The sequence below is a fragment of the Microcoleus sp. MOSTC5 genome (genome assembly GCF_036701825.1).
Lineage (GTDB): Bacteria > Cyanobacteriota > Cyanobacteriia > Cyanobacteriales > Microcoleaceae > Microcoleus > Microcoleus asticus.
This window is the reverse complement of sequence record NZ_JAUBRK010000010.1, coordinates 1-57671: the sequence shown is the minus strand read 5'-3', so window position 1 is coordinate 57671 and position 57671 is coordinate 1. Positions and strand designations below refer to the sequence as shown.

The window sequence follows — 57671 nt, the reverse complement described above, 5'->3', positions numbered from 1 at the left end:
AAAGTAGCGAATTTAGCGAGATTGGAATTAACGCCTGAAGAAGAAGAGCAATTTACCGGTCAACTGAACGGTATTTTGGATTATTTTGAGCAGTTGAGCGAACTGGATACGAGTAAGGTGCAGCCGACAACGCGGGCGATCGATGTTAGCAATGTAATGCGATCGGACGATTTGCAACCTTTTGCTAACGGAGAAAGTATTTTGGAGGGAGCACCCGATCGCGATGGGGAGTTTTTTAAAGTTCCTAAGATTATGTAGCTTGATAGTGATAAATCTGTAATGTTCAGTCTTGGGATGACAGTCAGTCATGTATGTATTAATTGGTGGAGCAGGAATGATGGGGCTGGGTTTAGCCCAGCAGTTATTAAAAGTCGGTCATACGGTTGCCATCATTGATGTTGACCCGCTTGCCTGTCGCTTTGCTCGTGAAAAAATCGGAGTGATGACATTTGAAGGCAGTGCAGTTAGCACAACGGTTCTTCTGGAAGCCGGAATTAAACAAGCAAGCGCAGTCGTTGCATCACTCAGGGATGATGCACTGAATTTAGCGCTGATCACCCTATCCAGGAGCTATGGCATTTCCCATATTGTGGTGCGAATGCGCGATCGCGAATTCATGGAAGCCTATCGACTTGCCGGAGCCAGTCACATCATCAGCACGATCGATTTGGCAGTCGCAACAATGGCAAATGCGATTGAATACCCTCAAATCGAGTCGATGATGCACTTTGAACAAGGGCAAGTCGAGGTGCTAAAGCTGCCCGTTCCAGGCGATTGCAATGTGGCAGGTCGCAGCGTTGCTCAAATTGCTCAAGACCCCCGCTTTCCTACAGGTTCGCTGATTATTGGTTATCAATGCCATGCCTGCGCCAATCTGGAGATTCCGAACGGCAATACTGTTCTTGAAGCAGGCTCTACCATCCTGGTCGTCACCCGTCCAGAGCTAGTTCACCCCATGATTGATTACCTCGGCATTCGCGCTAGTCATCTGCCAACGTTAGAAGTTTCTCATCCAAATCTTTGATGTAAGGATGAACCAGATCCTCTGGAACAATTCGCTTGCGGAGCGCATCGCTAACGGCTCCTTTTTCTGCTAAAAGCAATCGCCGTCGAATCGTATCTAGCCCGCTGCGATCGCCCTCTATTTGACCGGCCCGATGTTTATTGTAGAGATCGCGCAGCACTCGCTCAGAGTGTGCTACTCGTGCTTGATACGATGCCCATAACTCTTCGTAAACTGCCTTCGGTAACACGCCAGATTTCAGTAAACTATCTAGCTCATCTTGAGCCGCTTTGGAAGCGATTAACTGAATCTGTAACTGCCCAGCTTCCTGCATTACATCAGAAACACGGCCAATTTTTAGTCGTTTTACTATCCACGGTAAACTTAATCCCTGTCCGACCAAGGAGAATAAAACTGCACCGAAAACCAGGGCAATAATGTTATCCCGTCCTGGTAGGGTCAAGGGAATCGCAAGAGCTAAGGCCATTGAGAGAGACCCTTTAATGTTCCCTAAAACCAAAATGTGCTGCCAGCGTAGCGGAATGGGGCGATCGAACCAGCGCAGCCCCGCTAATAACAAATAGACCGAGAGAATCCGTCCCAGTTGATAGGCCAGAATGACCAATAAAATGGATGGCAAAATTCTCCACAGCGTCAGCGGGTTAATTTCAATTCCAATCAGCAGGAAAATAAACGTATTGACGCCAAAACCAGCGTATTCCCAGAAACTCAGCAAGGTAATCCGATCCGAGGCAGACGAACTGCGAGGCAGCCCAAGGTTGCCAAAAACAAGCCCGGTGATGACAACCGCCACTGCGCCCGATACGCCTAAAAATTGTCCGATTTGGAAGGTTCCCAATGCGAGAGCGACGGTTAGCAAAAGGCTACTCAACGGATCGTTTAAGCGAACAAATATCGGCACGCTCAAGTAACCTAAAACACCCCCGACTACTGCCCCACCTAAGGCAACCACGAGCAGTTCCTTCACGCCTTGTATAGCGGTGAGAGAGCCTGTCGTATAAATTACCAAAACCAAATTAAATGAAATTAGAGCAGCCGCATCATTGAACAGAGTTTCTCCCTCAACAATGGTGGACAATCGAGAAGGCACGCGGATCTCTTTAAAAACCGCGATCATCGAGACTGTATCAGTGTTTGCCAGAATGACTCCGATCAGCAACGCCGGAATCCAGTCTAGCCCCAGCCCAAATTTAACCAGAACAGCGATAATTGCTGAGGAAAAGATAGAGCCGGGACCCGCCAGCAGCGCGATCGGCTTAAAGGTGCTGCGGAGACGGCTGATATCAGTATTGATCGAGGCTTCAAAAATCAGAATTGGTAGGAAAAGATTTAATACTAAAGAGGGGTCTAAACCAATTCGACGCGACAAGAGATCCGTAATGGGCAAACCTGCTAACACTAAGCCCGTCACATAGGAAATTCGCAACCGTTGGGTTACGAGTGCCACAACAGTTGCAATCAGCAGCAGAATGATCAAGATGATGACCAATTCAGGAATAACTCCTGCCGCTTGGCTATTTGTAGCAGGATTGCTGTCCAAGGGAGGTGATTGCGCTACAATCGACTCCATCACCGATACTCCTCTCATAAACTCGTTTTCCTCAAAGAAATTGACAGAGTAACTACGGTTTTAGTCTACAGGAGACGGTTCACTTTGTTGTACAATTAACTGCAATTTATGTGGTGTATTTGGATGAATGCCGATGAAGCTGAAACAGGATTTCTGGGTTGGTTGGGCGATCGGGGCGATCGTCATTACCTTTTGCTCGATCCCAAACTGCCTTACAAGGACAACAATCTGATATCGCTGCGATCGTCATTACCTCCTGTTGAGCCCAAACTGCCTTACAAAAGCAACAATCTGATACTGAGCGTAAAACCTCACACTGCTCTATAAGCTAGTTTCCTACTAGAATAGATTGGCTGTCACACAGCAATCAGTTTATTCACTTTTTGGAAATAGTCATGACAACCGATCGCACCACAAAATCTCGCTGGCTTTTCACCCTTTGGCAATTGACGATCGTTTCCCTCAGCCTGGTTCTGATTTTTGCTCTTGCTTATTGGAGTCTGGATGCACTGGATTTGGGAGGACTTCAGGAGCGGAATGGGGAAAGTGTTGCTGGCTTTCTGCCCTTCTTGTATTTCAGTGTCGAAACATTTTTCCGAATTGGCTATGGCATTCAAACTCCAGTGGGATTAGCTTGGGCAATCGTCACTTTAGAGGCAATGAGCCATTTCCTAATCGAAGTGGTTTTTATTTCTCACATGGCTACTCTAGGCTTGCACAGACTCATTTCGCTGAGCGATCGCACGCGCCTTGAAAACACCTTGAATCGTTTTTAGATGGCAATTTTTTGGCTAGCTCTGGATGATTTACAAAACCTTACAGGATGCTAATTTCTCTTAATTGTGCTGGTTTTTAATATTTTTTTAAACAGTTTATTCTGAAGTGTTGCCGACCAGATCGCGGTTGCCGCGAAGGCAGGTAACGGAAGTTGTTGATGGGAGCATTTCATATTTGTAAAAATATTTGTTCTGGCTCCTTTCTTCTGCCTCCTGCCTCAAAACTCGAATTTCTAGCTTGGTTGCTTTCATTGAGATGCTCGCGTTGTCGATCCGTATGTCAGGAGTAGGAGAGCGATCGCCCAAAATCATCGACCGTCAAATTTTTGAGTGGGTTTTGGACGTTCTGATTCGCGGGACTAAATTCCTCGCAGGTAATCGTCCTCTCTGACCTTGAATTTAGGTAGCGTCACAGACACGCCACGTCAGAATCTCCCAACGTTTAAGGACAGGTTCAGCAATCACGATCTCATTTTCTCTTGCCTCTATGACGATCAAATAATCTCCCTGGTTAAATCTGTCATTGTACATTCTTGCTTGTTCTTCTGGCACCAACCATCCTTGAAGTGCGCCATATAGACCGCCAGCAGTTGCAGCAATCCCACTTCCAAAGAAAGTTGCTAAAATGCTTTCCACCGCTACTGCCTGACCAATACCGGGAATTAGCAGGCTGCTGAGTCCAACAATTAAGGCTAGTGAACCTAGTCGTATGCTGCCTAAGATCGCGCCTACTTGTGCGCCTGCTGCTCTTGTCATTAAAATTTGCTTCACGCCCAGAGAGTCCAAATCATTATTGTCAGAAGGTTTAGCAATCACTGAAATCTTTTGCATGGGGAAGCCCCTGCTTTTTAGCTCAACTAGCGCCTGCTCTGCGTTTCGATGATTAGTAAATAGGCCGCTAGCACGTTTGAGATTTTGGTAATTCATGAGAAATATTCAATATTCAACGCTACAAAATTGGTAAATAGTGTGTAAAGCCGCTGTGAATGACCTCATCACAAAAACTACTTAGTTCAGAGGTGCGAAACGCTTTAGCAAAGCTGACAAAGCAATCATTGGCAGTCCGAATCCGATACAAATTAAGGCTTGGATTGTGTTCAAAGCTTCAGTGTCAAATAACTGATTCATCACGCCCCATTGGCTAAACAGGAATTGGAGAATGAAAATAGCCCCAATGCCGATCGCTACCGCGTAGCCAACTGATTCATCTTTACCGCGTAGTTTGGCGACGAGCGCCGGAACGAAGCGACTGATACTTAACAGGTAAAAAGCTTCTGCCGCAACCAATGCTTGAATTGCCATTGTCCGGGCTAGAGCTTCATTGCCTGTGGTTTGGACGATCCATTCAAACATTCCAAAGATCGCAATCCAGTTAAATACCGAAACTGTCAGAATCCGAGCCGTCAGCCTGCGAGACAGAAGCGGTTCATTGGCAGGTCGAGGCGGCTGTTGCATGACATCGGGAGAGGGCGGCTCAAATGCCAACGGTAAGCTCAACGCAACTGAACTGACCATATTCAGCCACAGAATTTGTACTGGCAAAATGGGTAGCGGGGTTGCCAAAAGTACGGCAATCAAGATGGTCATGGACTCTCCACCATTCACGGGCAGGATGAAGGCGATCGCCCGCAGCAGATTCTTATAAACCGTGCGTCCTTCCTCAACTGCTTTCTCGATCGAAGCAAAGTTGTCATCCGTCAGAATCATATCTGCGGCTTCTTTTGTGACTTCAGTGCCCGTGATGCCCATCGCTACCCCAATATCAGCTTGCTTCAGGGCGGGAGCATCGTTAACTCCATCTCCAGTCATCGCCACAATCTCGCCCTTAGACTGAAGTGCTTCGACAATGCGGAGCTTTTGTTCTGGCGCTACACGAGCAAACACGCAGCTTTGTTCGACAGCATTGGCTAATTCCTGCTGATTCATTTGAGCGAGTTCTTGACCGGTAAAAACGGGAGCATCTTGGGTTTGATGTAGTCCCATTTGGTGCGCGATCGCTGCTGCTGTTTTGGCATGGTCGCCGGTAATCATCTTGACCTGAATTCCCGCAGACCTACAGGCTTGAATCGCTTGAATCGCTTCGGGGCGAGGCGGGTCGATCATGCCTTGCAGCCCCAGAAAAGTTAACCCTTGCTCAATATCAGAATGCTCAATAGAAGATTGAGAAGCGGGTACAACTTTCTTGGCAAGTGCCAGAACTCGCAACCCTTTTTTCGCCATCCTCTCCACGGCTTGCTCGATCGGCGCTGGGTTGATGGCGATCGCCTCTCCCTCTTCATCGAGCATCTGGCGACACCGCTTGAGAATTGCCTCAATTGAACCCTTGACATAAATCAACCGTTCTGGACGATCGTCATGTAAGGTTGCCATGTATTGAAACTGAGATTCAAACGGCAGTGTATCGAGCCGGGAAAGCGCTTCCTCCAGTTGCTCAGTCATTAACCCCGCTTTTTGGGCTACCGCAACCAGCGCCCCTTCCGTTGGACTACCGATCGCAGTCCAGTTCCCGTCTTGCACGTCTAGATAAGAATCGTTGCACAACAGTCCTGCTTGCAGGCATTCATATAAAGCAGGTGCGTTCGCCAGGTCAACGGAGCGTCCATTTACAGAAATTTTCCCGTCTGGTGCATATCCTCCACCGCTAACCCGATATCGCTTTCCACCGGCCTCAATTTCCTGAACAGTCATTTGATTCTCAGTCAAGGTTCCGGTTTTGTCGGAACAAATCACGGTGGTGCTGCCCAGCGTCTCAATCGCCGGAAGTTTGCGAATAATGGCGTGCTGCTTTGCCATTTGGGAAACCCCAATCGCCAGTGTCACCGTTAAAATCGCGGGTAAGCCTTCAGGAATTGCGCTGACGGCAAGCGCCACAGATGCCTTGAACACCTCAACCCAAGAAAATTTCTGGGCAATGCCTGCGACAAACGTGAAGGCAGCCAAACCTAAAATGACATAGAGCAAGGTTTTGCTAAATTTGTCAATTTTGCGGCTCAGTGGGGTTTCCAACGTGGTGCTTTGCTGCATCAGTTGGGAGATGTGTCCGGTCTCGGTCATCTCGCCAATGCTGACCACCAGTCCGCGTCCCTGTCCAAACGTTACCAGGCTTCCGGTATACGCCATGTTCCTGCGCTCGGCCAGTGGAGTGTCTGCCTCTAAGGGCTGGGATTCCTTCTCAACCGGGACAGATTCTCCCGTTAACGCTGACTCATCGACCTGTAAGTCACGGACTTCGATCAGCCGCAGATCCGCAGACACTTTATCCCCAGAAGACAGCAAGACGAGATCGCCAGGAACCAGTTCGCTGGATGAAACCACTTGCTTTTGACCGTGGCGGAGAATCGTTGCCTCACTTGCAACAGATTTTGCTAAAGCGGCGATCGCATTCTCTGCCTTTGACTCTTGAACGAAACCAATGGTGGCGTTCGTTAGAGCGACCCCCAAAATTACACCTGCATCAATCCACTCTTTGAGAAATGCTGTAACTATCCCAGCAGCTAACAAAATGTAGATTAGCGGCTGATTCAGTTGCTGAAAAAATCGCAACCAGGCACTTTGCGGCTTCTGAGCCGTTAGTTGATTGGGCCCGAGGATCTCGCGCCGTTCCGCTGCCACATCGGAAGATAGGCCTATTTCCAGGTCACTCTCTAAAAGCCGAGCCACTTTCTCGACAGAGAGGTCATGCCAAGAGTGTTCTACTAATTTTTCTACATTCGTTGCAGTCATAACGCTTCTTGTCAAGCCAAGTGCTTGTCTGTTGTTTCGTCTTGTTTCTAGCGTCATTGATGAATGTGAGCAAAAAATGATCGACTGATTTGTGTTACTCACATTTCGATCACATTTGCTCCGTCTACTTACGCAGAGAACCGATTGAGGTAGCTTGTGAACTTGCCAAACTTAGTTCACTGCATTTGATTGAGTGTTTCCTTTTAATAGGGTTATAAAAAGCATTACTTTTGATGGATGAACTCTCGTACATTCACTTGTTAAGTTGAGATGATGAAAAAGTTCATGCTGAGGTTTCTCGGCAAAATTGCGTTTCAAAACCAACAAAACAGGCAAATAATATGCAATTATTGAAGCTCTTGGTGCAAGGAATCAGCGTCAGCACAGTTGCAATTTTGGGTTTAGGGGCTTGCACCCCCCCCAATAATTCACAGACAACTGTTCCATCTACTTCTGCTCCCACAATTGCCACTGAAAATACGACTGCTCCAACCGCTTCTGCGCCTGCAACCACGACCGCACAGACGGCTGAAAATCAAAACATTGACGATATTGCCGATCGCGTAGAAGATGCCTTGGACTCGGATACCACCCTCAAGCAATTCGATTTGGACGCAGACGATCGAGCTAATGCGATTGTGTTAACCGGGCGCGTTCAAACGGCAGAACAAAAAGCATTGGCAGAACAAATCGCTCGGCAAGTTGCAGCGAATGTTTCCATCACTAACGAAATCGTCACTCAGTAGTTCCTAACAGTGAAGTGGCAAGCGCCAAAGGCTCTTGCCACTTAAAAAAATTGCGCGATCGCAGCCAGGAAACCTATGGATTTGGCAACCTTATTTGACTGGATGCGATCGCAATATTGAAACAATAAACTTATTCAACGATCTCGTAACGGACTAACTGGCGAACATTTTGACGCGATAACTGTAGTTCTTGCGCGATCGCTGTCTCTATCTGGGTTGCGTCAGTCATTGGCAATTCTAATTGCAATCGCTTCAAAATGGGTTCTGCTGTTTCTACCGCAACCAGGGTTGTTCCTTGTTTTCGGTTAATCACCGCGTTGATCAGCAATATATTGACAGACACCGTTGCTTTAAGCTGGGTATCTGCCTGAAGTTTATTTTTTGCGATCTCGGGTTGTTGTAATTCTTGAGCCATTAGGAAACCGGAACCAACCCAAAACGCGATCGCCACAAACGGTAGCGGCAACCAAAACTCTGCGCCTGATGCTTTTAGCCAACGTTTAGTAACCTGCCACATACTATACCTATCTGTTTTAAACGCTTGGCCAGCGATCTATTTGCACTTTAGTGGAGCGATCGCTCTACTGAAATCATACTCAAGAGAGATGCGTAAACTATTCGAGTTGGATATGAACAGCAATCAGCGATGTGGGCTGAACAAAATTACAACGGTTCCAATCAGGGAAATTGTAACACCAAGCAAGTCCCACTTATCTGGCTTAACTCCTTCAATGAGCCACAACCAAACCAGAGATGCAAGAATGTCAATACCGACCTAGGCAGCATATACTCTTCCAGCGTTTGAAGCATTGACTTGAGTTAGAGAAAGCGCAAAACAGATTAAAGCTAAAATGCCTGGAAAAATCCACAAAATGCTCTTTTCAAGTCTCACCCATGCCCAGAAAGCGTAACACCCGGAGATTTCTCCTAGAGCTGCAAGTATAAAAAAAGCAAGTGTTGGCATTTTTAGATTAATACTTAAAATAGGTAAATTTCATCAGCATATCAACAGCAATTCTCATTTTGAAACCCTTGCACTATTTATGTCAGATCAACTTATGTCAGATCGAACTGCACTCCTAATCGAACTGCTCCATGCGGCTTACGCAGCCTTCAACGCGCGAGACATTGACGCTGCCCTTGCCCTCATGACTCCCGACGTGGCTTGGCCGAAAGCGTTCAAAGGCGGTTTTGTCCGTGGACCTGAAGAAGTTCGCGCTTACTGGACTGAGCAATGGAGCGAGATCGATCCGCACGTCGAGCCGGTTTCCTTTTACTCGGAGGAAGCTGGGCGCATTTTGGTCGATGTGCATCAGGTCGTGCGTGACTTGGCTGGAGCAGTTCTTGTCGATGAGCACGTGGGTCATCGATTCACCCTCGATCGCGGCTTGATTCAAGCTATGGAAGTCTGTCCACTTCCATCGTCCGCCCCAGAGTCCTAACCAGTTCAAACTTCTGTGCCATAACAGCAATTCTCATTGTAAGCAACCCCGGTCTAAAGACACGGGGCTTTAGCCCCAGTCAAACATACCGAACAAAGACATTTGCCCTTGCAGTTGGCACGTTATCCCCGGACTTTCGGGCTGGATTACAGACAACCCCAAAGCAGCAATATTCTTACTGGCGTTTAGATCAGCATCATGTTCAAAACCACAATGCCCGCACTTAAATTTTTTCCCGTTCCGATAAGACTTTTTCTGATCGGTTTCGGGGTGAACATGGTGGCAACGGCTACAAGTTTTGGAAGTATAGGCAGGAGGTACAAAAACAACTGGAACACCCGCAATTGCAGACTTGTATCCGACAAACAAACGCAACTGGTAAAAAGCCCAATTGTTCGTCCGCCTCCGCTCAATCTTGCTTCTGGGCTTAGTATTCAGGCTTTCCCTGATACCCGTCAAATCCTCAAAAGCAAGTGTTGCATTTAATCGTTTTGCGTCCTGCACCAATTCCTTACTTATATTATGGTTGAGCCATTTTTGAAAGCGTTGTTCTCTGCCTTGAAGCCTTCTAGTCAAGCGTCTACTCGACCTAGTGCGTTTGCGTTGAACGTTTGCCCTAACCCTACTGTATCTATCTCTAGTAGCCTGCAATTGTTTACCATTCCAAGCTTTGCCCGTGCTACTCGTCGCGATATCAGTACGCCCCAAGTCAACACCAATTATCTTAGGAGTCTTGGCCGTTGGTGGCGTGTCAATTTCAACTACAAAATTGATGTAGTAGTCCCCCTGACGGGTCTGATTCAGCGTTGCACTGGTAAGAGTTTGACCGCGCAGCAAAGCAATTTGATACCCACCGATAGACAACTTAAAATTGACTCGTCCAGACTTCAATGTAACTCCAACAGTCTGCTCGTCCTCCACATACTTAAATGTGCGGATGTCCAAGGCTATAGAAGTAGGTCTAAAAGTATGGACTTGTTTGCTGGCGCTACAGTTACCAACTACTCGTCTAATAGCTTGGCAGACGTGGTTAGCTTTAAGTCCAGTTGCGGCGCGGACACTTTTATAGACCAGGTGGTGAAGTTTGGTTGTGTTATAGCACTTCTCCTGTTTAGCTACTACCAATATCTGATTGCAAGCATCCGCAAACCCTTCCAGCGTGGTGTCTATTTCTTGACGCATTTCGGAGGGGACTATCAGCTTGCATTTAACAGATATAGATTGAGTCATAAGCCTATTATAACTTATCTAGTAGATGCAAAACATAACGGGATACTAAAGTATCCCGTGTCGTTTTTCCTCCCAGCGCTAAAGCGACTGGGTTTCCAAACTCCCGCGAGGGCTATATGAGAATCCTACTTGTGGAGGATGACCCAAAGCAACTGATGCCGCTTCAAACAGTGCTGTCTCAGGCAGGACATAGCGTAGATGGGGTAAAAGATGGAGAGACGGCGCAGTGGCTGTTATCCGAAAAAGATTATGATTTGTTGATTTTGGACTGGATGTTGCCACATATCAGTGGGGTAAATCTCTGTCGTCAGTATCGAGCCGCAGGGAAAACAGCTCCGGTTTTGATGATCACGGCAAGAGATACCACGCCTGAAAAAGTGACCGGGTTAGACGCAGGCGCAGATGATTACCTGGTTAAACCGATCGATTTGGTTGAATTCATGGCACGAGTGCGGGCATTAAGACGGCGATCGCCCCTTTGGCAAGGAGATACGCTCAGCCTTGAGGATCTGCACCTCCACCTCGATACTCTGACTGTTGAGCGACAAGGTGCAACCGTTACCCTCTCCTGTCGCGAGTTTCAGTTGTTGGAGTATTTTATGCGTCATCCCCGGCAAGTTTTGACTCGGAATCAGATTGAACAAGGCGTGTGGGAATGGGGGACTGAACCAGAGAGCAATGCGATCGCAGTTCTAGTTCGCAAACTCCGCCAGCGCTTGCAGGCTGTAGGATCTGCAGACTGGATTGATAGCATTTACGGTATGGGTTATCGCCTGACTTCCCCTGAAAAGTAACGATCGTAAAAGCAAACTGTGTTCAATCAAAGTCGTCGCAATCTGGCTCGTTGGTTCACCCTCTCGATGGGAAGCATTCTCGTGCTGTTTGCGGGGGTGATTTACCAGATTGAGGTAAAAGATAAACTAGAAGCCGTTGACCTACTGCTCTATGACAAGGCTAGAGTCATGGCAGCCAGCGTGCATTATGAAGTTCGCAAAAACCAGAGCCAGGTCGATCTGAGTCATGTCCCCTTGTTGGGCAGTGGGTCTCATCCCCTTGCAGAAGATCTGATGTATGTACGCTGGTATAACGCACAAAGGCGGTTAGTTCGTTTTTTTGGGACTCCTTCATCAGAGCAGTTAAATACGCCCTTTGGTTATGTCACAGTTCGATCGACCGATCCACTTTTGGGAACAGGAATCTGGCTGCGTCAGGTGACATTGCCAGTTGAAGGTAGAACTGGGGTACTCGGTTATCTTCAGGTTGCAACTCCCCTGACAGAAACTCAAAACGGGCTCACTCAGCTTCAGATTGTGCTAACTCTCGCTGTCCCGATCGCACTGGGCTTAATTGCCCTCACAGGTTGGTTTCTCAGCGGGCTGGCCATGCAACCGATTCGGCAAGCCTATCAACAGCTTCAGCGCTTTACAGCCGATGCCTCTCACGAGTTGCGATCGCCCCTCTCTGCCATTCTCACTAATGCCCAGCTTGGGTTGCTTATCGCGGCTGATGATTCGCGTTACCATCCTCCCTTAGAAAACATTGTAGATAGCGCAAAATCAATGGGAGCGCTGGTGAATAATTTACTGCTGTTGGCTCGTCATCAAGGGCGACTTACGCCGGAATCGCTCAAGTTAATCAATCTCAACGAGTTGCTGAGCAATTTAGCAACCGAGTTTGTCGCACTTGCAGAACCCCAAAATATCAAACTGACCTGCGAATCACCGGCACAGCGGATTGAATTATTGGCCGACCCCGATCTGCTGCGGCAAGTAGTCGAAAACTTGCTTTACAATGCCTGTAAATATACTCCCGTTGGCGGAACTGTAAAGATACGCCTAGTTCTTCATTCCAATTTGGCAGTCATTCAGATAATCGATACGGGAATCGGTATTTCAGAAGCGGACTTACCCTATATTTTCGATCGCTTCTATCGGGTGGACACTGAGCGATCGCTCGATAGTGGTGGATTTGGACTAGGGTTAGCGATCGTCCAACAGATTGTGCAGGCTCATGGTGGAAGAATTCATGTGACGAGTGAAGTGGGCAAAGGCTCAACGTTTCAGATTGAACTGCCGCTCAAACCTTATCACTAAGCCACCTCAAACGAGAGAGAAGGTGCACTCTGCTTTAGACGTAACTGCAATGTATGTGGTGTATTTGGATGAATGCCGATGAAGCTGAAACATGATTTCTGGGTTGGTTGGGCGATCGTCGCGATCGTCATTACCTCTTGTTCTGAGCAAACTACCTCACAAAGGCAACAACCAGATACAAAACGTGAAACCTCACTGCGATCGGTCACGTTAGATAAAACAAAAGTTGTGATGGGACAAACCGTATATGTCCCTATTTACTCGCATATTTATCACTACAATAGCCAGGATGATGTGATGGAGTTGTCAGCCACGCTCAGTATTCGCAATACGGATCTGACAAATTCGATTATTATCACTTCTGTGCGTTACTACGATACCGATGGGAAATTGATTAGGCAGGATATTAAGAGTCCTGTAGAACTCAAGCCGCTTGCTTCCACACACTTTTTCATTGCAGCCAATGATACAAGTGGAGGCTCAGGTGCCAACTTTATTGTGGAGTGGGTTGCAGAAAAAACGGTTTATGAGCCTGTCATTGAAGCTGTCATGATCAGTACCTCTTTTTCTCAGGGCATTTCATTTGTTAGTCCCGCTAAAGTTCTCAAGCAACACAGGATGCAGAAGTGATTTTAGAGGATTAAATTATTGCTCTAGAAGGTAGTTTCCGATTACCCTAGAAGGGATTGACGGACTGCTGTCAAAATATTTAATCTGGCAACTAAAACGTCCAGATGTTCTGATGTTTATCGTCTAGTTGGTGTTCCTGTGCGGTGTAGTCGCACAGGAACGCTTGTGACATGGGCTTTAGTGCTCACCAACTTTATTGCTACATTCTCACTGCAAAAGATGCTGCTAATTCTCGTTCTGGTTGCATACCAACTGTAGGTGGCATGGAACGATTGGCTACTTGCTCGATCAGTTGTAAATGTTGCGGTAGCATTTTAGCTAAACTATATCGTTCTAATGCAGTTTGACGGGCTTTGACGCGAATTTCTGCCATGCGGGTAGGATGGTCTAAAACTTCATCAATGCGATCGGCTACTTGTTTCGGCGAGAAGTAATCGACTAGCAAACCGTTTTCTCCGTCGCGGATAACTTCTCTCACCGGCCCGGTGTCGGAACCAATTACTAAACATCCTGTCGATAAAGATTCAATCATCGACCAAGATAACACGAAAGGTCTGGTCAAATAAACGTGTACGTCGGATGCTTGAATTACTTTTAAATACAGCCCGTAAGGTAGGGGCCCGACAAAGTGAACTCGCGACAAATCTAGCGGCACTTTTTTGAGCATATAGTCTTTGTAAGACTCGCCATTGGGTAAAGAACGCCCGTAACAAACTCTTTCTGAACCGACAATTACGACGTGACAGTTGGGGCGGCGTTCTTGCAAATAGGCGATCGACTCAATAAACTCTGGAAAGCCGCGGTAAGGTTCCATTCCCCGCGATACGTAGGTGACAATTTCATCAACGCCGGACAAGTCTAAGTTAGGCAAAACCAGTTTAGCACCGGGGTCTGGTTTGAAGTAATCGGTATCTACACCGTCGTGGAGTACGGACAATTTCTTTTGTAATTCGGGCGGAAATTGCGATCGCTGCCAATAAGTGGGCGATAAACCCCAATCGCAAGAGTATAAATCGATCAGAATCGGCGCATTTTTAATTCTAATTCGAGCCATGTCGTCAACTGTTAAAGGTTCCGCTGGGTCAAAATCTGCGTCGGAACCAATCGCATGATAAAACCACTCGAAATAACACAAAAGAGGCGTATTTGGAAAAGCTTCTTTAACAAACAATGTCGGCCCCCAACCGGAATGTCCGCAGATAATATCGGGTACAAAACCATCGGCTTTGAGCTGTTCTGCCATCCTAAATACAGCTTGTCCGTAGATGACGGCACTTTCTAAAGGGCGGACGTATTGATGAGTCTGCGGGTGGGGTTCGCGGCTGGGTGTAAATGCTGCTTTGCGAACGCCGGGAATGTTCCATTCGGGACGCTCGTTTTTAGTGCCGAAAACAATTTGATTTTTCGGATCTGCGCCTAAAGCCGTGATAATGTGGCGGTATTGGGCGGGGAAGTTGGGATGGAGAAATAATGCTTTCATTGTCAGTTGTCTGTTGACTGTTGACTGTTGACTGTTGACTGTTGTTAGTTGAAATAAAATATTTTGATGCGGCTAAAAAGCTTTGGTTTTATTCATTGGGTGTTGGTGCTTTGCAGATCCAGACGCAATCTCGCGGTACGGAAGATGTATTTTTCAGGATGATTTGATAGTTTAAATGGTGGAGAAATTTTTCCATAATTGTATCAGTCATAACTGAAAATGCTGTGCCGTCTCTGTGCCCTAGCAAGTTTTTGTCCCACTCGCCGGCGAATTTTTGCCACCCTAATTCGCTAAAAATATTTGTGTGGTGAAACACGCAAATTCGATCGCCCCGCAGCAGTTTGGGAATTCGAGTCAGGTAGTTGAATATATCTACCGGCTCTACGTGTACCATTGTATCGTAACAAAAGCAGACATCGGCTGAACCTGGAGCGATGCCGTCTAATGTTAAACCGTCGAGTTTGACGTAAGAAACGCGATCGTCTCCCAAGCGCGATCGGGCCGCTTGCAGCATTTGACTGGAAATGTCGGCACAAATTAGTCGATCGCAATATTTCAGCAGCAGCGAACCTGTTTTTCCGCCGCCGATACCAATTTCTAAAACCCTATGTTCTTTTTTGATGTACGGTGCAATAAATTGCTGTTCTATCAGCGCCTCGTATTCGGCTAAGGAATTAGCGGCACCGGCAGCTTTACCTATCCATTCGTCGCCAATATGGGCAAGTTCGGCATTAGTTTTTTGCCACTGTTGGGCGTAACTGTCCCATGCCCTTTCATAATCTACTCTTGGGCGATCGGTCATTTTTTCATCGTTCATTTTTGATTATTTTATAGTATTGATGGCTCAATTTTCAATATGTTCCGCAAGTCTGGGCAAATTATATCAAATCCTGCCCAAAGTCTACGAGTTGATTTACTGCGCTTGGCTGGGCGGGACGCTGACATTGTAAGATGACTAATGACTGCTGAAATATGCTTCGCAGAAAATATCTGCATAAGCTTGAGTCATTTCCTCAAAAGTATTAAGTGAATCCAAGACATATTTAGCATTTTCAGCTAACTGCTGTCGCAATGATTTATCATCCAATAAACTAATCAAAGCTGCAACTAATTCGTCCGGGCGATCGGGTGTATAAAACAAACCGTTAATTCCCGGCCGCACTTGTTCTTTAATCCCAAAAACCGGCGATGTAACAATTGGTAAGTCGCAAGCCATCGCCTCCAAAATCACTCTCGGAAAACTTTCGACGCGAGAAGTGCAAACAAAAATATCAGCAGCTTTGTAATATTTTCCCGTCTCCCCAGTTTCCGGGACTACTGTCACCCTTTGCCGCAACTCTTCCGGCAATTCCCCCACCAACTCGGCTAATTTATTGCTGTAAATACTCGGGCGATCGCCCACAATAAAACACTTAATTTTATTGTGCCATTTGTCAGGCAAAAGTGAAAGTGCTTTAACTAAATCCTGCTGTCCTTTGCGTTCGCATACCGTTCCCAGCAGCAAAATTACCACATCTTCTGCTGCAACACCTAAACTTTTTCTAGCCAATTCAGAATTATCCGAATTTTCCAGTTTGCTCAAATCTAAGCCGTTGTGAATCACGGTAAAATTGTGGTGGCTGTTGAGAGGCAAATACCTATCCCGCGTTGCATCTGCCACAAAAATCACCTTGTAAGGAAAGCGAAAACACTCTAAAGCTCTCGCCGCAATCTCCGAACCAAACCTGTTAAAATAAGTTTGCCAAGGTTCGCTTTCGTGCACGTTCCACACCGCCGGAATTCCGATTAGCCGCGCCGCATCAACTACAAAAAAGTTTTCTAAAGTATTGGCATAAATTGCATCTACTTTTAAACTTTCAATTTCTTTGCTAAAACTGCGGATGGCTTCATCATAAGCATCGCGCTGGTAGATGTGTTCGAGAGGATTGTCGCGCACAATTACTTGAATTCCCTGCTGTTCGTAAGCTTGACGCAGGGGCCCCTCTGTTGTGCAAAGTACGATCGGCTCGATCGCACCCTCAGCCGCCAATTTCACCGCGATTTCGTACTGATGCAGCGGCGCACCCGTGAAATCCAGCGAATTGCTGCACATCAAAACTCTGATAGGATTTACAAAATTATTTACTGATATCAAAGAACCAAAATTACCGGATTTTAGTTCTTCCTTCTTCTTTCCATCCGTTACATCCGTTACAGAATCCGTTGCCGAACTTTCTTCTTCCTTCATAAAAACCCGTCGGGGTTGAATATGAAAATACTCATCTTCTAAAGACAAGTGAGGACTGTAAAAACTGTCATTTTTCCCCGCATACTTGCGTCTAAAAGCCGCCACTTCTTGAGGATTGTCGGTAAAACCCCTAGAAGTTCCCTCTTTGTGCAACAACTCCGCATCTGGACAATATACGCACCGATAACCCAGTTCTAACAGTCGGTATCCGTAATCTGCATCATTGTAAGCAACAGCAAAATTCTCCTCATCAAAACCGCCCAATTCTAAGAACAATTGACGCGGAGTAATCGTGCAAGCCGCTGTTACCGCAGAATAATTTCGCGTTACCATCGCTTGAGAAAGATAGCCTCGATTTTCGCTGTTCATCAGCTTAAAAGCGTGACCGGCCAAACCGTGATGCAGCCCGTGAATTATGCCCGCGTGCTGAATTCTGCCGTCGGGATATAAAAGCCTCGCGCCAACTGCACCAACAGCGGGAATTTGAGCGTATCCCACCATTTGACTCAGCCAGCGCGGGTTAATTACTTCAGTATCGTTGTTCAAAAACAATACATATTCGCTATCAACTTGTTCGACAGCGCGGTTGTTAATTGCTGCAAAACTAAACTTGCCGTCAGGATTTTTTATCCGCAAAACTTGGCAACTTAATTCCTTTAAATATTCCAGAGTTTTCGGGTCGTCGCTTTCGTTGTCGATGACGGCAACTTGATAATTTTTATATGTTGTAGTTTCTAGAGAATCCAGACAGGCTTTCAGCAATTTGAGCTGATTTTTAGTAGGAATAATTACCGTTACTGACGGGCCGTTATCCGGGAAATCCTGGGCAAATATGCCCAAATTTTCTTTAATCGCCCATGCGTGCTGAGCGACATTGCCGTTAATTTTTCGGCGGTTTAGTGCGTCTTGAATGGCTTTTTGACCTGCGGCAAAACTGGCGGGTTTTGCAGCCCCAGATATGGCTGTAGAACCGGGTGCGGTTCGCCAGTGATACAGCACTAGCGGGAGGTGCGCGACGTGGCGAGAAATTTCGGTTGCTCTCAAGGCAAAATCGTAATCTTGCGAGCCTTCCAAACCTAGTCGCAAACCGCCTATTTGTTCAAAAATGTGTTTTCTCACGGCGCACAAATGACCGAGATACATATAGGAAAGCAGCAGTTCCGGCGACCATTCCGGTTTGAATTGCGGGGCGAATCTGCGACCTTTGGTGTCGATTTTGTCGTCGTCTGAGTAGAGAAAATCGGTGGCTGGATGCGCGGCAAAATATAAGGCGACTTCGCCTAATGCGTCGGGGGTGAGTTCGTCGTCGTTGTCTAAAAACAGGATGATGTCGCCTGTTGCGAGGGCGGCGGCGCTGTTGGTTGCTGCGCTGATGTTGCCGTTTTCTGTACGAAATGTGATGCGGATACGATCGTCCTTTTGGGCCCAGTTTTTCAAATTTTCAGCAACAGTGAATTCGGTGCTGCAATCGTCGGCAATGCAGAGTTCCCAATTTGGATAAACTTGATTGAGCACGCTAGCGATCGCACTTTCAAGAAAATCTATCTGCGGATTGTAAACTGGCATCACCACCGAAATTTTGGGCAGCGGTTCCCGGCAGGATTTTAACCGAGAAATCAAGTAATCGCGGGCGCGATCGTTCCACTGATTCACCTCCAGCCATGCGTCGTACCTATCAATAGGTTTAGGCACCACAAAACCCGCAGGCGGCAGCAAATCTCCCGGGGAAATTAACTGTTTTTGCTGCCGGTAAATCTTCCCGAACTGGCGAATCACCCTGACAATTTCCCAAGGCATCGGCACAATTCTGCCGAGACGCTGTTTTCTCTCCCTCGCCCGCTGCCGGATTGCCTCTATCAAATTCGACAACTCCTCAAATTTATCCGCACTTCGCTGCCAGATATGGTAGCGCCGCACGGTCAATTTTTTTGGCGCTTGAAAATACAAAATTTCCCCGCTTTCTAACTCAGCTTGCAGAGAAACGTGCCATTCACCAGCAGGCAAATCGACAAGGGCCTCAAAGCCGCTTTCCGAACTGTTAACCCAGTCGGGAAACACTTCGCCGACATCTTTTCGCCGCAAACCGTAGGCGCACTCTACAGAAGTATCGCCGCACAAAAGGCTTAATTTAGCAATTTTGCGATCGTGGTGACAGCACCAACCTGCAAACAAAATTTGACCCTGACGCTGTTCCCAGACCACTGGTACATCTAACGATGCTTGAATCGTTGAAACTAACAGCGGATAAGCTGCCAAAAGATGCCATTTACCTCGCTCGTCTTGCGCTTCCAGCAGCACTTCGTGCCGTCCGGCAGGCGCTTGCAATTCAATTGTAAAACCAGATTTATTCGCCGCCGGAATATTACAATGTGCTAGGGCTATATCGCTTCTTTCTATGCCGTAAACACCCGCGAAACTCTTGTCTTCAAGTCGGGCGCGGACTGCTGTAATCTGTCTTTTTTTGTGAAAAACCCAGCCCGCAATTAGCAGATTGGAATCGCAAACTTGCCAAGTAGTGGGTTGGTCTAACGAAAAAATAAATTTAGGGAACAAGTCGCGGATTCTGTGCTGAACTTCCCGCCATTTTTCTCTGAGTTTCCACCATTTAGAAGACTTAATTTTAGCAATTTCTGATCGGAAGTTTTCATTCTCCTGGCGGGATTGTTCTAAATTTTCCTGAGTATCCTTTAATTTTTCCTGAGTTTGACTTTGTGCTGTTTCTAACAGAAGTAATTCAGCTAACTTTTGCTGCAATATAAATTCAGTCTCTTCAAATTGTACCTGAGTTTGCCCTAATTCAGCTTCTAATTCTAATACTTTGGCTAAAGCTTCTTGAAATTGCGATTCTTTGCCTGCAAACTGTACCTGAGTTTGTCCTAATTCTGTTTCTAATCCGAGGAGTTTTGCTAAAGCTTCTTGAAATTGCGATTCTTTGCCTGCAAGCTGTACCTGAGTTTGCCCTAATTCAGCTTCTAATTGTAAGATTTTTTTTAAAGCTTCTTGAAATTGCGATTCTTTGCCGGCAAGCTGTACTTGAGTTTGTCCTAATTCTGTTTCTAATCCGAGCAGTTTCGCTAAAGCTTCTTGAAAATTTGATTCTTTGCCTGCAAGCTGTACTTGAGTTGCTCCTAATTCTGTCTCTAATCCCAACACTTTCGCCTGGGCTTGGTTAAATTGTTCTTGCCACTGTTTGACTTCGGAATTGCTGTTTTTTTGCTGTTTTTCCAGCAAGCGGATTTTCAACCAATCTTCAAATGGCCAAACTGGAGATGCTGGGAAATGAATAACTCGATCGATCGCGAATTTCGATTCGCTGCTGAGATTGCCAGCTTGGGTTTCCAAAAGTTCATATAGTTCTAATGCTTCGGGAAAATATTTTTCTATTAAACTCGGTCTGTGACTTTTGACAATATCGTTGACTAATAAAGATTCTTCAAAGTTGTCGCCCGGTATCGCACCTAAGTTAACATTAAATTTTTCGTTTATTCGCTCGATGAAAAGTTCGGGAGTGTTGCCGATCGGGTAAACGTTGGCTAGCAGACAGCGATCGGGAAAACGTTCGTAAAGCTCTAAAACTTTTTGATTGTAGTGAACCCACATTTTTACTGCCATTTCGGGATTTTGCAGCAAGCTGACATCGGTTCCCCGGCGGTAAAGGGAATCGACTACTTCCCAGGGCGATCGATAAACACAGATAAAATTAGCTTCAGGGAGCAAAGTCAGCCAAAAATCCCAAAAAAGGGTTGTTCGCGGGTCTTTCCAACCCCAATGTTTGTGAGTTTGTTGATTTTGGTCGATCGCCCGTTTGGCGATTTCCACGTATTTTGCTGGTACCGGAATCGTTGTTTCAAACGTACAGCCGAGTTCATCAATACCGTGCGATCGCAAAACACTTTTGTGAAACTCCACAAAATCAACATTCTCGAAATGACCTTTCACATTTCCGTCGGCCGGGCCCACTAACTTTTTGCCAATATCAACCCCGACTTCCTGAAACAAAGAAGCTGTTAAAGACGTACCGGAACGGTGCATTCCGGTAACAATAAAAACCGACGGTTTGGTGTCATTTGTACTCACAATTTCTCTCCCTCGCCCTAATTCCCACACCAATTTTACTCTATCGCTACTCTCCCGCTAAGCCCAGCGACCGCCTGACTTCAAACCACGCGCTTCTGAGCTTCCAGAACTTGCTGCTTTCCATTGCCAAAACCCGACTGTTCGCTTGCTCTAGTTTTTGCTTGAGATTAATTAGCTGATTTTGAGTTTGTTCCAACTGCATTTGGACAGATATTAACTGATTTTGAGTTTGTTCCAACTGCGTGTGAGCTGAAATTAATTGACTTTGAGTTTCTTGCAAATGCGTTTGAGATTCTTCCAACTGCGTTTGAGTAATCATTAACTTACTTTGACTTTGCTCCCATTCTATTTGAGCCGCAGCTAACTGAGTCTCAATTAATTTGATTTTAGTCTGAGTAGACCCCAACAAAGACTGCGATTGCCTTTGGCTCAGCAGCGATTTCACAGTGCAAGTTTCCATAATCCACTCCGCACCGTAGTTATTGATTGCTTTAACTATTAACACATCCTGTGGCGTCACAGTGTTTTTCGGTAAATAACAGCGCCAACCAGACTGCAAAGCAGCATCTGTTTTAAAATATCCAGCCACATCCGACCTATTGTAAAAAGGCTCGCATCTCTCTACTAATTCGCCGTTTACCAGCACTTGCACCTCCTCAATGCGGCCCTCCTCGTTCACATCGGCAGCCCACCCTTCCAGATACAAATTATCCTTAGTAGTTAAAGCAGCAACATCAACATATCCTTCCGGGTGGTGAGTGAATTTCAAACTAGAAAATTCTCTATTCAGTTGATTTGTAACCACATACAAATCCTGAAACCTGCATATGCCTTTTTCAATTCGATGCACAAATGCTTTGCCGCCACTAACTTTATCGACAATTTCTCTAACAAACTTTTCCGTTACATAAGTTGTGCCGTATTCTTCCTTATCTAAAGATTGACTTTCGCTATCGGCGCTAAACAGAATTCCTTTTGCTGGCATTTCTATGTGAGATTCCAGCAGACTCTCATCGTGAACACTGAACATCAAAATCCCGTCTTGAGTCAACAAATCGTACAAATTTTGTAGCCAACTCGTAAAAGTTCTTTCCGGCATATGGCTGAAAAAAGAATTAGCCAGAATGCAGTCAAACTTTCGGTCAATTAAATAATTTTCTGGTTTTCCCGTCGAGACAATACCGCTGACGCCAAAGTATTCAGTTTGAAACTTGACCGCGTTAGCATAAATATCAGAAACCCAAATTTTTTCCGGCGGCATTTCCTGAATCAAAAACCGGGTAAATCGACCGTAACCGCAGGCAAAATCTAGAAAAGACGGTACATTTTCAAAACTCCCAAAATGCCAATCCACAACTTGTTTAACGGTATCCAGGATGCGACGCCCGATCGCATAATAGCGCACGAAAGCCCGATCGCGATCGTCTTTGACGTTGCTCAAGCTGAACAAATACATTTCATCGTCTTCGCAGATATTCTGTTTAAAATCTTCGGGAAACTTAGCTTGCTCTCGAATAAATGCTTTGATTACGGGATTTTCTACTAAATCTAAATTGATATTGCTCATGGTTTTCACAGAATTTTAGATTACCTCGGTTGACGGCTCTTTCATCAGAGAATCAGGATTAACAACAGTTAAACACGGTTCGATCAGCAAGTCAACGATGCCGTTACCGCACGACTCAGTACAAGACTGAACTCTAAACATTGCCACATCAACGCAGCGATCCAGATAAGTTAAATCTCCATCTACCGTCCCCACAACCCCAGCATTCAGAAAATAAACCCCCGGATTCAGCAAACATTTAAACTGAAACTTCACTATTATTGTCGTTCCCGCTTCCACATACCGAACTGACTGAGTAGAACCCTTTAAAGAAGCACCCGCCAACTCAAAACCGCTAATCGTTTTAATCAACATTCCAAACCTAACTTTGGAAGTTGACCGCGAGAAAGTGACAGAGTAAGTGTAAATATAATCTTGACGACCGATCAAGTGATTTACCACATTTCCCTTCAGCGTCTCGATGCGGGGGTTGATAATTTCCGCTCCGCGAGACGGATACCTCACCGTATTCGAGGGTATCATCCCCGGATCGTAAAATTCATCATAATGTTCCCTGGGTTTGGAGAGATGTTGCTCCGGTTTTAAGTCCCTCTTTGTGCTTTCTAAGCTAGCATCCTGAAGGCTATTTTGACTTTCCTGTTTTGTCAGTTGGTTGAGATCTCGAATATCTGACTTCAACCCCAGAACCTTATCCGGATCGGCATAAATCAGCTTTTGATACTTAGAAATTACCACCTTCGGCGTGTGAGCGAGCAATAATTCACCGCTATCCATTAAAATCGCCGACGTACAAAGTTGCACCACAGAAGTAGCAGCATGAGAAACAAATAAAATCGTTCCGCCACCTTCCTGAATGCTTTGCAAGCGGGCAAAACACTTTCGTTGAAAAGCTTCGTCGCCCACCGAAAGCGCCTCATCAACCACCAAAATATCGGGTTCGACGCTAGTCGCAACGGCAAAAGCTAGCCTGACAAACATACCGCTAGAATAAGTTTTGACTGGCTGTTCGATGAAATCCCCAATATCAGCAAAGGCAGCTATATCGTCAAACTTTGCTTCAGTTTCTTTTTGATTGAATCCGAGTAATTGAGCGTTAAAAAACACATTTTGCCGCCCGGTAAATTCCGGGTTAAACCCGCTTCCGAGTTCCAACAAAGCGGAGACTCGCCCTTTAACATCCACGCTTCCTGCGGTAGGGGTCAGCGTCCCCACAATTATTTGCAGGAGAGTGCTTTTTCCGGAACCGTTGCGACCGACGATTCCCAGAGTTTGTCCTTGAGGAATTTCTAGATTGATATCGTGCAGCGCCCAAAATTCGTCAGCGAGTTTTTTGCTGGGGTAAATAATTTCCTTTAAGCGGTCTCCGGGACGATCGTACCGCTTAAAGCATTTGGAAACATTTTTTAGTGAAATTACATTTTCTGTCATTGGCGGCAGTCAATCGATTTTAGATTTTAGATTTGAGATTTTAGATTGACTTGAAATCTTAAACAAATTTACAGCACAATCGATTTTAGATTTTAGATTTTAGATTTTAGATTGACTGTAGATATAAAACAAATTTACAGCACGCTCGATTTTAGATTTTAGATGGATTTTCGCTCTCAAACAAATTTACAGCACGTCAGCAAAAGCGGGACGCAAACGCCGGTAAACCGCCAAACCTCCACAAAATATAGCAGCAGAAATCAGGGTGGCGACACCCCATTCGCCCCAGTGCTTAACTTCTCCAAGCAGTATGAGGTCTCGATAAACCTCAGAGATGGCGGCCATTGGATTTAGCCAAAATATCCACGCTCGCCACTCTTGGGGGATTACTGATGCTGGGTAGACGATCGGCGTCAAATAAAACCAAAAATTTAGAATAACACCTAATGTCTGAGGAATGTCTCGCAAAAACACTGTCAAGCCCGCTGTCAAATATCCCAAACCCGCTGTCAGCAGCAACTGAGGAACCCAAACCAGCGGCAGCAAGCATAAAGTAGCGTTGAGCTTTTGCGACGACACTACCACTATGACAATCAAAGCTGCTAAACCCAGAGAACTTTCAATAAAAGCTGTAAAAATCGGTACTAGCGGCAGCAAACCGAGGGGAAATACCACTTTTTTCACTAAATTCGGCTGCCCCACCACCGATACTCCCGACTTGATCAAACCGCTGGTGAAGGCACTCCAAGGCAACAAACCTGCAAACAGCCAGACTCCAAATGTAATGTCGCTGTTTTCCGGGAAACCTGCAAGGCTGAGCTTTACCTTGAGGACGATCGAAAATACGTATGTGTAAATCACCAATTGCGATAGCTGATTCAGCAGCGGCCACAAATTGCCCAGAATCGAGCCTTTGTATTGAGCTTCCAAGTCCCGGCGCACCAATGTTGCCAGCAGATTCAGCTTCGCCCAGCGCTGGCTACTTCCGGGCAGCCTGCCGCCCACCCTTCGGGCTTTTTGGGCAACTCCTTTCACCGTTCTGTGCAATTTTTTCGCCCTCGTTCACTACCTTCACACCTAAATCAACTCAAGCTACAATTGTGCAGCTTTTGCTAAACCGCAATTATTCCACAGCCCCGTCGCTTTGATCAAGCATCTGCCACCCTGGCGAAGGATGTTATTTTAGCCGATCGCCGATCGAACTGCCGAACCGATCGCTAGTTTTTGCTCGTTGTCGTAGCCCCACCGCTGGAAAAATTCCCCGTACTCGCCGTTGGCACTCTGCAAACTTTCTAGCATTTGCGACGCTATAGTTTGACAGGCGGGCATTTGCAGGATTTGAATTAAATTGCGCGATCGCTCCTGCACTCTAGCAGAACCGGCCGCCATTTTCTCCTTTTGCTGGCGCGAGTGATGCACGACCATTGCCGCCGACATCGCCAAATTTTTCACCAGCAGTTCTGCTACGATCTCAGGAGCCGATCGCAGCGCCTCGACTACTCCGGGTGACGGGCGATCTGCGTCCTGTCGATCGTCCGTTAGATAGGTGACAAAAAACCCCCTAGCGCCGTTCTGTGTTTTCACCAGAGATCTAACAGCTTGCTCGATGTCGGCCTCTGAAACTCGATCGTCCTCAATCAACGACAGTAAAGATTCAGTCAGATCGATCGCCCCCTCAAAAGTTATGCTTTCCGATGCTAATAAAGAAGATGGAATACTCATCACGAACTCAATAATTGTAAAGATTCTGCTAACAATTGTAAACAATTCCCGCTGCCCGATCGCAAATAAATATGGCTATTATCTCCTCCAAACAACAGCCCCCCGACCCAAATCTACCCGAAGACATAGCCCCAGCCCGTCGCAAAAAAGCCGTCAAACCCCAGACGGAATCTTTGCTAGAATCGCAAGAACTACCCGACGAAATCAACAGCAAACAAGACGACAAAATCCGGCCCCAGCGGTTAGCTGAATACATCGGGCAAAAAGACTTGAGAGAAGTTTTGGCGATCGCAATTGCCGCCGCCAAATCTCGGGGCGAACCTATGGATCACTTGTTACTCTACGGGCCTCCAGGGTTGGGAAAAACCACAATGTCGCTAATTCTAGCAGCAGAAATGGAAGTTGAATGCAAAATCACCACCGCCCCCGCTTTAGAAAAACCGCGAGATATTGTCGGATTGCTGATCAACCTCAAAGCAGGCGACGTGCTGTTTATCGACGAAATTCACCGCTTATCTAAAGTTACAGAAGAAATCCTCTATCCGGCGATGGAAGACTGCCGCTTAGATATTACTATCGGGCAAGGAAAAACCGCAAAAATCCGCAGCATACCTCTGAAACCGTTTACTTTAGTAGGAGCAACAACCAAAGTCGGTTCTCTAACATCTCCATTGCGCGATCGCTTCGGCTTGATCCAAAGATTGCGCTACTACGAAATAGACGAACTCAGTCTAATTGTCCAAAGAACCGCCCAAGTTCTCGACACTCAAATTACCCCAGAAGGAGCCACAGAAATTGCCCGCCGAGCTCGCGGAACGCCCCGGATCGCTAACCGTTTGCTGCGGCGAGTTAGAGACTACAGCGAAGTCAAAAATTTAAAGCCAATTGATGCCGAAGTTGCCTCACTCGCCTTGGAATTATTCAACGTCGATCCGCTAGGTTTAGATTGGACAGATCGGCGGATTTTGACAGCAATGATTGAGAATTTTAACGGCGGCCCTGTGGGATTAGAAACCCTCGCAGCTTCTACAGGAGAAGACACTCAAACCATTGAGGATGTATACGAACCTTATTTAATGCAAATCGGATTTTTGCAGCGGACAAGTCGCGGGAGAATGGTAACGGTTGCTGCTAGAAAACACTTGGGTTTTATTGAATAGAAGGAGTAGAAAATGGTACAGATACAAACAAAAACACTACCTTTGTCAGAGTTTCTCAAACTACCAGAAACAGAACCAGCTAGCGAATATATCAACGGTGAAATCATCCAAAAACCAATACCACAAGGAAAACATAGCAGGATTCAATGTGAATTAGTCCCAGCCATCAATGTCTTAGTTAAAAAGCCGAAAATTGCCTTAGCTTTTCCCGAATTGCGGTGTACTTTTGACGGTATATCGATAGTGCCAGATGTCACAGTATTTACTTGGGACAGAATACCTGTTGATGAAAATGGGGATGTTGCTAATGTATTTGAAACTTACCCAGATTGGACAATTGAAATTCTCTCTCCAGGCCAGAGTCAAACTCAAGTAACTGGGAATATTTTACACTGTCTGAAAAACGGCACTAAAATGGGTTGGCTGATCGATCCGGTGGTGCGATCTATATTAATTTATCCCCCTGGAAAGCAACCGGAAATTTTAGCAAAACCAGAAGAATTGTTGCCGGTTCCAGATTGGGCAGCAGAATTGCGGCTGACGGTAGGAGATTTGTTTGGATGGTTGAAACTATAGCAGAAGTCAATCGATTTTAGATTTTAGATTTTAGATTTTAGATTTTAGAATCGACCCCACGGATGAATCCGGGGGCGATCACAAGATGATTCGGAGCTTTTTTTCTACCTCCACGGATGAATCCGGGGGTCCCGACCTAATTACTTCCGGTCAGTTGACAGTTGACAATTGACAGTTGACAGTTGTTATTTGGTACCAATAATTTTCCCGGCTGTGCCTCCAATTACCAATTACTAATTACGCATTCCCACTGACAAATTACAAATTCCCACTGACAAATTACAAATTCCCAATTCCCAATTCCCAATTCCTCATGTTGCTATACCTAAGAATAGAAAACTTTGCCTTAATTGACTGCCTGGATCTAGAATTTGGCCCGAGTTTGAACGTATTTACAGGCGAAACTGGCGCCGGTAAATCGATAATCCTAGATGCGATCGATGCAGTGTTGGGCGGGAAAGTCGATCGCCGATCGATTCGCACCGGAGCAACGCGGGCAATATTGGAAGCTACCTTTGAATTGGACAAAGCCGCAGCTTTGTGGCTGGGCGAGCAAGAAATCGAACCCATAGACGGAAATTTAGCCGTTTGCAGCCGGGAAATTAACGCATCTAGCGGTGCTCTGCGCACCAGATCCCGCTTGAACGGAATTCTGGTCAACCGCCAGTTAATGGACCAACTGCGCGATCGGCTTGTGGAAATGACCGCCCAAGGCCAAACCGTCCACCTCGGACAAGAAACCCTCCAGCGAGAATGGCTCGATTTATACGGCGGCCAAAGGCTCGCTGAAGCGCGATCGACAATCGGCTCCGCGTGGCTCTCAGCCAGCAGCGCCAAAACAGCCCTCAAGCGCAGGCGTCAGTCGGAACAGCAGCGGCTGCAAAGACTTGATTTGTTAGAATACCAAGTCCGAGAACTCGGCGAAGCCCACATCGAAGATGCCGACGAACTCGAACAGCTAGAACAAGAATCAATCCGGCTGGGCCACGTCGTGGAATTGCAGCAGCAAAGTTACCAAGTCCACCAAGCCCTGTACCAAAACGAGGGCGACAGCGCATCAGCCGCCGACTTGTTGAGCAAAGCGGAAGTAATTTTAAGCGACATGGCCGTTTACGATGTGCAGTTGCAACCAATCCTAGAAATGGTCAGCGATGCTTTAGCTCAAGCCACAGAAGCCAGCAGGCAAATTAGCAGCTACGGCGAACAATTAGAAGCAGATCCCGAAAGACTCGAAGAAGTAGAAGATCGGATTCGCGAACTCAAACAAATTTGCCGCAAGTACGGGCCGCTCAAAGAAGCGATCGCCTACTACCAAAGCATTCAAAACGAACTAAACGAACTTTTAGAAGGAGGCGACTCAATGGAAGCCTTAGAACTCGCATATCAGACCGCTTTAGAGCAATTAAAAGACGCTTGCAGCCACCTCACTACCCTGCGGCGCGAAGCAGCCCTCAAACTAGAAACGCACCTCGTAGGAGAACTTAAGCCGTTAGCAATGGAAAAAGTACAATTTCAAGTCGAGATCTCGCCTTCTACCCCAACCGCCACTGGTGCCGACCAAATCGCCTTTTGTTTCAGTCCCAATCCGGGCGAACCCCTGCAACCCCTGGGCGCGATCGCCTCTGGGGGAGAAATGAGCCGCTTTTTGCTCGCCGTCAAAGCCTGTTTTTCTCAAATAGAAAGCGCTGGTACGCTGATTTTTGACGAAATCGACGCCGGAGTCTCCGGGAGAGTCGCCGGCGCGATCGCGAAAAAACTCTACCAACTTTCCGACAAACACCAAGTTCTCTGCGTCACGCACCAGCCGCTGATCGCGGCGATGGCTGATTTTCATTTTCGCGTCAACAAACAGACGATCGAAGCAGAACCGAGTATCGACGAACCCGCAGCCAATTCCGAACCATTAGAACGCACAGTAGTCAGAGTTGCCGCCCTCAACAGCGAACAGCGGCGCGAAGAACTCGCCCAACTCGCCAGCGGCCGTTCAGCAACAGAAGCCATCGCCTTCGCCGAATCCCTGCTTGTCGAAGCCGCCGGACTGCGCCAAACTCAGTGGGCAAAACCCTGAAAACACAACAATTGTTTGCGCACCGCCAGTCGAAAATAGTCCACTCCACTTTCGGAGTCTCCAAAACCGATTGTCTTAAATTTTTCTTGAGGGTTGAAAAAAGTATGGGAGTAAAAAAACCCGGTTTATGCGTCCTAGACGGGAAAAAAAGCTCTAACGGAAACCGATGATCGAACGGCGTCAAACTCAGTTTTTCATACCCTTACCCGACCCTCCAGCCGATCGGGGGGCCAAAAGGCGGAGTTTTTCCGAGCCGGAGGTTACACTAAAAATGGCAACCGCAAGTTTTACAAAAAAAAAGCTGAAAAGCCCGTGAGTTTAGTCACGGGACGAAAGCTAAGAGCAGCAAAATTGAGATAAATTCTAGTTAAAAACCACAATTGTGTACAGAAGGGCACACATCACTAGCAACTGGTGGTGTCACAATTGCAGCTAGTCCCACAATGCCATCCCTCTTTCAGCAGTCCTCCCAGCAGTACGCATTCATGTTATTGCGGGCGATCGGCTCTTAGACCTGCCGAACCTACTTAAACCAGGCACGCACAATGTCAAAATCAGTTAATAAACCATTTAAACAGGATTCGCATTCTTTAAAAAGAGTGCAGCAATGCCACAGCAGCGTTACCGTCGCACCAGCAGTTCACCAGCAATTCCAACTAAATTGCCCTTGCCCTGTGGCCGGAGTTCTGTAAACTGGGAAATACTTTCACACATAGTTGAGTTTTGTGCGACAGGTGACTCACTAATGAACTTGCCCGCTCTCCTAGCTTAGAGACTAACCCTTACGCTTAAGATTCTGTAAAGGTCTATGACATCTGCATCTCCCAATCTGCCAGCTATGGAAAACAACATGACAATGACAGTAGAGGCCACTGTTGTCAGTGAAAAGGATGATTTTACTCCTGTAACTGAAAATCATCAGGAACAGCATTCTCATTATCCCTCTAGTAATAATCAAATCGTCAAAAGCCAAGGAAACTTCTCCAGTTTCCTCGCACCCTTAAACAAGGATAGTTTTAAAGGAGTCGCCAGGGAAGTTGAGGAAAAACTGAGGGTTGTCAATCAAACGCTGGGAATGCTCGACAATATCCTTGACAGCCAGGGATTTGACGCCATTCTTAACGAAATGTTGCAGTCGATTACCCTCAAAACCGGGGAATTGCTAAATGCCGCTCGCAGCACGATATATTTATTAGACGACGAAAAAAATGAACTCTGGGCGATCGTTGCTAAAGACGAAAATGGCAACAACCTAGAGTTCCGATTTCCCTCCCATGTGGGCATTGCGGGAGAAGTAGCCACAGAGAAAAAAGTGGTGAACATTCCTTATGATTTTTATAACGACCCCCGATCGGCTAACGCCAAAAAAACTGACGAAAGAACAGGATATCGCACTTATACAATGCTGGCGATGCCCCTGATCAACGAAGAAACAGGAGAGTTAGTAGCAGTCGTTCAACTGATTAATAAACTCAAGCCCAACCACGAACATTATGGTACTTTAGAATCACAGATTGACAAGGCAGGATTTACTCAAGAAGACGAACAAGTTTTTCGAGAATTTGCCCCGTCGATTCGCCTAATTCTAGAGTCTTCTAAATCTTTTTACGCAGCAACTCAAAGACAACGTGCGGCGACAGCGCTGATGAACGCCGTCAACGCTCTTTCTCAGAGCAGTTTAGACTTAGAAGATACCCTAAAGCGGGTGATGGATCAGGCCCAAGAACTGATGAACGCCGATCGCAGCACCCTGTGGCTAATTGACGAAGATAGAAATCAACTGTGGACAAAAATCCCGATCGCAGGTCAACTTCAAGAAATTCGCATACCCAGAACAGCCGGTTTCGCAGGCATCGTCGCCCAATCCAGTGCACCGCTGCTGATTCCCTTCGACGTGTACGACGATCCCCGCGCCGCAATTTCCAAAGAAGTGGATCAAAAGTCAGGGTATCGCACTTGCAGTATGCTGTGTATGCCGGTGTTTAACTCCAACCACAAATTGATTGGTGTCACCCAATTAGTTAATAAAAAACGACAAGGAGATTTTCCGCCCTACAACCCGGAAGATTGGCCGCACGCCCCCGATCAGTGGAAAGCGAGTTTCAATCGCAACGACCTGGAATTTATGAAGGCGTTTAACATCCAAGCAGGAGTCGCCCTGCAAAACGCCAAACTGTTTGCAGAAGTCAAACAGCAAGAACAAAGACAAAAAGATATGCTGCACGCCCTGACTAACGGCGTGATTTCTACAGATAAAAAAGGCAATATAGTAGCGACCAATCCCAGTGCCCAAAAATTACTGGGTGTCAGCGAGGCAGAATTAGCCGAAGGTCAATCTTTGCGGGAGTTAATTAAGTTAGAAAAAGGCGATTTTGCCAAGTGGTTTGATGCGTCTTTGTCTCCCGAAGACGAGAACGACCGCCAGCAGTATTACCCGGATCAAGTTTTGCTGTCCTGTGAAGCAAAATCGCAGAGTATCAATCTCTCGATTAATTCAATGACCGACGCTACCGACCCCAGCAAGGTCAATGGCGCGTTAGTCGTCATGGAAGATATTAGCAGCGCCAAGCAAGTCAAAAACTTGATGTACCGTTACATGACCCCAAAAGTAGCTGAAGATTTGTTAGCTTCAGGGGATACTGGATTGGGCGGCAAGCGCAAAAACGTTTCCGTGCTGTTCTCAGACATTCGCAGCTATACCACACTTACGGAAAAATTGCAAGCCGAAGAAGTGGTAGTTATGCTCAATAAATATTTTGAAGTGATGGTAGATGTCGTATTCGAGTACGGAGGGACTCTCGACAAATACATCGGCGACGCTCTGATGGCAGTTTTTGGCTCTCCAGCACCCCTAGAGGATCATGCTTGGTGCGCTATGCAAACGGCAGTGAAAATGCGGGAAAAACTGGCAGAGTTCAATCAAGATCGCGTGGCCAATGGCGAACTGCCGATCGGCATCGGTATGGGCGTGCATTCTGATGAAGTTGTCAGCGGCAACATCGGCAGTAGCAAACGCATGGAATTGACTTCGATCGGAGACGGCGTAAACCTTGCCTCTCGCTTAGAAGGCGCCAGCAAACAGTACGGCACCGACTTGATCATCAGCGACAATACTTACAGAGATTATGCCGATCGGCTCTACGTGCGAGAACTCGACTTTATTACTGTCAAGGGCAAAAGCGAACCCGTAATCGTTTACGAACTCGTCGGCATCCGCGAGGGATACTCGCCAGTGGGCAAGTCACTAACCGAAACACAGCAAAAAATTATAGAACATTACACCAAGGGGCGCGAACATTACAAAGCTCCAGTCACCCAAAGACTCTCAGAAAGTGAGGTGAAAAACATCTTAAATGAGGTCGCCTCCATGCCAGAGGCAGAGATTAAGAAACTGCCCAACAATTTTGTAGAGCAACAGTTGGAACACGAGCTCAAGAACCTGTTACATCAACTGAAAAAGCTGTCAGAGTACGACCCCAAAAACCTGTCCGAAGCAGACAAACTCATCGTACTGTTGCAGACAGAAATCCAACTGCTGAAATTTGAAGGCATCAAAAACCTCTCGGAAGAGGAAGCCAAAATGCTGCTGCAAGCAAAAATCAACTCGCTATCAGCAGAGGAGATTAAAAACTTGCAAGAAGGCGAAGTCAAAAAGCTGTTGGAAGCAGACATCTTAGAACCATCAAATCCCAAAATCAAGAGGCTGAAAGCCGCAGAGATCAGGCGGCTATTGCAGGCTAAAATTAAAAGTCGGGCCTCGGAGACAGTTGCAGAAATGTTAGATGAGGAATTTGAAAATCTCGGACTCGATCAAGTTAAAAAAGTGCTGAGCGAGTTTAAGAAAGCCTTAGAACCAAAAGCCCAGCAAGCTTTTACAGACGCCGAACGCGAATTTAACGCCGTTCTGGATGTTGACCCGAAAAACAAGGCAGCTAAATTGCACGTCGATCGCTGTATGTTATTTAAGCATCGTTTTTCAGACGTACTCAACTGGGATGGGGTCTGGAATCTCACAGAAAAATAACAGTGGCCCACAGCAAATGCTGGCGGTGGCGCCAGGGTTCCGGGGGGGCGGGGGCAATCGCGATCGGGGTGCGCCTCCCATCCGACCACCCATTAACCTCAATATCCTATTGAGATTAATTATAAAGAAGCTCCAACAGGTATTATGGTTAGATAACGGATTTGAACTCGCAAGCCAGATGCCTGTGTTTCGCCCTACCTGTTTCGTTCGCACTACCTACTGCAACAAACTTAGCACTTCTAGTATTTGAAGCGCTTAAAAATAGTTAAGACTTGCGGCAGCGTTAGCCGGTTTCTGAGAAAAATCTTGGAGAAAGGCGACGAAACATCCGATCGAAAACCGGGTTTCTCACCCCGTCCGCGTAAGTCTTAATAGCGTTAGCGGCTCCTAAAAAGAGCTTCCTTCGCAGATAGTCAATGTTCTAGTCTTAGATATAGAAAATCACTAGCGTCAGTTATGAATAATTGGAATTCGCAATCAGGAGATGTTGAGTGGGTAGATCATGTTTACCAACTATTGCTGGAGATTGCTCGGAGCTCCCTGTCAGATATCCCCAGAATCCCGGAAAATATCACTGTTAAGGCCATCCCTCTGATCCAGAAGGTACAAAGCATTCAACAAAGACCTGACGGGCAAGTGTTCAAATCAGGTTCCTTTTCAGTAAACGATCGCGAATGGGTCGATCGAGTCTGCCAACTATTGGTAGAACTAACCAGCGCGTCTTTGTCCTCACAGCCCAAAATGCCGGAAAACCTTGCAGGCAGAGCTTTAGCCCTCGCCGATCGAGCACAAAAAATTAAAGAAGACATCGAAGAAAATGCAGCCGAAACCCCAGCAGATGAAGATGACAATTCCTTACAGTCTCCTGACGCGCTGCTTTCCCTATTGCACCACAGTTTGAAAACTCAGCGCGCCAAAAGCTACAACCCCGATGCCCCCGAATGGCAGCAAGTCTTGAGCCTGCTCGACGTAGTGCAGTCAATTTACAAGCAAATCGAAAATTAAATTCAAGCTTAAATCAGGCGCGTCTTTATTGTGCGAGATCGCTGGCTCTTAAAGGCGGTTGCCCTTTGACATAAAAATTTTTTGCCGCAGCCCGAACATTTCCGATTATTGCACTTTTGTCAACTACACTAGGTTTAATCGGTTCTAGGGCAAGAGAACATGAGCGGACAAAACATCGGCGATTTGTCAAAAGAAATATTAGCCGATCGCTATCAGTGCGATCGGCGGCTCGGCAAGCAAGCAGGACGGCAAACCTTACTCGCCCGCGACTTAAAAACGCAACAGCAAGTAGTCGTCAAACTCCTCTCATTCAGCAGCGACTTTAACTGGGAAGACTTAAAACTGTTCGAGCGAGAAGTCGAAACCTTAAAATCCCTATCCCATGTCGCAATTCCCCGATATTTAGACTCCTTTGAAATCGACACTCCCAACCGCAAAGGATTCGCCCTAGTTCAGACTTACATCGAAGCCAAATCCCTACAAGAATATCTCTCAGACGGCCGCACCTTCAGCGAAAGCGAAGTCAAACAATTAGCCACAGCATTATTAAACATCCTCGCCTACCTGCACCAGCGACGGCCCCCCGTCATTCACCGCGATATTAAACCCAGCAATATTTTACTCAAGAATCGATCGGGCAACAGCGTAGGCGAAGTCTACCTAGTTGATTTCGGTGCTGTTCAAACTCTAGCAACCCAACAAGGAAAAACAGTCACCGTTGTCGGAACCTACGGCTATATGCCGCCAGAACAATTTGGCGGGAGGGCAGTCCCCGCTTCCGACTTGTACGGCTTGGGAGCAACATTAATCGCCTTAATTACCAAGCAGCATCCTGCCGACTTGCCGCAGAAAGATTTGCAGCTCGAATTCGAGCAATTCACCAAATTAAGTCCCGGTTTTACCAATTGGCTGAAGTGGATGACGCATCCCAGTTTAGAACGCCGTCCCGCCTTAGTCCAAATCGCAAAAGAAGTTCTCGAAAAACCACAGACAATAAATAAATATTCCCTACCATTGAAACAGGGAAAAACCGTGAATACCTTTAGCTTGTTCTGGAATGCGATCGGGCGCAGCATTGGGACAGGATGTCTAGCTGTAGGAGCTTGTGCAGCAATTTACAGCACCTTTTTCTTTTCGGCACTGATGACGATAATTGTCCAAGGAATCCTGGGCATTTTTCTCGGCTTGCTGCTGGGGTTGGGGAACGGAATAATCGTAGCAATTGTGACCCGATTGTGTTTTTTCCCCCTAACTAATCCCAAACTTCACCGACAGGTTTTAAATGGAATTAGTATCGTACTCTGTACTTTGGTAAGCCTCGACTTCCTTCCGAAGACTTCGCTGCCGTATTACTCAAGTTCAAGTTATTATATTTTGCTGCTTGCACCGTCGCTAATTGCAGGACTATCAATGGGGGAAAGTAGCAAGTATTTTGCCCGCTGGTATCAAAGAAAAAGTGGAGTCTAAAATTTATATAAAGTAGGTTGGGTAGAGCGATAGCGAAACCCAACCTACTTTATTTTAAATAAAAAAGCGAAACCCAAAACTTTATTTTAAATGAAAACTTGAGTTTCGTGACCTCAAACCAACGTACATAATTTTGGCTTGCACTCAAGTTAACATTAAGGTAAAAAAATATGATTGCGAAAGTATTAGCAGAACGCTATGAAGTGCAGGGGCAACTGGGAAAACAAACAGGTCGCCAAACGCTGCTGGCTCGTGATTTGCAAACTCAAGAATTAGTTGTCATCAAACAGCTATTCCTTGGTAACGATTTTGAATGGCAAGACCTCAACCTATTTGAACGGGAAGCGGAAACTTTAAAAGAACTCGATCATCCAGCAATTCCTCGCTACCTCGACTACCTGGAAATTGACGAACCAGACAGTAAAGGATTTGCCCTGATACAGACTTATGTAGAGGGAAAAACTTTGGAAGACCATTTAAAAGCTGGACGTAGTTTTAGCGAAAGCGAGGTGAAAGAATTAGCTAAATCGCTGTTAGAAATTTTGATTTATTTGCACAAACAAGAACCGCCTGTTATTCATCGCGATATTAAACCCAGCAATATTTTACTGCACAGCAGATCCGGTCACTCGGTCGGACAAGTTTATTTAGTTGATTTCGGCTCGGTGCAGAACCAAGCTGCAAAGTTTGGCGGCACAATTACAGTAGTGGGAACTTACGGATATATGGCGCCGGAACAATTTGGCGGGCGCTCGGTTCCGGCTTCTGACCTTTATGGTTTAGGTTCAACTTTAATTTATTTGGTAACAGGTTTGCATCCCACGGAACTGGCGCAGCAGGATTTAAAAATTCAATTTGCCGCTCGCATCACGCATCTCAATCCTAATTTAGTTGATTGGCTGGAGTGGATGACGGAACCGAGTTTATCCAAACGGTTATCTTCGGCTGAGGAAGCATTGCGATGTCTCAAAAATCCCAGTTCTATCGACAAAAAATCTATAGCCTTGCAGCCGCAAGGCAGCGATATTAAATTGACAAAAAATTCGGAGTTTATCGAAATTATATTTCCGCCGCCAGGAGTTGGTTTTGGGTTAATTGCTCTGTTTTCTACTGCGGTTGCTGCAACTGCCATATTATGGGGTAATTTTGATTATAATAAGCCCTTCACTAATTCAGAGATAAATCTGCTAATTCTTGTGATGATAGCAGAAAGTTTATCAGTTGCGGTAGCAGTAATGTTTCTGTTTGCACTATTTCGGAAATTGCGTCTCAGAATCGATCGCCAGCAAATCTCCTGTACCAGCTATCTACTGGGGTTGAGATGGAATCATTTCGAGCCAGCCGCCAGACAGGACATTTCTTATTTGAAAATTGAAAAAATTGGAGCCAACCTTTCTGAGGTGATTGTTAAAGCCGGCAACCAAAAATATAGACTGGGAGTGAAGCAGAAATTAAGCGAAGCAGAAATCCAGTGGTTCGCTACAGAACTAAGCCAGTGGTTGGGATTGAAAATTCAAAGAATTTTGACAGACGGTAAAAAGAAAATATCGATGTGAAAATATCTCCCTCGCCCCAACAAAGCATTCCCCTCTCAAACTGCGGGATGGGCGTCCCCCCCCTCCGGTGTATTTTCACAGCAGGTGGGACACCCCACAAGCCTCATCCTCAAATTGTCTAACCCCGATCGCACTCCCCCGCTTTCTCTCAATCTCATGCAACCGTCGGCCCCGATCGCCCGTAAAATGCTATCAAAGGGATTTGGCAAGTAGCACTCATCCCAATCATCTGTTAACTTGGAGATATTGTTGTGGACTTATCGCTAATTCCGGCACAGCCGAAACCAGGACTGCTCAACGTCCTCATCGAAATTACCGCCGGTAGCAAAAACAAGTACGAATTTGATAAAGACTTGCAAGCCTTTGCTCTCGATCGGGTGCTTTATTCCTCAGTCCAATATCCGTGCGACTACGGCTTCATACCCAATACCTTAGCCGATGATGGCGACCCCCTCGACGGCATGGTAATGATGGATGAGCCCACATTTCCAGGGTGCATCATAGCAGCCCGTCCGATCGGAATGCTGGAAATGATTGACGGAGGCGACAGGGACGAAAAACTGCTTTGCGTTCCCGACAAAGACCCCCGCTACGCTCACTATAAGTCCCTCAAAGACGTAGCCCCCCACCGCTTGGACGAAATAGCCGAATTTTTTAGAACCTATAAAAATTTGGAGAAAAAAGTCACAGAAATTCTGGGTTGGCAAGATGTAGATCTAGTAATGCCGTTAGTGGAAAAGTGCATCGCAGCCGATCGCAAATAAGTCCCTAGCCCGCACTCCTCGACTGCAACCCGACTAAAAACTCAGGGGGCCGAACTTAAGGCGATCGCTGCACGTCTAGGGATGCAGTCGAGAAACGGGTGGCTAGAATGTCAAATCAGTCGTGAATGCCGAGTCACCGGAACGGCATTCCTCAAAACCGCGGCCCGACACCAATCTTGAAAAAAATACTACTCCTAGAGTAAGATCGAGCGAAAATTCTACCCCTAGAGAATGCGTTCTACGTTTGAGGAAATTTTACCCGAACAATCTTGTTCGGCGCTATCTTAATCTCAGAACACAGAACACGCCGGGCAGCCCGCACGGTGGAAAAAATAATCTCTCAAGCGTGACATCTCCTACACCAACCGGTACGGTTTAGGTTTCTAACAGCCCAAGTCTTCGGCACTCGGATGGTTTCCCCATAAAGCGCTTTATAGTACAGATTGCTAAAAACTAAAAACTAAAAACTAAAAACTAAGATTTCAACTCCCAAGTTCCTGCCCCCAAAGCTAAAAAAGATGCCAGATTCCCCACCCTCTCTACCCAACCCACAGCCTTCAGATGGCAAAGCCACTATGGAAAATAGTCCTTTGACTGAGTTTGTCGTTCAGTTCTGGGGCGTGCGGGGCAGCATCGCCACCCCCGGCACCAAAACAATTCGCTACGGAGGCAACACCTCTTGCGTAGAAATGCGCTTGGGTAAAAAACGCCTGATTTTTGACGGCGGCACAGGTCTGCGAGTTCTAGGTCTCAACCTGCTGCGGCAAATGCCCGTGGAAGCCCATATGTTTTTCAGCCACACTCACTGGGATCACATTCAAGGGTTTCCGTTCTTTACTCCTGCCTTTATCCCGGGGAACTGCTTTCACATTTACGGTGCGATCGCCCCCAACGGCACTACAATCAAACACCGTCTTGCCGACCAAATGCTGCACCCCAATTTTCCCGTCCCCATCCAAGTGATGCAGTCAGACCTCAAATTCAACGATTTGACCCCTGGGGATATTCTCGAACTCGACGATGTGAAAATAGAAACGGCACTGCTGAACCATCCCAACACCGCGATCGGATACCGAGTCACCTGGGAGGGACACACAGCCGTCTACTGCACCGATACAGAACATTTTCCCGATCGGCTAGACGACAATGTGGTACACCTAGCTCGCGACGCCGACGTGCTGATTTACGACGCTAACTACACCAACGAAGAGTATTACGACTTCAATACCCCAAAAGTCGGCTGGGGACACTCGACTTGGCAAGCAGGAGTAGAAATAGCGAAAGCTGCTGGAGTCAAAAAAATCGTGATGTTTCACCACGATCCGGGTCACGACGACAATTTTCTCGATCGCGTTGAAGCAGACGTGCAGGCCGCATTCGCCAATGGCTGCTTGGCCCGCGAAGGCATGAGCATACCAGTGATTTAGGCAACAAATCAATGCAGGCTCAAAAAAACCGCCGACCCAAGGCAAAAATTAGCAGCGAGAAGGCAGAAACACCATGAACCACAAAAACCCCCCCAAGAAGCGTCGCTCTCGTGGCTTGCGGGGGCTTTACTCAACTTTGCTGGTGTTGATAATTTTCTGCTGTACTGGAGGCGGATGGGTAGCAGCCCAGACAGCCGGGTCCAACACTCCGGCGCGACTTGCTCAAGTCTCTGCAATTGAGGATAATGGCACTGTCGATCGCATCCCCGAACGCTACCAACTCGGACAGCAACTGTACCTAGAAAACTGCGCCACCTGTCACATCGCTTTACCGCCACAAGTCTTACCTACAGAAACTTGGCGCAGATTGCTGCAAGATTCCCAACACTACGGGCAAACCATCAAACTGCTAGTAGACCCGCCCCGTCTGCTAGTCTGGAACTACCTGCAAACTTTTTCCCGTTCCCAAGCCAAAGACGAAGAGATCGCCTATCGAGTCGCTAACTCTCGCTATTTCAAAGCTCTGCACCCCAAAGTCAAACTGCCACAACCCGCAAATATCAGCAGTTGCGTTACTTGTCACCCCGGCGCGTCTCAATACAATTTCCGCAAGCTTACCGCCGAGTGGCAAAACTCTCCGTAGCGGAGATTAAGTTCGTAATTATATCCGAGTGCGAGGGAGACGATCGCACTAACCAGAAAACGGCGATCGCATTCTGAACTAGAGACTTATCTCAAAGTGTGGGTGCGATATTTCAATTCATGCTTACTGGGCATCGCACCTTACAAATAACCTCTGGCTTTACCCTCATCAATAACTCTGACCAAGAATTTCTTGATGGTACCCGCCACGTGATTTATCCGTGGAATCAATCCAAAATCTCAAATCTAAAATCCTCAAGCCCCCGAATTTATCCGTGGGGTCAATCCAAAATCCAAAATCTAAAATCTAAAATCGAATGACGGCTAACAGTGAAGTTGTGCGACTGCCGATAACGTCTGTTGCAAAACCGACCAAACTTGCTAGTCCGTTCCAACCGAGTGGTTAGCAGCAGCTTGAGTGGCATAGAAGTAAAAAATCTGTGCCTTTAACTACTTTTTGACAAATTGTTATGATATCTTAACTTTACCGGAGGCTAGTTCAGACAATTTAAGAAGCCTGGTTATCAACTAACCTGATTTATGATTGACAGTAAAAAAATTCGACTGAAATGGGAAAGTTATTGCTTTAAAACCTTTGGGAGATGGCGATCGTGTTCATTGACCTGCCCAGTAGACAGACCTCATCCTCGGCATATTTTTTGGAGTTGGATTGGCAGCTTTTTGGCAATTACTGCAACGTCCTATCTTGCTGTAAAAACTAATTCTCCTTTACTAATGGCTCCGTTTGGCGCTACAAGCGTTCTGATTTTTGGTGTCCCTGACAGCCCTTTGGCTCAACCCCGGAATGTCATTGGGGGCAATTTCTTAGCTGCTCTCACCAGTTTAATGATTCTGCAATTTCTCGGTTCTTCTCCCTGGGCGATGGGAATGGCTGTTTCTAGTGCGATCGGAATTATGCAGATTACCAGAACTCTACATCCGCCTTCGGGAGCAGTTGCCTTAGTCGTCATGATGACCAAACCAGACTGGAAATTTTTGCTAACACCTGCTTTTGAGGGATCAATAATCTTGGTCTTGTGCGCCGTCATCTTTAATAATTTAGCGGCAGACAGGACGTATCCCAAGCACTGGTTATAGCATTGTCTCTAATTCTCTCATCCTTCTCTCGGGAGCACTACCCAAAATCGGGATGCTCCCTCGATTCCTTCTTCCTTTTTTCTTGCATCCGTTACATCCCGATTCAGTGCGCGTTGCCGAACTTCCTTCTGCTAAATTAATCAAAAAAAACGGACGGATCGGGGGAAGGTCGAGATCCCTTTTGAAAGCGTTCCCAGGACTGCTTTAACTGAGCCGGCGCCGGATATTCGCGATCGTAAACCACCAGGACATTCGTCAAATTCCGTCCCGGCGGCAATAAAATCTGCCCCTGATGAGCCAAACCCACCGAAGCGCCCCCGTCCAAATTCATCGCTTCAAAACAGCCGATTGCCTGCATAACCTTAGCTTCTGCTTCCAAAGACAAACTATCAAGAAAAGTTACCAAGAATAACTTATCTCTCGAAGCCGGAAAGCCGATCGCCGTTCTCGAACCCACGCCCAAAACATGAGCATCTTTAAAACCTTCCGACAAAGGAGACAGCCCAACTTTCCCCCCTTTAACCAATCTCGGCCCGCAAGTCAGAGAAAACCAATGTTGACTCCAATCCGGCTTACCTTCGATTCTAGCCGTCACCATTTCCAATTGATTTCCGGCTTTAATTCCCAAAGTCGTGCCGTAATTTTCCCATCGGCTGTACTTCAGAAACTTACCCGCCGCCACCATATTTCCCAGCACAGATTTCTGCTTATCTTTACTAAAAAAAGTCCCGTTAGCAACAACAGCAGCCCGGTAACGCCCCACCATATTTTCAAAAGGTTCATCGCCCCGCGTTACTTTAGAAGTATTTGCAAAATCTGCATTATTAGCTAACCCAATTGTGATATAAATTTCCGGGTCGGCGAGGTCAATAGTTGTTAGATAAAAACTGGCACCAGCTACATTTTGGCTGCTGACTTGTACAGGTTTTGCTTGCTTAGCAGAACGTTTGATAGTTTGAGGTTGAGACGGCTGCGCTGCGGGAGAATTTTCTGGCGATTTTACAATAGGATTACTCGGCAGAGGTTGATTGGTTTTTCCAGATTTTATAATGGGATTGTTAGCGAGAGGTTGAAGAGTTTGATTGGATTGTATTTTTGATAAAAAAGCGAGTGACTTTTGCCACAGTTGACCCGCGAGAGTCAAGAAGCTATTTCGGTTTTGGGCGATCGCAAAATAGTCAGCCACAACCCGCGCCAAAGCTAGGCCCGTTAAAAATAAAAAAGTGCGCCGCAGCATCGGGCGACAACCTTCAGACTGTTTGCGTTTAGACATAAAAAAAATCTCAGCTAGCATAGCGAACAGTTTTCTATGGCTGTGACTACAAAAGGCGATCGCGCGAATTCTGAAACTACCAGTAGCAGGGTGCGCCGAGGCGCACCTTACCACTAATTCAAAACTCAAAACAATTTTCCTAGCCCGTATTCCGCATCCCCGCAGCAATTCCATTAATCGTCAGCAGAGCTCCCCGCAACAATTCACCTTTGCTGTAACGCGAGTGAATTACCCCCGGAACCCCGCCACTACCGTGCTGCCGCAAGCGTTTCAGCAGCGAAACCTGCAACAAACCCAAAGGCACAATCGTCGCATTTCGCAACTGCACCGAACGCTGCAGCGATGGATCTCCGTCCAACAAACGCTGGTGTCCCGTAATAGTTAAAACCAAATCCCGAATCAAATGAAATTCGGCAGCAATTTGCTCAAATAAAGTCTGAAAACGCTCCTTGTCAGCCGGCAAAGCTAACTCCTGCACGTAGTGTTCTGCAATCTGCAAATCTACCTTAGATAAAGTCATTTCCACCTTAGAAATTACCATTCTAAAAAACGGCCATTTCAAGTAGAAATACTGCAAAAGTTTCAAATGTTCTTCCGGTTCCTCCAGCAAAAACTCTTGCAAAGCCGTGCCGACACCGTACCAAGAAGGCAGCAAAAAGCGGCTTTGAGTCCAGCTAAACACCCAGGGAATTGCTCGCAAACCGCTGATGTCTTTTTTGCCACCGCGACGCGCGGGGCGAGAACTAATCTGCAACTGGCTGATTTCTTGAATGGGGGTAACTTGGTGGAAGAAATCGACTAAATCCGGCTGTTCGTAGATTAAATGGCGGTAGTGCGATCGCGACCTCACCGACAACTCCTCCATAATCTCATTCCAAGGGTCGATGCCATCAAAACCAGTGTGCAGCAAACTAGCTTGAATTACCGCCGCCGCCACAGTTTCCAAATTGTAAAGCGCCAACTCCGGCAAAGAATATTTAGAAGCCAAAACCTCGCCTTGTTCGGTAATCTTAATTCGCCCGCTAATACTCTTTCCAGGCTGAGCCAAAATTGCCTTGTAAGCAGGCCCGCCGCCGCGCCCTACAGAACCGCCTCTGCCGTGAAAAATCCGCAACTCTACATTGTATTTTTCCGCAACCATTTGCAAAGCCTTTTGAGCTTTGTGGATTTCCCAATTGCTGCTGAGGAAACCAGAATCTTTATTGCTGTCGGAATAGCCCAGCATCACCTCTTGCAATTTGAGAGTTTCGATTGGACATTGGATATTTTCTTCGCTTTTTTCCGCTAGTTCCTGTGCGTATCCTCCTGTTAGCAAAGCTCGATAAAGCGGCAGATCAAAGATTTGCTGCATTACTTCCGGCGCTTTTTTTAAATCTTCCACCGTTTCAAACAGGGGAACTACTTGAATGCTGCTAATTCCTGTAGCCGGATCGTAAAGTCCTGATTCTTTTGCTAACAACAAAACCGCCAGCAAATCGCTGACATCGTGGCTCATGCTGATGACGTAAGTTTGGCAAATTTCCGGGCCAAACTCCTGCTGCATTTGCCGCAATATTCGGAAGGTATTGACCGTCTCGCAAGTTTTGGGAGAAAAGGGCAATTCTGCAGGAATTAAAGGGCGGCGAGTTTGCAGTTCTGTGGCGAGCCAAATAATTCGATCGCATTCCGACATTTCATTGTACGACTTGGGCAAAATTTGCAAGTATTCAGCAATTTCGCTCAAAGCGTCGGAGTGTACTGTTGACTCTTGGCGGATATCTAGGTAAGCCAAATTAAACCCGTAAATTTCTACTTGGCAGAGCAGATTTTCCAAGTCCCGACAGCTCAAACCAGTTTCCACTAAATTGTGCTCGATGAGCTGCAACTCAATCAAAAACTCAGCGCCCGATCGATAAAGGCCGGTCATTCCGGGATTTTCCGACAAAGCTTCGCGTTCCCGCTGCAACTCGTCTCCTTTGTAGAGTCGCCAATTGCGATCGCGCGTATTTTCCAGCCGCTGCAGCACGTAGGCCAGCTTCAACCGATAAGGTTCTTGGCGGTAGCGGATCGCCCACTGCTCGTAAACCTCGGGAAATTCCGATCTGTCGCGATCGAGAGATTCGAGCAATTCCGGCAGCACGTCGCTCCAGTGCAGCGACAAACTCAACAGTTCATTGAGGCGTTTCACGGCGTTGATGTACTTACACAGCACCAAATGGCGCTGATAACAAGCCGTTTGCCAAGTAACTTTCGGAGTCACAGAAGGGTTGCCGTCCCTGTCGGAACCCACCCAAGAACCGAACTTGCAAAAATTGTAACTCGGCGGTTTCAGATAAGGATAAGAAGCGTGGAGCGCTTGCTTTAAGCGGTGGTAGAGTTCGGGAATCGCATCAAACAGCACTTCATCGAAGTAGTGGAGAGTGTATTCCACCTCGTCAAGGACAGTCGGCTTGAATTGGTGCAGTTCGTCCGTGCGCCACCAGAGGCGAATTTCTTCCATCAGTTGCTCTTGGAGAGCGGCCGCTTCCCAGCAAGACACCGGGTAGGGGCTTTGAGAGCCGCCCCCGAACACCTGAAATTTCTCGTCAACTTGGTCTAGCTGTTGGAGAATCTTCGCCATTCGCCGCTGCTTGGTGCGGATCGTGTGGCGGACAATTTCCGTCGGGTGAGCTGTAAATACCAAGCGGATGTCCAACTGATCGATCAAGCGCTGGATTTGTTGGCTAGGCACGTTCAAGCGCTGCAGCATCGGGAACAGTTGGTGAAAAGTTCCGGCGTCTCGGGCGATCGTCTCGCTGCTGTCTGCATTGCTCAGAGCCGTTTGGGCGGGGCCTGGGCCTTCCCTGTGGCGCGGGCGATCGGGCGCATCCGTTGCTTGTCCTGGCAGTTTAGAAAACATCCGCCCACCAGCATCGTTGCTGCTAGCGTAAGCTAGCTGTTGGTCTCGCTGTTCGTAGTGCTGTTCGACAATGTTGATCAACTGGAAATACAGTGCAAAAGCCCGAGCGGCGCGGATGGCGGCGTTGAGGTCGAGCTTTTCGATTAGCTGTGCGACATTCGACTCGCGAAAGTTAGTGGCCTGTCCCTCGGCGGAATTGACCGATCGCATTTGTTGGAGCAAATCCACCAATTCCTGCCCGCACTCCTGTCGCAGCACCGATTCCCACAAGTCCTCTACTACTTTGAGGCGATTGCGCAGAAACAGGTCTGATTTTGAGTAAGCGGGAGAATGGGAAATAGATGTTGCATCAATAGCCTGTTCTGAAGACTGGAGGACTGAAGTCATCGGGCTGTTCCTCAATAGCTGCGGGTGTCAAGAAAATTGTATGGTTTAGTTTCGCCTAAAACACTTTTGTTTGCAGTCAAATTTGAGACAACTTATTGCAACGTAGAAAGTAGAAGGCACTTATGTAGAAGGTATAAGGAAAGACCAATTCTTACAGCACGGATTTTACCGATTGTCAAGCTTTAAGATTGGTTAACCTGCAATTTGAGATTTTCGGCGCGAAAGGTTCGGCGAGCACTGAGTCGAACAATTTTAGATTTACTCCAAAGATGAATCTGGGAGCTTGAACAAGAGTCTAAAATTTTGAACTTTCCACCAGAGGAGCCGGGGGCTGGCATAAGTTTTTGGGCGGGGTGAAAAAAATTAGCTTCTAGTTGCAAGCATCCTTCCTTATGCCTTCTAGTCCTGTGATTGAGGAAAGTTGAGCACGGGGAGGCGCGAACCCCGAAAAACTTCTTCGCTTTCAACGCCGATCGACGCAACAAACTCAGCAGCAGCTTTAGCCACCACCAAGCCGCCCAGCATGGGTAAAGCGACCAAGCTCAATAAAATGTCTGAGGGAACTGGCAACTTTGGACTGTTAGGTGTTTGAGTTTTGAGCAAGTCTTGGTTTTCCGACGGCATAAATTCCTCCTGTGTCAATCCCTAATCCTCAGTTTACAGGGCAAATAATCATCTTGACCGCTGACGAATGACTAATGACTTTTGATATCAAATCCAGTGACATCCGAATCAGATCCTGCAAGCGATCGTCCCCGCGCAGCCAAGTCTATAAATATCTTCTCGCCAGATCTTAAGATCGCACTCGGAAAAAACGCTTTGTATAAAATCGGGATACTCTCCGAATATCGAGCGTGCGACTGTCTCCGCGCAGCTAAGCGAAACCACAGCACTACAATCCGAAAATGATTATTCCGATACAAACGGAAACGGTATCAGGAATAACGAATAACTTCTTGCTAGGCTTAATTTGGGTCTATCTGTGCCAAAATGTCGGGGTAGTATTATCAAAACACTATTCCCCAACGGATCGAAGCCGAGGGGATACAAGGCAAGACAGTAAGCCCAGCAAGGCTTAAACCTGACAAAACGGTTAGGCTCGGCAAATAAAATAATTGTCTGTAAAATCTGTAACTGTGCTATTTCTAGAAAACAAAACCAGCTTTGGCAAAATTTAGAGTTTCATGTTGAATGCGAACGGGAGCATATTGGCAGATAATCGATCGAGCGCGTCGCAGTGGGCGCAAGAAGCTTTAGGGCTTCCCGAAGTTCAAGTACAAGCGCGTTTGCGGGGAAATCACCTGCACATTTTGTGCGAAGCAGCGCAGTGTCCGTCTCAAGAATTGGTGACGGCGAGATTTACCAGCGCCCTCGAACAAACTGATTTAACGCGACTGCTGCCCGATCGACCTAAAATTTACCAGTTGTTTCTCTGCGGCCGCAAACTCGGTTCCCGACAAAATGACTGGACAGTCCGGCTCGATTGCAGCAGTCCCCAGCGACAGCAACAGCCGCAGCAACCGGAACCAAAAGTTGCCGAAGTGCCGCCGCCAGAGAGTCCCGCCGACGGCGAACCGCCAGAAAGCCGTAAAAAAGGCGGATTTTTCGGCAAATTTAAGAATGACAACCGCAAACTAAAACAGACACCAAAACCGGTAGAAACAGCGGCCCACCCGCCGCAAGTACGGGAAGAACTTGATTTTGACGCCGAAAGTCTTCCCATCGCCTCGCGGATTCAATACCCAGAAGCTTTTGAAACTTCCCCCGTGACGATCGACACTTCGGCTGCTGCGACGCGGGAAGCTTTTAGTTCCGCCGTTCCCCCCCAGCAGAAAGCGAACCGCGGCGCGGTGGCTTTGATTCAATCCCCCGAAGCCGACTCAGGCGATGGCGATCGCGGTGGAACATTGACGGTTTCGCCGGAAACTTTGGCGCGCCGGGGCTATCCAGATGCGATCGCCAGCTATCTCAGCGAAATCCTCGGCCCGATGGGAGTTTCGGTGAAAGTAAGCATTCGCGAAAAAGAACTCAAAAGCAGCCGGGAAAACCTGCCGGCTCAGGGGCCGGAAAATATCAAGCCCAAGGAACGCCGGCTGCTGGTGCTGTGCGAGTCAGCTTACAGCCCCGACCCTTCGTTGCTGGCAGAACCCATCGCCGGCCGGCTGCGGAAACTGCAACTAGAGGATTTCCGGGAAGCACTGATCGGCAGCCAAGTGAGCGGCGAAGCGAAGCCGGACTGGGTGCTGCGGGTGGATTTAACTTCGCCGGACAAAATTCTCAAGGAATGGGCCAGGTGGGGAGACGTACCTGCGATCGCCAAACTGCTAAACCAAAACTTGGCAGCATCGAGAGTTGAAGTGCGGGCCACCCTCAAAGAAGCAACCCTCCACCTGTTTTGCAGCAAAACTGCCAAAAAAGGACAAAAGCCTAAACGGCAAGAATACCCCGACAAGCAGCAAACCACCGACACGATCGCCCCTTTGTTAGCTTCCTTCGCGCCCCAAGGCATCCGCGCAGCTACTATCTACGGCGTAGAACCAGCCAAGGACTCTCAGGCGGCGCCGGAGTCGCCAGTGTGGATAGACTGGGTGGACTTGCCAGCAGCCCACCACCCCGACTTGGCTGCAAGCGCCAGAACGCTGGCGGCCGAGGGCGACCAATTGGCTCTGACTTTTTTATTGAACAGGTTGCTCAACCCCAGTCTCAGGCGCAAGCTGGAAACAGGAGGGATTCGCGCTGTCGTGCTGCAAAAAGCCGACGTGCTGCACGTCATGACTGAAGCTCTGACTTGCCCTTCTCAGTCGAAGGTAGGGCCGCCGGTGGCTAAATTCTTGCGGCAGTTACAAATTCCGGGAGTGGCAGGGGTGCGAGTCTACGGGCGTCGCGCCGGCCAGAAAGTGCCGCTGTGGCGCTACGCAATTGATCTCAGAACGGCGGTTGACGAGGAATCAGCGGCGACTCCGGCACCGGCTCCCTCGCAATTGGCTGTCTTGGCAAAGGAACCTGTGCCAGAGTTTGCGGCGGATGATGGGGCTTTTTCGGGTTTGGGCGAGAATTTGGTGTTCGATGCGCCCGGGCCCAACTCCTGGCGGCCCCGCTTCAAAATCAGACTCCCCGGATACAATCTGGGCGAGCAGTTAGTTCAAGCTGCGGTGCAACCGCTTGTGGCTTCGGGTTTTTTTGTTCCCAACGATGGTTTGTCTACAAATGCTACTGCGCCCGGGGGCGTGAGAGCCGATCGCGCCGCCGGCATGGCTTTGATTTGGGCGATCGCCGGCTGTCTGCTGACTTTCAATACCGATTGGCTCCTCGGTCTATTTCTGCAATCTGCGACGGTCAGTCAAGCTCCTAGCACTTCCGAAGTTTGCAGCGGCCCAAATTGTCCAAAATCATCCCCCAAGGCTTTTGGCGACGTTACAGCCCGACTTCCGAACGAAACCGCGAACCCCGTTCCCCCTTCTGGGGAGGTAAATTTGCCTCAAATTCCGTTGCAACCGTCGCCGGAAGCTAACCAGGAAGAGGCTTTCAATGGTTCCGGGTTTACGAAACCGGGAAATATTAGCGTTCCTGTAGCGGATGTTTCTGCTCCTCCGGTGTTCCCTACTTTGAGGAGCGAGCAGCTTGACGACCAGATAGCGCGCTATCAAGAGTACATCCACCTGCACAAAAAACCGCCGGATATTTTAATTGTCGGTAGTTCGAGGGCGCTGCGGGGCATCGACCCGGCGGTTTTGGAAACAGCTTTGGCAGCTTCGGGCTATCCGGGGCTGAGGGCTTACAATTTTGGGGTTAATGGAGCTACTCTCCAGGTTGTAGATTCGATCGTCCGCCGGATTTTGCCGCCGCAACAACTGCCAAAATTGCTGGTGTTGGCGGACGGGGCGAGGGCTCTCAACAGCGGGCGGCCGGATTTGACTTTTAGCGCGATCGCTTCTTCGGAAGGTTACAGGCAATTGTCCCGGGGTAGTTTTCTGATCCGCACCAATGAATTAGATGCTGAAGGATCGAAAGAGAGTGCCAACAATCCGGTGGCGACTGCCACTGAATTGGTGGACAATTTGGAACAAGCTCAAGCTGACGTTCAGCAATTGGTGAGTCAAAAGTTTGTGGAGGGTTCTGCAACTTACAAAAAGCGCGATCGGCTCAAAGGGTTTTTGCGATCGCTCGCCAATCCATCAGCCCCTGTTGCAACCGAGATCCCTCAAACCGCAGCCCTGGGCCCAGAAACAACGGAAAATGCCCAGCCAACTGCTGCGAGTAAACCAACCAGCGAGTTTCAACCAAACGGCTTTTTGCCGATCGATATACGCTTCAATCCTGATACTTACTTTCAGAGCCACCCGAAAGTATCTGGCTACTACGACTCCGACTATCAAGATTTTAAATTGATAGGCGAACAAGCTCTAGCACTCAAAAATCTGATCCAATTTACTAAGGTTCGCAACATCAATCTCGTGTTCGTGAATATGCCTCTGACGGAAGATTATTTAGATCCGGTGCGGACAGGTTACGAACAAGAATTCCGGCAATATATGCAACAATTAGCAGCTCAAAGCGGACTAATTTTCCTAGATAAGAGTTTATTGTGGCCCCAGGCGCGGGAATCTTTTTCCGACCCCAGCCACCTCAACCGTTACGGTGCTGTTGCAGTTTCTAAACGGTTGGCTCAAGATCCCATGATTCCCTGGCCAGCGAAACAATAGTTTTGACTTTTGAGTTTTGAGTTATTTTAGAAGTTAACGATCCCAACGTTGCGAGTGCGGCGCGACTCTCTCAAAACTATTCTTTCCTGCGGCTGGATACTGAAAGTAAGCAACCCCGGTCTGAAGACACGGGGCTTTGGCAAATAAGCTAAAGCCGTGCTTACCCGCCTAAGCCTTAACGGGCTACGTTGTTGGGGTCAAAACACCGGAAAATGCGACGCTAGTTTTCCGATCTGTTGTTTGCAATTAAACAATTCTAAGGTCACTGGAATAGTGTTGCAAGCGTAAAAAGCCCTTATAACATTGGCAAAGCGAACTTTACGAGAAATCGAAGGGACACAACAATGTCTATCCAACCAAATTACGTTTTTGTTCTAGATGCTAACCGCAAACCACTAACACCATGCAAACCATCTTTGGCACGCAAACTGTTAAAGGTTGGCAAATGTAAAGTTTTCAGGCTTTACCCTTTTACTATAATCTTGAAAAAAAAGGTAGTTCAAGACCCGCAGCCTGTCACTTTAAAGATTGACCCCGGTTCAAAAGTTACTGGGTTTGCTCTACTTCTGAATTCCAATCTGATCTGGGTAGCCGAACTAACCCATCGCGGGCAAGCAATTAAGGCATCGTTAGAGTCGCGTCGTTCTCTACGGCGCAACCGCAGAAGTCGGCATACAAGGTATCGCCAAGCGAGATTTTTGAACCGGACTAGATCCAAAAACTGGTTAGCTCCCAGCCTCCAACACCGAGTAGAGACGACTTTAACTTGGGTCAACAAGTTATCAAAGCTTGCACCAGTTAAGACAATCTTTCAGGAATTGGTTAGGTTTGATTTACAAAAAATGGAAAACCCGGAGATTTCAGGGATTGAGTATCAACAAGGGGAGCTGCAAGGCTACGAAGTCCGCGAGTATCTTCTTGCAAAATGGGATAGGCGGTGCGCTTACTGTGGCGCGGAAAATGTACCGCTACAAGTTGAGCACATTCATCCTAGAGCGTCGGGCGGAACCAATAGAATATCTAATCTGTGCTTAACTTGCGAATCTTGCAACAAAAAAAAAGGGACTAAAGACATCAAGATATTCTTGGCGAAAAAAACCGATATTTTGAAAAAAATTGTGGCACAAGCTAAGCGCCCGTTGAAGGATGCCGCTGCTGTTAACTCGACTCGATGGGCTTTGTTTAATCGCTTAAAAGAGACAGGTAAAGAGATTATTACGGGTTCTGGCGGGTTGACCAAATTCAACCGCATACGGCTGGAATTACCAAAAACCCACTTCTTTGATGCTGCTTGCGTAGGTAATACACCTGAGATTTCTGTGTCAGCAAATCAGCCTTTAAATATCAAAGCAACGGGGCATGGTTCAAGGCAGATGTGTCGCACCGATAAGTTTGGAATTCCTTCTAGGTACGTTCCTAAATTTAAGTTTGTCAAGGGTTTCCAGACAGGCGATATTGTAAAAGCCGTTGTTACTTCGGGCAAAAAAATTGGTACTTATACGGGCAGAGTGGCTGTCCGCTCATCTGGCAGTTTTAATGTGTCAGCAGCCCAGGGCTTAATTCAAGGAATCAGTCACAAATATTGTTTTTATATTCATCAAAAGGATGGGTACAATTATGGATTTTAAGACTGTTGACGGGATACTAAAGTATCCCGTGTCCCTTTTCCTCCCAGGGCTAAAGCCACTGGGTTTCCAAGCTACCGCGAGGTTTTTATGAAAAGATTGAGATTTCCTGAAGCTAGCAAAAATACACAGATAAAAAGTGCCAGAAAAAATCTGCCTTTGATATTTTTTATATTATCTTTAGCATTTTTCTGTTGGAGTTTGTATAAAGGTTTCTTTTTACCTTTAGCTTTATCCTCTCCGCCGCCCAGCCAGGAACAAAGTAGCGAACAGCAAACTCTGGAACCCTTTGAACAGGTTGTCAAAGACGCACAAAAGTTAGAGGGACTATTTAGCCTTTACCGCAATCAAGCAACTAATAAAGTTTATCTAGAAATTACACAGCAACAACTAGACAAAAAGTTCCTGTGTTTCGTAACATTGGCTTCGGGTTTGGGGGAAGGAGGCATTTTTAGCGGATTGCCGATCGGCGATTTCTTGTTTCAACTGCGCCGAGTCCAAAATAACGTGCAGTTTGTGATACCAAATATCAATTTTCGCACCAGTCCGGGCGACCCGCAAGCTGGTTCGGTGGAAAGGGCATTTAGCGAGTCGATTCTCTATTCTTTGCCACTCAAAAGCATTCATCCGCAAAGACAAACTCTGCTGATCGATTTAGGCGATTTGCTGATGAGCGAAAAGCGCGACTTACCAGGGGTAAAAGCGATTTTGCCGATGATTTTGGGCGCTTCTTACTCGATCGATGAAGACAAATCTTATTTTAAAGATGTTAAAGCGTTTCCGCTGAATGTAGAAATTGCTTCTATTTACGGTTTTTCTAGCGATAATGACAGTGCGGTTAACTATTTACCTTCGGTTCCTGACAGTCGGGCTTTTAACCTCCGCATTCACTACAGTTTCTCGGAAGTGCCGCTAAATAACGGCTACCGCCCCAGACTTGCGGACGAGCGAGTGGGCTATTTTCTGACAGCATATAAGGACTTTTCTGACAAGAGCAGCCGGGAGCCTTTTGTGCGCTATATCAATCGCTGGCATTTGCAAAAGCAAATCCCGACGGCGCCGATGTCGCCTCCGGTGCAGCCGATCGTCTTTTGGATTGAAAATAATGTGCCTGTGGAATACCGAAACGCAATTCGCGAGGGCATTTTGGAGTGGAACAAAGCTTTTGAAAAGGCAGGTTTTACTGAGGCAATTCAGGTCAAACAAATGCCGGAGAATGCTAAATGGGACCCGGCTGACGTTCGCTACAATACTATTCGCTGGTCGAGTTCTTTTGAGCCTGAGTTTGCAGGCATCGGGCCGTCTCGCACTAACCCGCTGACTGGGGAAATTTTGGATGCTGACATTCTTTTGGATGCTAATATTGTCCGCCAAATCAAACAGGGCTATCGATCTTTGGTGGAACAAAATCGATCGGTATCTAAGAGTTTTCAAGGGCAAAATGGTTCTAATACCAACCCCTGTCAGTTCGGGATGTATTCTCGCTATTTGAATGTGTTAGAAAATGGGGATTTAGGAAAAAGCAGCGGGGAAAATGCTCGAGGTGGAATTGCTGATGATTTGCCGACTTTGGTAGAAAGATACCAAGAGCAAAAGCGATCGCCTGTGTCGCGGTTGATGTCGAGTTCGGATATGTGTTTTGGGTTGGAATCGAGCCGGCAGTTTGCGATCGGGGCAATGTCGATGGATCTGTTGGAAAATGCAGCCCCTAGCAGTGGGACGATTGACAATTATGTTAATGAATATATCCGATTTTTGACTGCCCACGAAGTCGGTCACACTCTCGGTTTGAGGCACAATTTTCACGGGAGTACGATGCTGCAACCGGAGGATTTGAACAATACTCAGGTAACTCGCACGCAAGGTATGATTGCGTCGGTGATGGATTATGTGCCGATTAATTTGGCACCGCAGGGAACTGTGCAGGGCGACTATTATCCGACGATTGTAGGGCCTTATGACGATTGGGCGATCGAGTACGGTTACAAAGTTATTGGCGGTGCAAACCCGAACAGCGACTTACCAGCGCTGCAACAAATTGCCAGCCGCGCGGGGGAACCGCAGTTAGCTTACGCGCCGGATGAGGATGCTGTTGACAATCTCGATCCCGCTGCAAATACTTTCGATCTAAGCGCAAATATGCTCAAGTATTCGCAGTGGCAATTGGAGAATTCTAGGGCGATGTGGCAGCGTTTAGAAAAGCGAATTCCGGTTGGGGAAAACGGTTATAACGAACTGCGGGTGATGTTTGATTCGGTGTTCGGGTATTATCTTCAGCAGGTGATGAATGCGACTTTGTATGTGGGGGGACAGTCGTTTAATCGGATTCGCCCTGGAGATACTAATGCGAAGTTGCCGTTTGTGCCGATCGAACTTTCTCAGCAGCGTGAAGCTTTAGCAACATTAGAGAAGTACGTTTTTGCCCCGGATGCGTTTAGTTTTGCGCCGGAATTGCTCAACAAATTGGCGCCTTCGCGCTGGGAGCACTGGGGAAGTCCGGCTTTGGTGTTTCCTCTAGATTACCCGATCGGCGATCGAATTACTTTTTTGCAGCGGTTTGTATTGCGAGTTTTGCTATCTCCGACGCGGCTGGCGAGGCTGCGGGATGCGGAGTTAAAATCAGCGCCGGAAACTGCTTTGAGGTTGCCGGAAGTTTTGGATACTGTGCAAAAGGATATCTGGAAAGAGGTTTTGCAGGCGGAAAAGAAGATGCAAATTTCAACTTTTCGGCGTTCTTTGCAGCGGGAACATTTGGCGATTTTGATGGGAATGGTGCTGCGAAAAACGAGTGTTCCAGAGGATGCGCGGAGTTTGGCTTGGTACGAGTTGCGGCAGTTGCGGGAGGGTTTGAGCAAGAGTATTCGGAATTTGGAGCGGAATGCTGATGCTTATACGCGGGCTCATTTGGAGGAAACGCGCGATCGAATTTCTAAGGTTTTGAATTCGCAAATTCAGTCGAATTAATTTGGGGGTTCAGAAACCGGGTTTTTGAGGAAGATATTTCGGTGCCGCCGGCAGATTTGGTCAAAAACCCGGTTTCTGAGAATCTCAATCAAGTTAAAATAATTCAGAACTTGCGTCGTATACGATAGATAGACAGGGAAGCTAAAAAGAACAGCCCTTATGCCTGCCAAAGACCTTTATCACGATACTGTCTGCACCGCCCTCATCAAAGATGGCTGGACAATCACTCATGACCCACTGATTCTAAAAATTGGGGGCCGCTCGGTCTTTGTCGATTTGGGCGCCCAAAAACTAATTGCGGCTGAACGAGGGTCTGAAAAAATTGCGATCGAGATCAAAAGCTTTCTGGGTCCTTCGCCCATTAATGACCTCGAAAATGCTTGGGGGCAGTTCTTTATGTACGCCAGAACGCTGCAAAGACGAGAGCCAGAGCGTCGTCTATACCTAGCTGTTAATCGCAACACCTTTGAAACGTTGTTTAAAGAAGAAGCTGGGCAATTGCTGCTAGAAGAACCAGGTTTTCGCCTGATAGTTTTTGACCCAAACACGGAGGAGATTATCCAATGGCAACCGCAAATCAACCCGTAGACGAATGGCGTGAGACGTTGGAGAAAATTCTCCAATACTATGCGGATATTCCTTATACTTATGGGGATGTGATTACCTATGTGGTGGTCAGCCGCGATCGCAACCATTTTATGCTGATACATGAAGGTTGGGAAAATCATCTGCGAGTTCATGGTACTGTGGTTCACGCCGAAATCCGCAATGACAAAATCTGGATTCACTATGATGGGATTGAAGACGGCATCACTGATGAACTCGTCGCCTGTGGCGTACCCAAAGACCACATTGTTCTTGCTTTCCATCCACCCGAAGTCCGACAGCATACTGGATATGCGATCGCATAGCTTCTCGTCTTGACCGAGATTTTAGATAACATCAGCTTGGTAGCGTATATCGCACTTTAATAATTTTTTTGGCAATACAAAGTACCCTACAAATAATTTGCAAAGACTAAACTTCTGTCATCGCAACGATTTGAGCGATGGTTAATACCAACTGAGGAAACGTTGGAGAAACAATAATGGCTTCTCCTTGATATCGCTGTGCCTGATATTCACCATCGATTAAGCGGTTGATAGTCACCGTAGGCTGTTTTGGAGAACCAATATACTGAACGCCTCCCAACCCTGCATAATCAACGATCCAATACTCGATGATTCCTAAAGTTTCATACTCATTCAATTTGATGCGGTAATCATCCCGCCAATTCGTACTGACAACTTCGATCGCCAACGGAGGTGGAATATAGGCAGCAGCAGAGGCAGAACTTTGACGCATTCTGACCCATTCTTCCTTGGCAAATACCACAATGTCGGCTTTACGACTCGATTCACTTTCGCCCGGGGCAGCGTTCAATCTGACTTGTTTACTTTGTCGAGGAACGTAGGGAAGGTTCAAGGATTGGCAATGATCCACCAAGAGACGACATAAACCATCGACGACATCCTCATGTTTGGCTGTGGGTTCACTCAGGGGCATGGCAACTCCATTGACTAGCTCGAATGACCTGCCGGACTCGTCATCCCAGTTGAGAAATTCCTCGAAGGAAAGGGTTTTTTGGGCGATCGCAACCATTGATATTAACCTTTTGCGTAGGTTGGCTCTCTGTTGTCTGTTTCTAGCTTAACGTGAGGTAGAGAGATAGATCGCTGCTCTTGTAGGGTGCGTTAACGAAGTATACCGTAAACTTTGACACCTCTTCTCGGTTTTACTGCCCGCGTCCTGGTTTGCAATCTACGAAACCTAATGCTTCTGTGTCGAGAAAACTGGCGCCACTTCGATCGCCGCTGCGATCGGATATTCAATTTCCGCAGCACGCGCAATTAGAGCCGCTTTAATTCGTTCTGGCAAACGTCCCAAAATAACTTCGGCATCAGCAGGAGAAAGTTGTTCTTGAAGTTTAGCTTGCATGGCATTCACCTTTGGGTTGGAATTTGATAAATACATTCAAGCCACTACCGAACTCAGATTTAGCGGTCTAACGGCTAAAGTGAGCGGCAGCAAGCATCATCCAAACGAAGCGCAAAGCTTTTATCATGTCCGCTCCACTGCGTTGTTATGCCGCCGTAATTGCCTTGAGTAATAAGAGAGGTGATTAATTAAGCAAATAGTTAAAACAATAATTCGGACAGTTTTAGATCTAGTCTAGTGTCCTAAACCCTTGCTGGCTATATGCCAATACGGTTCAGTTAAGGGCTATCCAGTGCTTAAAACAATAAATACAGGAGGATTCATTATGATTCCAGTACCTCT

At 47.0% G+C, this 57671-nt stretch carries 43 protein-coding genes and 1 pseudogene (1 of these 44 running past the window's edge); 25 read left to right on the top strand and 19 right to left on the bottom strand.

Annotated features, from left to right (window positions below; translation table 11 throughout):
- On the top strand, window positions 1-258 hold the 3' portion of the coding sequence (gene gatC / locus QUA54_RS07215) for an Asp-tRNA(Asn)/Glu-tRNA(Gln) amidotransferase subunit GatC (protein WP_332978921.1). 24 nt of this gene lie to the left of the window's left edge; only the last 258 of its 282 coding nucleotides appear in the window; its start codon lies off the left edge, out of view; its stop codon occupies window positions 256-258.
- Window positions 259-307: 49 nt separating this feature from the next.
- The gene (locus QUA54_RS07210; RefSeq protein WP_333413987.1) at window positions 308-1024 is read left to right on the top strand and encodes a TrkA family potassium uptake protein; all 717 of its coding nucleotides are present in this window, start codon (window positions 308-310) and stop codon (window positions 1022-1024) included.
- On the opposite strand, the gene QUA54_RS07205 is transcribed toward QUA54_RS07210, so the two are convergent.
- A complete protein-coding gene (locus QUA54_RS07205) occupies window positions 981-2612 on the bottom strand; it encodes a sodium:proton antiporter (protein WP_333186499.1) in 1632 nt (543 codons plus the stop codon). The genes QUA54_RS07210 and QUA54_RS07205 overlap by 44 nt on opposite strands.
- Window positions 2613-2702: 90 nt before the next feature.
- On the opposite strand from QUA54_RS07205, the gene QUA54_RS07200 reads away from it, so the two are divergent.
- Both QUA54_RS07200 and QUA54_RS07195 read left to right on the top strand, forming a co-directional pair.
- Complete coding sequence (locus QUA54_RS07200) at window positions 2703-2921, top strand: hypothetical protein (RefSeq protein ID WP_333413986.1); 219 nt, start codon at window positions 2703-2705, stop codon at window positions 2919-2921.
- Window positions 2922-2938: 17 nt separating this feature from the next.
- On the top strand, window positions 2939-3370 hold the full coding sequence (locus QUA54_RS07195; RefSeq protein WP_333414056.1) for an ion channel: 432 nt from the start codon (window positions 2939-2941) through the stop codon (window positions 3368-3370).
- A 96-nt stretch (window positions 3371-3466) separates the two neighbouring features.
- On the opposite strand, the gene QUA54_RS07190 is transcribed toward QUA54_RS07195, so the two are convergent.
- The 3 genes from QUA54_RS07190 to QUA54_RS07180 all read right to left on the bottom strand — a co-directional run bounded on the left by QUA54_RS07190 (window position 3467) and on the right by QUA54_RS07180 (window position 7093).
- Entirely contained in the window at window positions 3467-3622 is a 156-nt protein-coding gene (locus QUA54_RS07190) for a hypothetical protein (RefSeq protein WP_333413985.1), read from the bottom strand.
- 147 nt (window positions 3623-3769) lie between these two features.
- Complete coding sequence (locus tag QUA54_RS07185; protein WP_333413984.1) at window positions 3770-4297, bottom strand: hypothetical protein; 528 nt, start codon at window positions 4295-4297, stop codon at window positions 3770-3772.
- An 81-nt stretch (window positions 4298-4378) separates the two neighbouring features.
- Complete coding sequence (locus QUA54_RS07180; RefSeq protein WP_333413983.1) at window positions 4379-7093, bottom strand: cation-transporting P-type ATPase; 2715 nt, start codon at window positions 7091-7093, stop codon at window positions 4379-4381.
- Window positions 7094-7434: 341 nt separating this feature from the next.
- On the opposite strand from QUA54_RS07180, the gene QUA54_RS07175 reads away from it, so the two are divergent.
- Complete coding sequence (locus QUA54_RS07175) at window positions 7435-7839, top strand: BON domain-containing protein (RefSeq protein WP_333413982.1); 405 nt, start codon at window positions 7435-7437, stop codon at window positions 7837-7839.
- 130 nt (window positions 7840-7969) lie between these two features.
- Here QUA54_RS07175 and QUA54_RS07170 read toward each other — a convergent pair whose 3' ends face one another.
- Both QUA54_RS07170 and QUA54_RS34410 read right to left on the bottom strand, forming a co-directional pair.
- Window positions 7970-8356: a hypothetical protein gene (locus tag QUA54_RS07170; protein ID WP_333186481.1), complete on the bottom strand. Its 387-nt coding sequence runs from the start codon at window positions 8354-8356 to the stop codon at window positions 7970-7972.
- Window positions 8357-8479: 123 nt separating this feature from the next.
- Window positions 8480-8803 (bottom strand): annotated as a pseudogene (locus QUA54_RS34410) (YnfA family protein).
- Between the two features lie 79 nt (window positions 8804-8882).
- Here QUA54_RS34410 and QUA54_RS07165 point away from each other — a divergent pair.
- Window positions 8883-9281 (top strand): nuclear transport factor 2 family protein, encoded by a 399-nt coding sequence (locus tag QUA54_RS07165; RefSeq protein ID WP_333413981.1) that lies wholly within the window; start codon window positions 8883-8885, stop codon window positions 9279-9281.
- 69 nt (window positions 9282-9350) lie between these two features.
- Here the strand turns inward: QUA54_RS07165 and QUA54_RS07160 are convergent, their stop codons facing one another.
- Window positions 9351-10511: a transposase gene (locus QUA54_RS07160; protein ID WP_333199035.1), complete on the bottom strand. Its 1161-nt coding sequence runs from the start codon at window positions 10509-10511 to the stop codon at window positions 9351-9353.
- Between the two features lie 116 nt (window positions 10512-10627).
- Between QUA54_RS07160 and rppA the strand changes: the two genes are divergently transcribed.
- The 3 genes from rppA (at window position 10628) to QUA54_RS07145 (ending at window position 13234) form a co-directional block, all read left to right on the top strand.
- Complete coding sequence (gene rppA, locus QUA54_RS07155) at window positions 10628-11305, top strand: two-component system response regulator RppA (RefSeq protein ID WP_172186809.1); 678 nt, start codon at window positions 10628-10630, stop codon at window positions 11303-11305.
- An 18-nt stretch (window positions 11306-11323) separates the two neighbouring features.
- Complete coding sequence (locus QUA54_RS07150; protein WP_333413980.1) at window positions 11324-12604, top strand: HAMP domain-containing sensor histidine kinase; 1281 nt, start codon at window positions 11324-11326, stop codon at window positions 12602-12604.
- A gap of 78 nt (window positions 12605-12682) precedes the next feature.
- Window positions 12683-13234 carry a DUF3124 domain-containing protein gene (locus QUA54_RS07145; RefSeq protein WP_333186470.1) on the top strand — a complete coding sequence of 184 codons (552 nt, stop codon included), beginning with the start codon at window positions 12683-12685 and terminating at the stop codon, window positions 13232-13234.
- Window positions 13235-13433: 199 nt separating this feature from the next.
- Here the strand turns inward: QUA54_RS07145 and QUA54_RS07140 are convergent, their stop codons facing one another.
- The 7 genes from QUA54_RS07140 to QUA54_RS07110 form a co-directional block, all read right to left on the bottom strand.
- Window positions 13434-14714: a glycosyltransferase family 4 protein gene (locus QUA54_RS07140; protein ID WP_333186466.1), complete on the bottom strand. Its 1281-nt coding sequence runs from the start codon at window positions 14712-14714 to the stop codon at window positions 13434-13436.
- An 88-nt stretch (window positions 14715-14802) separates the two neighbouring features.
- Window positions 14803-15531 carry a class I SAM-dependent methyltransferase gene (locus QUA54_RS07135; RefSeq protein ID WP_333413979.1) on the bottom strand — a complete coding sequence of 243 codons (729 nt, stop codon included), beginning with the start codon at window positions 15529-15531 and terminating at the stop codon, window positions 14803-14805.
- A 138-nt stretch (window positions 15532-15669) separates the two neighbouring features.
- Entirely contained in the window at window positions 15670-21018 is a 5349-nt protein-coding gene (locus tag QUA54_RS07130; RefSeq protein ID WP_333413978.1) for a glycosyltransferase, read from the bottom strand.
- Between the two features lie 46 nt (window positions 21019-21064).
- Window positions 21065-22585 carry a methyltransferase gene (locus QUA54_RS07125; RefSeq protein WP_333413977.1) on the bottom strand — a complete coding sequence of 507 codons (1521 nt, stop codon included), beginning with the start codon at window positions 22583-22585 and terminating at the stop codon, window positions 21065-21067.
- 15 nt (window positions 22586-22600) lie between these two features.
- Window positions 22601-24013, bottom strand: coding sequence for an ABC transporter ATP-binding protein (locus tag QUA54_RS07120; protein WP_333413976.1), 1413 nt, complete (start codon window positions 24011-24013; stop codon window positions 22601-22603).
- Window positions 24014-24199: 186 nt separating this feature from the next.
- Complete coding sequence (locus QUA54_RS07115) at window positions 24200-25048, bottom strand: ABC transporter permease (RefSeq protein ID WP_333199049.1); 849 nt, start codon at window positions 25046-25048, stop codon at window positions 24200-24202.
- 147 nt (window positions 25049-25195) lie between these two features.
- The gene (locus tag QUA54_RS07110) at window positions 25196-25735 is read right to left on the bottom strand and encodes a hypothetical protein (protein WP_333413975.1); all 540 of its coding nucleotides are present in this window, start codon (window positions 25733-25735) and stop codon (window positions 25196-25198) included.
- A gap of 71 nt (window positions 25736-25806) precedes the next feature.
- Between QUA54_RS07110 and ruvB the strand changes: the two genes are divergently transcribed.
- The 11 genes from ruvB to QUA54_RS07055 all read left to right on the top strand — a co-directional run bounded on the left by ruvB (window position 25807) and on the right by QUA54_RS07055 (window position 41522).
- Window positions 25807-26895 (top strand): Holliday junction branch migration DNA helicase RuvB, encoded by a 1089-nt coding sequence (gene ruvB, locus QUA54_RS07105; RefSeq protein ID WP_333413974.1) that lies wholly within the window; start codon window positions 25807-25809, stop codon window positions 26893-26895.
- Between the two features lie 12 nt (window positions 26896-26907).
- Window positions 26908-27471 carry a Uma2 family endonuclease gene (locus tag QUA54_RS07100; RefSeq protein ID WP_333413973.1) on the top strand — a complete coding sequence of 188 codons (564 nt, stop codon included), beginning with the start codon at window positions 26908-26910 and terminating at the stop codon, window positions 27469-27471.
- Between the two features lie 313 nt (window positions 27472-27784).
- A complete protein-coding gene (recN, locus tag QUA54_RS07095; RefSeq protein WP_333413972.1) occupies window positions 27785-29539 on the top strand; it encodes a DNA repair protein RecN in 1755 nt (584 codons plus the stop codon).
- Window positions 29540-30347: 808 nt separating this feature from the next.
- A complete protein-coding gene (locus QUA54_RS07090) occupies window positions 30348-33563 on the top strand; it encodes a GAF domain-containing protein (protein WP_333413971.1) in 3216 nt (1071 codons plus the stop codon).
- Between the two features lie 456 nt (window positions 33564-34019).
- On the top strand, window positions 34020-34568 hold the full coding sequence (locus QUA54_RS07085; RefSeq protein ID WP_333413970.1) for an inorganic pyrophosphatase: 549 nt from the start codon (window positions 34020-34022) through the stop codon (window positions 34566-34568).
- A gap of 159 nt (window positions 34569-34727) precedes the next feature.
- Entirely contained in the window at window positions 34728-36035 is a 1308-nt protein-coding gene (locus QUA54_RS07080; RefSeq protein ID WP_333413969.1) for a serine/threonine-protein kinase, read from the top strand.
- Window positions 36036-36205: 170 nt separating this feature from the next.
- Complete coding sequence (locus QUA54_RS07075) at window positions 36206-37591, top strand: serine/threonine-protein kinase (RefSeq protein ID WP_333413968.1); 1386 nt, start codon at window positions 36206-36208, stop codon at window positions 37589-37591.
- A gap of 251 nt (window positions 37592-37842) precedes the next feature.
- On the top strand, window positions 37843-38355 hold the full coding sequence (locus tag QUA54_RS07070; RefSeq protein WP_172186793.1) for an inorganic diphosphatase: 513 nt from the start codon (window positions 37843-37845) through the stop codon (window positions 38353-38355).
- Between the two features lie 518 nt (window positions 38356-38873).
- Complete coding sequence (locus QUA54_RS07065; RefSeq protein WP_333186429.1) at window positions 38874-39782, top strand: MBL fold metallo-hydrolase; 909 nt, start codon at window positions 38874-38876, stop codon at window positions 39780-39782.
- Window positions 39783-39855: 73 nt separating this feature from the next.
- Window positions 39856-40425, top strand: coding sequence for a diheme cytochrome C (locus QUA54_RS07060; RefSeq protein WP_333413967.1), 570 nt, complete (start codon window positions 39856-39858; stop codon window positions 40423-40425).
- Window positions 40426-40964: 539 nt separating this feature from the next.
- On the top strand, window positions 40965-41522 hold the full coding sequence (locus tag QUA54_RS07055; RefSeq protein ID WP_445301534.1) for an HPP family protein: 558 nt from the start codon (window positions 40965-40967) through the stop codon (window positions 41520-41522).
- Window positions 41523-41658: 136 nt separating this feature from the next.
- Here the strand turns inward: QUA54_RS07055 and QUA54_RS07050 are convergent, their stop codons facing one another.
- The 3 genes from QUA54_RS07050 to QUA54_RS07040 form a co-directional block, all read right to left on the bottom strand.
- Entirely contained in the window at window positions 41659-42795 is a 1137-nt protein-coding gene (locus QUA54_RS07050; RefSeq protein WP_333413965.1) for a phosphodiester glycosidase family protein, read from the bottom strand.
- Between the two features lie 139 nt (window positions 42796-42934).
- Window positions 42935-46060, bottom strand: coding sequence for a phosphoenolpyruvate carboxylase (gene ppc, locus QUA54_RS07045; protein WP_333413964.1), 3126 nt, complete (start codon window positions 46058-46060; stop codon window positions 42935-42937).
- 399 nt (window positions 46061-46459) lie between these two features.
- Entirely contained in the window at window positions 46460-46684 is a 225-nt protein-coding gene (locus tag QUA54_RS07040) for a hypothetical protein (RefSeq protein ID WP_333053485.1), read from the bottom strand.
- 560 nt (window positions 46685-47244) lie between these two features.
- On the opposite strand from QUA54_RS07040, the gene QUA54_RS07035 reads away from it, so the two are divergent.
- From QUA54_RS07035 to QUA54_RS07015, 5 genes are all read left to right on the top strand, one after another.
- Window positions 47245-50763, top strand: a complete 3519-nt coding sequence (locus tag QUA54_RS07035) for a hypothetical protein (RefSeq protein WP_333413963.1) — start codon at window positions 47245-47247, stop codon at window positions 50761-50763.
- A 344-nt stretch (window positions 50764-51107) separates the two neighbouring features.
- Window positions 51108-52391, top strand: a complete 1284-nt coding sequence (gene iscB, locus QUA54_RS07030) for an RNA-guided endonuclease IscB (RefSeq protein ID WP_333413962.1) — start codon at window positions 51108-51110, stop codon at window positions 52389-52391.
- Window positions 52392-52478: 87 nt separating this feature from the next.
- Window positions 52479-55352, top strand: a complete 2874-nt coding sequence (locus QUA54_RS07025) for a zinc-dependent metalloprotease (RefSeq protein ID WP_333413961.1) — start codon at window positions 52479-52481, stop codon at window positions 55350-55352.
- Between the two features lie 159 nt (window positions 55353-55511).
- A complete protein-coding gene (locus QUA54_RS07020) occupies window positions 55512-55940 on the top strand; it encodes an element excision factor XisH family protein (protein ID WP_333301874.1) in 429 nt (142 codons plus the stop codon).
- Complete coding sequence (locus QUA54_RS07015) at window positions 55916-56263, top strand: XisI protein (protein ID WP_333413960.1); 348 nt, start codon at window positions 55916-55918, stop codon at window positions 56261-56263. Before QUA54_RS07020 ends, QUA54_RS07015 begins: the two co-directional genes overlap by 25 nt.
- Before the next feature lie 106 nt (window positions 56264-56369).
- Here QUA54_RS07015 and QUA54_RS07010 read toward each other — a convergent pair whose 3' ends face one another.
- Complete coding sequence (locus tag QUA54_RS07010) at window positions 56370-56993, bottom strand: Uma2 family endonuclease (RefSeq protein ID WP_333413959.1); 624 nt, start codon at window positions 56991-56993, stop codon at window positions 56370-56372.
- A gap of 168 nt (window positions 56994-57161) precedes the next feature.
- Window positions 57162-57329 (bottom strand): hypothetical protein, encoded by a 168-nt coding sequence (locus tag QUA54_RS07005; protein WP_333413958.1) that lies wholly within the window; start codon window positions 57327-57329, stop codon window positions 57162-57164.
- Between the last annotated feature and the right edge of the window lie 342 nt (window positions 57330-57671).

What these genes read in the sequence shown, in the direction of transcription:
- QUA54_RS07210 (WP_333413987.1), top strand. Translation starts at nt 308, where the DNA reads ATGTATGTATTAATTGGTGGAGCAGGAATGATGGGGCTGGGTTTAGCC.
- QUA54_RS07205 (WP_333186499.1), bottom strand. Translation starts at nt 2,612, where the DNA reads ATGAGAGGAGTATCGGTGATGGAGTCGATTGTAGCGCAATCACCTCCC.
- QUA54_RS07200 (WP_333413986.1), top strand. Translation starts at nt 2,703, where the DNA reads ATGTGGTGTATTTGGATGAATGCCGATGAAGCTGAAACAGGATTTCTG.
- QUA54_RS07190 (WP_333413985.1), bottom strand. Translation starts at nt 3,622, where the DNA reads ATGAAAGCAACCAAGCTAGAAATTCGAGTTTTGAGGCAGGAGGCAGAA.
- QUA54_RS07185 (WP_333413984.1), bottom strand. Translation starts at nt 4,297, where the DNA reads ATGAATTACCAAAATCTCAAACGTGCTAGCGGCCTATTTACTAATCAT.
- QUA54_RS07180 (WP_333413983.1), bottom strand. Translation starts at nt 7,093, where the DNA reads ATGACTGCAACGAATGTAGAAAAATTAGTAGAACACTCTTGGCATGAC.
- QUA54_RS07175 (WP_333413982.1), top strand. Translation starts at nt 7,435, where the DNA reads ATGCAATTATTGAAGCTCTTGGTGCAAGGAATCAGCGTCAGCACAGTT.
- QUA54_RS07170 (WP_333186481.1), bottom strand. Translation starts at nt 8,356, where the DNA reads ATGTGGCAGGTTACTAAACGTTGGCTAAAAGCATCAGGCGCAGAGTTT.
- QUA54_RS07165 (WP_333413981.1), top strand. Translation starts at nt 8,883, where the DNA reads ATGTCAGATCAACTTATGTCAGATCGAACTGCACTCCTAATCGAACTG.
- QUA54_RS07160 (WP_333199035.1), bottom strand. Translation starts at nt 10,511, where the DNA reads ATGACTCAATCTATATCTGTTAAATGCAAGCTGATAGTCCCCTCCGAA.
- rppA (WP_172186809.1), top strand. Translation starts at nt 10,628, where the DNA reads ATGAGAATCCTACTTGTGGAGGATGACCCAAAGCAACTGATGCCGCTT.
- QUA54_RS07145 (WP_333186470.1), top strand. Translation starts at nt 12,683, where the DNA reads ATGAAGCTGAAACATGATTTCTGGGTTGGTTGGGCGATCGTCGCGATC.
- QUA54_RS07140 (WP_333186466.1), bottom strand. Translation starts at nt 14,714, where the DNA reads ATGAAAGCATTATTTCTCCATCCCAACTTCCCCGCCCAATACCGCCAC.
- QUA54_RS07135 (WP_333413979.1), bottom strand. Translation starts at nt 15,531, where the DNA reads ATGAACGATGAAAAAATGACCGATCGCCCAAGAGTAGATTATGAAAGG.
- QUA54_RS07125 (WP_333413977.1), bottom strand. Translation starts at nt 22,585, where the DNA reads ATGAGCAATATCAATTTAGATTTAGTAGAAAATCCCGTAATCAAAGCA.
- QUA54_RS07120 (WP_333413976.1), bottom strand. Translation starts at nt 24,013, where the DNA reads ATGACAGAAAATGTAATTTCACTAAAAAATGTTTCCAAATGCTTTAAG.
- QUA54_RS07110 (WP_333413975.1), bottom strand. Translation starts at nt 25,735, where the DNA reads ATGAGTATTCCATCTTCTTTATTAGCATCGGAAAGCATAACTTTTGAG.
- ruvB (WP_333413974.1), top strand. Translation starts at nt 25,807, where the DNA reads ATGGCTATTATCTCCTCCAAACAACAGCCCCCCGACCCAAATCTACCC.
- QUA54_RS07100 (WP_333413973.1), top strand. Translation starts at nt 26,908, where the DNA reads ATGGTACAGATACAAACAAAAACACTACCTTTGTCAGAGTTTCTCAAA.
- recN (WP_333413972.1), top strand. Translation starts at nt 27,785, where the DNA reads ATGTTGCTATACCTAAGAATAGAAAACTTTGCCTTAATTGACTGCCTG.
- QUA54_RS07090 (WP_333413971.1), top strand. Translation starts at nt 30,348, where the DNA reads ATGACATCTGCATCTCCCAATCTGCCAGCTATGGAAAACAACATGACA.
- QUA54_RS07085 (WP_333413970.1), top strand. Translation starts at nt 34,020, where the DNA reads ATGAATAATTGGAATTCGCAATCAGGAGATGTTGAGTGGGTAGATCAT.
- QUA54_RS07080 (WP_333413969.1), top strand. Translation starts at nt 34,728, where the DNA reads ATGAGCGGACAAAACATCGGCGATTTGTCAAAAGAAATATTAGCCGAT.
- QUA54_RS07075 (WP_333413968.1), top strand. Translation starts at nt 36,206, where the DNA reads ATGATTGCGAAAGTATTAGCAGAACGCTATGAAGTGCAGGGGCAACTG.
- QUA54_RS07065 (WP_333186429.1), top strand. Translation starts at nt 38,874, where the DNA reads ATGCCAGATTCCCCACCCTCTCTACCCAACCCACAGCCTTCAGATGGC.
- QUA54_RS07060 (WP_333413967.1), top strand. Translation starts at nt 39,856, where the DNA reads ATGAACCACAAAAACCCCCCCAAGAAGCGTCGCTCTCGTGGCTTGCGG.
- QUA54_RS07055 (WP_445301534.1), top strand. Translation starts at nt 40,965, where the DNA reads ATGATTGACAGTAAAAAAATTCGACTGAAATGGGAAAGTTATTGCTTT.
- QUA54_RS07050 (WP_333413965.1), bottom strand. Translation starts at nt 42,795, where the DNA reads ATGTCTAAACGCAAACAGTCTGAAGGTTGTCGCCCGATGCTGCGGCGC.
- ppc (WP_333413964.1), bottom strand. Translation starts at nt 46,060, where the DNA reads ATGACTTCAGTCCTCCAGTCTTCAGAACAGGCTATTGATGCAACATCT.
- QUA54_RS07040 (WP_333053485.1), bottom strand. Translation starts at nt 46,684, where the DNA reads ATGCCGTCGGAAAACCAAGACTTGCTCAAAACTCAAACACCTAACAGT.
- QUA54_RS07035 (WP_333413963.1), top strand. Translation starts at nt 47,245, where the DNA reads ATGTTGAATGCGAACGGGAGCATATTGGCAGATAATCGATCGAGCGCG.
- iscB (WP_333413962.1), top strand. Translation starts at nt 51,108, where the DNA reads ATGTCTATCCAACCAAATTACGTTTTTGTTCTAGATGCTAACCGCAAA.
- QUA54_RS07025 (WP_333413961.1), top strand. Translation starts at nt 52,479, where the DNA reads ATGAAAAGATTGAGATTTCCTGAAGCTAGCAAAAATACACAGATAAAA.
- QUA54_RS07020 (WP_333301874.1), top strand. Translation starts at nt 55,512, where the DNA reads ATGCCTGCCAAAGACCTTTATCACGATACTGTCTGCACCGCCCTCATC.
- QUA54_RS07015 (WP_333413960.1), top strand. Translation starts at nt 55,916, where the DNA reads ATGGCAACCGCAAATCAACCCGTAGACGAATGGCGTGAGACGTTGGAG.
- QUA54_RS07010 (WP_333413959.1), bottom strand. Translation starts at nt 56,993, where the DNA reads ATGGTTGCGATCGCCCAAAAAACCCTTTCCTTCGAGGAATTTCTCAAC.
- QUA54_RS07005 (WP_333413958.1), bottom strand. Translation starts at nt 57,329, where the DNA reads ATGCAAGCTAAACTTCAAGAACAACTTTCTCCTGCTGATGCCGAAGTT.